General features: G+C 51.8%; 55 protein-coding genes (2 of these 55 only partly in view). 25 read left to right on the forward strand and 30 right to left on the reverse strand.

The window, feature by feature from the left end:
- The 3 genes in view from hrpB to AC4IE8_RS16045 are tightly spaced (at most 6 nt apart) and all read right to left on the reverse strand, a layout consistent with a single transcriptional unit that may run on beyond the window.
- A protein-coding gene (hrpB, locus tag AC4IE8_RS16035) for an ATP-dependent helicase HrpB (protein WP_490791458.1) crosses the window boundary here: on the reverse strand, nucleotides 1-374 show its beginning. The gene continues 2,143 nt to the left of window position 1, outside the view; 374 of the gene's 2,517 nt are visible here — the first part of the coding sequence; its start codon is at nucleotides 372-374; the stop codon falls past the left edge of the window.
- 6 nt (nucleotides 375-380) lie between these two features.
- Complete coding sequence (locus AC4IE8_RS16040) at nucleotides 381-2,276, reverse strand: AAA family ATPase (protein WP_068995592.1); 1,896 nt, start codon at nucleotides 2,274-2,276, stop codon at nucleotides 381-383.
- Complete coding sequence (locus tag AC4IE8_RS16045) at nucleotides 2,273-2,470, reverse strand: nodulation protein E (RefSeq protein WP_068995591.1); 198 nt, start codon at nucleotides 2,468-2,470, stop codon at nucleotides 2,273-2,275. The genes AC4IE8_RS16040 and AC4IE8_RS16045 overlap by 4 nt, the downstream gene beginning before the upstream one ends.
- A 280-nt stretch (nucleotides 2,471-2,750) precedes the next feature.
- Here AC4IE8_RS16045 and AC4IE8_RS16050 point away from each other — a divergent pair, with 280 nt between their 5' ends.
- The 4 genes from AC4IE8_RS16050 to AC4IE8_RS16065 all read left to right on the forward strand — a co-directional run bounded on the left by AC4IE8_RS16050 (nucleotide 2,751) and on the right by AC4IE8_RS16065 (nucleotide 7,691).
- Nucleotides 2,751-3,344 (forward strand): TetR family transcriptional regulator C-terminal domain-containing protein, encoded by a 594-nt coding sequence (locus AC4IE8_RS16050; protein WP_490791459.1) that lies wholly within the window; start codon nucleotides 2,751-2,753, stop codon nucleotides 3,342-3,344.
- Between the two features lie 97 nt (nucleotides 3,345-3,441).
- On the forward strand, nucleotides 3,442-5,724 hold the full coding sequence (locus AC4IE8_RS16055) for an efflux RND transporter permease subunit (protein WP_490791460.1): 2,283 nt from the start codon (nucleotides 3,442-3,444) through the stop codon (nucleotides 5,722-5,724).
- The gene (locus AC4IE8_RS16060) at nucleotides 5,721-6,500 is read left to right on the forward strand and encodes an outer membrane lipoprotein-sorting protein (protein ID WP_068995588.1); all 780 of its coding nucleotides are present in this window, start codon (nucleotides 5,721-5,723) and stop codon (nucleotides 6,498-6,500) included. Before AC4IE8_RS16055 ends, AC4IE8_RS16060 begins: the two co-directional genes overlap by 4 nt.
- Before the next feature lie 42 nt (nucleotides 6,501-6,542).
- A complete protein-coding gene (locus AC4IE8_RS16065; RefSeq protein WP_490791461.1) occupies nucleotides 6,543-7,691 on the forward strand; it encodes a hypothetical protein in 1,149 nt (382 codons plus the stop codon).
- 21 nt (nucleotides 7,692-7,712) lie between these two features.
- Here AC4IE8_RS16065 and AC4IE8_RS16070 read toward each other — a convergent pair whose 3' ends face one another.
- The gene (locus AC4IE8_RS16070; RefSeq protein ID WP_068995586.1) at nucleotides 7,713-8,120 is read right to left on the reverse strand and encodes a GNAT family N-acetyltransferase; all 408 of its coding nucleotides are present in this window, start codon (nucleotides 8,118-8,120) and stop codon (nucleotides 7,713-7,715) included.
- A gap of 194 nt (nucleotides 8,121-8,314) precedes the next feature.
- On the opposite strand from AC4IE8_RS16070, the gene AC4IE8_RS16075 reads away from it, so the two are divergent.
- Together AC4IE8_RS16075 and AC4IE8_RS16080 are read left to right on the forward strand one after the other, a co-directional pair.
- Entirely contained in the window at nucleotides 8,315-9,952 is a 1,638-nt protein-coding gene (locus AC4IE8_RS16075; RefSeq protein WP_068995585.1) for a DUF1800 domain-containing protein, read from the forward strand.
- 11 nt (nucleotides 9,953-9,963) lie between these two features.
- A complete protein-coding gene (locus AC4IE8_RS16080) occupies nucleotides 9,964-11,121 on the forward strand; it encodes a DUF1501 domain-containing protein (RefSeq protein WP_068995584.1) in 1,158 nt (385 codons plus the stop codon).
- A 73-nt stretch (nucleotides 11,122-11,194) separates the two neighbouring features.
- Here AC4IE8_RS16080 and AC4IE8_RS16085 read toward each other — a convergent pair whose 3' ends face one another.
- The 3 genes from AC4IE8_RS16085 to AC4IE8_RS16095 all read right to left on the reverse strand — a co-directional run bounded on the left by AC4IE8_RS16085 (nucleotide 11,195) and on the right by AC4IE8_RS16095 (nucleotide 16,526).
- Nucleotides 11,195-13,630: a putative bifunctional diguanylate cyclase/phosphodiesterase gene (locus AC4IE8_RS16085; RefSeq protein ID WP_490791462.1), complete on the reverse strand. Its 2,436-nt coding sequence runs from the start codon at nucleotides 13,628-13,630 to the stop codon at nucleotides 11,195-11,197.
- 467 nt (nucleotides 13,631-14,097) lie between these two features.
- Complete coding sequence (locus AC4IE8_RS16090) at nucleotides 14,098-14,631, reverse strand: hypothetical protein (protein WP_490791463.1); 534 nt, start codon at nucleotides 14,629-14,631, stop codon at nucleotides 14,098-14,100.
- Nucleotides 14,632-14,714: 83 nt separating this feature from the next.
- Nucleotides 14,715-16,526 (reverse strand): ribonuclease catalytic domain-containing protein, encoded by a 1,812-nt coding sequence (locus tag AC4IE8_RS16095; protein ID WP_068995581.1) that lies wholly within the window; start codon nucleotides 16,524-16,526, stop codon nucleotides 14,715-14,717.
- 196 nt (nucleotides 16,527-16,722) lie between these two features.
- Here AC4IE8_RS16095 and ygfZ point away from each other — a divergent pair, with 196 nt between their 5' ends.
- From ygfZ to nadE, 9 genes are all read left to right on the forward strand, one after another.
- Nucleotides 16,723-17,721 carry a CAF17-like 4Fe-4S cluster assembly/insertion protein YgfZ gene (ygfZ, locus tag AC4IE8_RS16100; protein ID WP_068995580.1) on the forward strand — a complete coding sequence of 333 codons (999 nt, stop codon included), beginning with the start codon at nucleotides 16,723-16,725 and terminating at the stop codon, nucleotides 17,719-17,721.
- Between the two features lie 88 nt (nucleotides 17,722-17,809).
- Nucleotides 17,810-18,640, forward strand: a complete 831-nt coding sequence (locus AC4IE8_RS16105) for an HDOD domain-containing protein (RefSeq protein WP_068995579.1) — start codon at nucleotides 17,810-17,812, stop codon at nucleotides 18,638-18,640.
- Nucleotides 18,641-18,664: 24 nt separating this feature from the next.
- Nucleotides 18,665-19,543, forward strand: a complete 879-nt coding sequence (locus AC4IE8_RS16110) for an ABC transporter ATP-binding protein (protein ID WP_068995578.1) — start codon at nucleotides 18,665-18,667, stop codon at nucleotides 19,541-19,543.
- Between the two features lie 134 nt (nucleotides 19,544-19,677).
- Complete coding sequence (locus AC4IE8_RS16115; protein ID WP_490791464.1) at nucleotides 19,678-20,766, forward strand: ABC transporter permease; 1,089 nt, start codon at nucleotides 19,678-19,680, stop codon at nucleotides 20,764-20,766.
- A 7-nt stretch (nucleotides 20,767-20,773) separates the two neighbouring features.
- The gene (locus AC4IE8_RS16120; protein ID WP_490791465.1) at nucleotides 20,774-21,247 is read left to right on the forward strand and encodes a nucleoside deaminase; all 474 of its coding nucleotides are present in this window, start codon (nucleotides 20,774-20,776) and stop codon (nucleotides 21,245-21,247) included.
- Nucleotides 21,248-21,394: 147 nt separating this feature from the next.
- Nucleotides 21,395-23,323: an asparagine synthase (glutamine-hydrolyzing) gene (gene asnB, locus AC4IE8_RS16125; protein WP_068995576.1), complete on the forward strand. Its 1,929-nt coding sequence runs from the start codon at nucleotides 21,395-21,397 to the stop codon at nucleotides 23,321-23,323.
- A 483-nt stretch (nucleotides 23,324-23,806) separates the two neighbouring features.
- On the forward strand, nucleotides 23,807-24,052 hold the full coding sequence (locus AC4IE8_RS16130) for an acyl carrier protein (RefSeq protein ID WP_068995575.1): 246 nt from the start codon (nucleotides 23,807-23,809) through the stop codon (nucleotides 24,050-24,052).
- 1 nt (nucleotide 24,053) lies between these two features.
- Nucleotides 24,054-25,595 (forward strand): class I adenylate-forming enzyme family protein, encoded by a 1,542-nt coding sequence (locus AC4IE8_RS16135; protein WP_490791466.1) that lies wholly within the window; start codon nucleotides 24,054-24,056, stop codon nucleotides 25,593-25,595.
- Between the two features lie 157 nt (nucleotides 25,596-25,752).
- Nucleotides 25,753-26,748, forward strand: coding sequence for an NAD(+) synthase (gene nadE, locus AC4IE8_RS16140; protein WP_490791467.1), 996 nt, complete (start codon nucleotides 25,753-25,755; stop codon nucleotides 26,746-26,748).
- A gap of 74 nt (nucleotides 26,749-26,822) precedes the next feature.
- On the opposite strand, the gene AC4IE8_RS16145 is transcribed toward nadE, so the two are convergent.
- The 5 genes from AC4IE8_RS16145 to AC4IE8_RS16165 all read right to left on the reverse strand — a co-directional run bounded on the left by AC4IE8_RS16145 (nucleotide 26,823) and on the right by AC4IE8_RS16165 (nucleotide 32,086).
- Complete coding sequence (locus AC4IE8_RS16145; protein WP_490791468.1) at nucleotides 26,823-27,269, reverse strand: glutaredoxin domain-containing protein; 447 nt, start codon at nucleotides 27,267-27,269, stop codon at nucleotides 26,823-26,825.
- 169 nt (nucleotides 27,270-27,438) lie between these two features.
- Nucleotides 27,439-28,323, reverse strand: a complete 885-nt coding sequence (locus tag AC4IE8_RS16150) for an AraC family transcriptional regulator (RefSeq protein WP_068995573.1) — start codon at nucleotides 28,321-28,323, stop codon at nucleotides 27,439-27,441.
- Nucleotides 28,324-28,653: 330 nt separating this feature from the next.
- Nucleotides 28,654-29,532, reverse strand: a complete 879-nt coding sequence (locus AC4IE8_RS16155; RefSeq protein ID WP_068995572.1) for a polysaccharide deacetylase family protein — start codon at nucleotides 29,530-29,532, stop codon at nucleotides 28,654-28,656.
- On the reverse strand, nucleotides 29,529-30,836 hold the full coding sequence (trhP, locus tag AC4IE8_RS16160; protein ID WP_068995571.1) for a prephenate-dependent tRNA uridine(34) hydroxylase TrhP: 1,308 nt from the start codon (nucleotides 30,834-30,836) through the stop codon (nucleotides 29,529-29,531). Before trhP ends, AC4IE8_RS16155 begins: the two co-directional genes overlap by 4 nt.
- Nucleotides 30,837-30,970: 134 nt before the next feature.
- Nucleotides 30,971-32,086, reverse strand: coding sequence for a ChaN family lipoprotein (locus AC4IE8_RS16165; RefSeq protein ID WP_490791469.1), 1,116 nt, complete (start codon nucleotides 32,084-32,086; stop codon nucleotides 30,971-30,973).
- 293 nt (nucleotides 32,087-32,379) lie between these two features.
- Between AC4IE8_RS16165 and AC4IE8_RS16170 the strand changes: the two genes are divergently transcribed.
- A complete protein-coding gene (locus AC4IE8_RS16170; RefSeq protein ID WP_068995643.1) occupies nucleotides 32,380-33,630 on the forward strand; it encodes a TIGR03790 family protein in 1,251 nt (416 codons plus the stop codon).
- A 62-nt stretch (nucleotides 33,631-33,692) separates the two neighbouring features.
- Here the strand turns inward: AC4IE8_RS16170 and AC4IE8_RS16175 are convergent, their stop codons facing one another.
- Nucleotides 33,693-34,667: a glycosyltransferase family 2 protein gene (locus tag AC4IE8_RS16175; RefSeq protein ID WP_490791470.1), complete on the reverse strand. Its 975-nt coding sequence runs from the start codon at nucleotides 34,665-34,667 to the stop codon at nucleotides 33,693-33,695.
- A gap of 239 nt (nucleotides 34,668-34,906) precedes the next feature.
- Between AC4IE8_RS16175 and AC4IE8_RS16180 the strand changes: the two genes are divergently transcribed.
- Entirely contained in the window at nucleotides 34,907-35,773 is an 867-nt protein-coding gene (locus AC4IE8_RS16180) for a ferredoxin reductase domain-containing protein (RefSeq protein ID WP_083226294.1), read from the forward strand.
- On the opposite strand, the gene AC4IE8_RS16185 is transcribed toward AC4IE8_RS16180, so the two are convergent.
- The 17 genes from AC4IE8_RS16185 to AC4IE8_RS16265 all read right to left on the reverse strand — a co-directional run bounded on the left by AC4IE8_RS16185 (nucleotide 35,767) and on the right by AC4IE8_RS16265 (nucleotide 48,450).
- Nucleotides 35,767-36,327: a GNAT family N-acetyltransferase gene (locus AC4IE8_RS16185; protein WP_068995568.1), complete on the reverse strand. Its 561-nt coding sequence runs from the start codon at nucleotides 36,325-36,327 to the stop codon at nucleotides 35,767-35,769. The two genes, AC4IE8_RS16180 and AC4IE8_RS16185, sit on opposite strands and share 7 nt — an antisense overlap.
- Nucleotides 36,328-36,401: 74 nt before the next feature.
- Nucleotides 36,402-36,815 carry a hypothetical protein gene (locus AC4IE8_RS16190; protein ID WP_490791471.1) on the reverse strand — a complete coding sequence of 138 codons (414 nt, stop codon included), beginning with the start codon at nucleotides 36,813-36,815 and terminating at the stop codon, nucleotides 36,402-36,404.
- A gap of 77 nt (nucleotides 36,816-36,892) precedes the next feature.
- Nucleotides 36,893-37,303 (reverse strand): hypothetical protein, encoded by a 411-nt coding sequence (locus tag AC4IE8_RS16195; RefSeq protein WP_068995566.1) that lies wholly within the window; start codon nucleotides 37,301-37,303, stop codon nucleotides 36,893-36,895.
- A 53-nt stretch (nucleotides 37,304-37,356) separates the two neighbouring features.
- Nucleotides 37,357-38,466: a hypothetical protein gene (locus AC4IE8_RS16200; protein WP_490791472.1), complete on the reverse strand. Its 1,110-nt coding sequence runs from the start codon at nucleotides 38,464-38,466 to the stop codon at nucleotides 37,357-37,359.
- Nucleotides 38,467-38,824: 358 nt separating this feature from the next.
- Nucleotides 38,825-39,502, reverse strand: coding sequence for a 7-cyano-7-deazaguanine synthase QueC (gene queC / locus AC4IE8_RS16205; protein WP_068995564.1), 678 nt, complete (start codon nucleotides 39,500-39,502; stop codon nucleotides 38,825-38,827).
- Nucleotides 39,499-40,140 carry a 7-carboxy-7-deazaguanine synthase QueE gene (gene queE, locus AC4IE8_RS16210; protein WP_068995563.1) on the reverse strand — a complete coding sequence of 214 codons (642 nt, stop codon included), beginning with the start codon at nucleotides 40,138-40,140 and terminating at the stop codon, nucleotides 39,499-39,501. The genes queC and queE overlap by 4 nt, the downstream gene beginning before the upstream one ends.
- Nucleotides 40,141-40,319: 179 nt before the next feature.
- Entirely contained in the window at nucleotides 40,320-41,135 is an 816-nt protein-coding gene (gene ybgF, locus AC4IE8_RS16215) for a tol-pal system protein YbgF (RefSeq protein WP_068995562.1), read from the reverse strand.
- A gap of 14 nt (nucleotides 41,136-41,149) precedes the next feature.
- A complete protein-coding gene (gene pal / locus AC4IE8_RS16220; protein WP_068995561.1) occupies nucleotides 41,150-41,695 on the reverse strand; it encodes a peptidoglycan-associated lipoprotein Pal in 546 nt (181 codons plus the stop codon).
- Between the two features lie 26 nt (nucleotides 41,696-41,721).
- Nucleotides 41,722-43,014: a Tol-Pal system beta propeller repeat protein TolB gene (tolB, locus tag AC4IE8_RS16225; protein WP_068995560.1), complete on the reverse strand. Its 1,293-nt coding sequence runs from the start codon at nucleotides 43,012-43,014 to the stop codon at nucleotides 41,722-41,724.
- Nucleotides 43,015-43,026: 12 nt separating this feature from the next.
- The gene (gene tolA, locus AC4IE8_RS16230) at nucleotides 43,027-43,893 is read right to left on the reverse strand and encodes a cell envelope integrity protein TolA (RefSeq protein ID WP_490791473.1); all 867 of its coding nucleotides are present in this window, start codon (nucleotides 43,891-43,893) and stop codon (nucleotides 43,027-43,029) included.
- A gap of 2 nt (nucleotides 43,894-43,895) precedes the next feature.
- Nucleotides 43,896-44,321 (reverse strand): protein TolR, encoded by a 426-nt coding sequence (tolR, locus tag AC4IE8_RS16235; RefSeq protein ID WP_068995559.1) that lies wholly within the window; start codon nucleotides 44,319-44,321, stop codon nucleotides 43,896-43,898.
- Between the two features lie 16 nt (nucleotides 44,322-44,337).
- On the reverse strand, nucleotides 44,338-45,012 hold the full coding sequence (gene tolQ / locus AC4IE8_RS16240) for a protein TolQ (RefSeq protein ID WP_068995558.1): 675 nt from the start codon (nucleotides 45,010-45,012) through the stop codon (nucleotides 44,338-44,340).
- The gene (gene ybgC, locus AC4IE8_RS16245) at nucleotides 45,002-45,424 is read right to left on the reverse strand and encodes a tol-pal system-associated acyl-CoA thioesterase (protein ID WP_068995557.1); all 423 of its coding nucleotides are present in this window, start codon (nucleotides 45,422-45,424) and stop codon (nucleotides 45,002-45,004) included. Before ybgC ends, tolQ begins: the two co-directional genes overlap by 11 nt.
- Nucleotides 45,425-45,536: 112 nt before the next feature.
- Nucleotides 45,537-46,589 (reverse strand): Holliday junction branch migration DNA helicase RuvB, encoded by a 1,053-nt coding sequence (ruvB, locus tag AC4IE8_RS16250; RefSeq protein WP_490791474.1) that lies wholly within the window; start codon nucleotides 46,587-46,589, stop codon nucleotides 45,537-45,539.
- Complete coding sequence (gene ruvA, locus AC4IE8_RS16255) at nucleotides 46,586-47,194, reverse strand: Holliday junction branch migration protein RuvA (RefSeq protein WP_068995556.1); 609 nt, start codon at nucleotides 47,192-47,194, stop codon at nucleotides 46,586-46,588. The genes ruvB and ruvA overlap by 4 nt, the downstream gene beginning before the upstream one ends.
- Nucleotides 47,191-47,703, reverse strand: coding sequence for a crossover junction endodeoxyribonuclease RuvC (gene ruvC, locus AC4IE8_RS16260; RefSeq protein ID WP_068995555.1), 513 nt, complete (start codon nucleotides 47,701-47,703; stop codon nucleotides 47,191-47,193). The genes ruvA and ruvC overlap by 4 nt, the downstream gene beginning before the upstream one ends.
- On the reverse strand, nucleotides 47,704-48,450 hold the full coding sequence (locus tag AC4IE8_RS16265) for a YebC/PmpR family DNA-binding transcriptional regulator (protein WP_068995554.1): 747 nt from the start codon (nucleotides 48,448-48,450) through the stop codon (nucleotides 47,704-47,706).
- A 254-nt stretch (nucleotides 48,451-48,704) separates the two neighbouring features.
- Between AC4IE8_RS16265 and AC4IE8_RS16270 the strand changes: the two genes are divergently transcribed.
- The 8 genes from AC4IE8_RS16270 to AC4IE8_RS16305 all read left to right on the forward strand — a co-directional run.
- Nucleotides 48,705-50,225 (forward strand): HDOD domain-containing protein, encoded by a 1,521-nt coding sequence (locus AC4IE8_RS16270; protein WP_068995553.1) that lies wholly within the window; start codon nucleotides 48,705-48,707, stop codon nucleotides 50,223-50,225.
- A 178-nt stretch (nucleotides 50,226-50,403) separates the two neighbouring features.
- A complete protein-coding gene (locus AC4IE8_RS16275; RefSeq protein ID WP_490791475.1) occupies nucleotides 50,404-51,003 on the forward strand; it encodes a TatD family nuclease-associated radical SAM protein in 600 nt (199 codons plus the stop codon).
- Nucleotides 51,004-51,008: 5 nt separating this feature from the next.
- The gene (gene mnmL / locus AC4IE8_RS16280) at nucleotides 51,009-51,926 is read left to right on the forward strand and encodes a tRNA modification radical SAM protein MnmL/YtqA (RefSeq protein ID WP_490791476.1); all 918 of its coding nucleotides are present in this window, start codon (nucleotides 51,009-51,011) and stop codon (nucleotides 51,924-51,926) included.
- Between the two features lie 44 nt (nucleotides 51,927-51,970).
- Nucleotides 51,971-52,966 (forward strand): ubiquinone anaerobic biosynthesis protein UbiU, encoded by a 996-nt coding sequence (ubiU, locus tag AC4IE8_RS16285; RefSeq protein WP_068995550.1) that lies wholly within the window; start codon nucleotides 51,971-51,973, stop codon nucleotides 52,964-52,966.
- A gap of 3 nt (nucleotides 52,967-52,969) precedes the next feature.
- Entirely contained in the window at nucleotides 52,970-53,851 is an 882-nt protein-coding gene (locus AC4IE8_RS16290) for a U32 family peptidase (RefSeq protein WP_068995549.1), read from the forward strand.
- 359 nt (nucleotides 53,852-54,210) lie between these two features.
- Nucleotides 54,211-56,412, forward strand: coding sequence for a TonB-dependent receptor plug domain-containing protein (locus AC4IE8_RS16295; RefSeq protein ID WP_068995548.1), 2,202 nt, complete (start codon nucleotides 54,211-54,213; stop codon nucleotides 56,410-56,412).
- Between the two features lie 11 nt (nucleotides 56,413-56,423).
- Nucleotides 56,424-57,485, forward strand: coding sequence for an ABC transporter substrate binding protein (locus AC4IE8_RS16300; RefSeq protein WP_068995547.1), 1,062 nt, complete (start codon nucleotides 56,424-56,426; stop codon nucleotides 57,483-57,485).
- 28 nt (nucleotides 57,486-57,513) lie between these two features.
- On the forward strand, nucleotides 57,514-57,671 hold the 5' portion of the coding sequence (locus AC4IE8_RS16305) for a response regulator (protein WP_490791477.1). The gene runs 2,545 nt beyond the window's last position; 158 of the gene's 2,703 nt are visible here — the first part of the coding sequence; the start codon lies at nucleotides 57,514-57,516; the stop codon falls past the right edge of the window.

Consider the following 57,671-nt stretch of genomic DNA (forward strand, 5'->3'; position numbering starts at 1 on the left):
TCATCGAAGATCACCAGCCCTACCCCGGGCAGTTCCGGATCCTGTTGTAAACGGCGGGTCAAAATCCCCTCGGTCACCACCTCGATGCGCGTGTTGCGGGAAACTTTTCGCTCAAGACGTATTGAATAGCCGACTCGTTCACCGATCTGTTCACCCAGCAAACTGGCCATTCTGGCGGCAGCCGCCCGAGCGGCGAGACGCCTGGGTTCGAGTAACAGAATTCCGTTTCCATCCAGCCAGGGGCTGTTCAGCAGTTCGAGAGGTACCAGGGTGGTTTTACCGGAGCCGGGCGGCGCACTTAACACAGCCCGGCCCTGAGTCGCCAGGGTTTCAGAAAGTTCTGTGATGACCTGTTTTACTGGTAGCTCTATCACTCAACTCTATGCCACCGGCAGATGATCAGTATCCCGGTCGCATTGCACATGCAGATCAAATTTCAGATCATCGGCAAAATCCTGTGCCACGATCCAGATCTGATTGAGCTCTTCACTCAGAGTTGGCAGCACGGTAAGTGAACTGCGGGTTCGTTTCTCATCAAAGAAGGCAAAAGGCTCGTCGAGAAACAGAAACTGCCCCCCTTTGACGGCGCGGGCGACCAGTTCCTGGGAGAGTGCCAATCTTACTGCCAGCATGATCTGCCGCTGGGTTCCACTGGAAATCTCATCCAGATCCATGAAATCCCGTTTCTCGCTGGAGAAGGCTCGCACCGTCAGGTCATCATCAATCTGCAGATGCTCATATCGATTTTCCGTAAACAGCGGAAGTGTCTTACTGACCAATCCCCGCAGTTTGCGATTAAACTGGTGTGAGACTTCCCGGGTGGTTCCCCGAATCAACTCATCAGCCAGACTACAAGTCTGAATGTACTGCTGTCGCTCATCGATCTTCTCATTCAGGCTGGCCATCATCTCTTTGAGTCTTGCCGCCCTATCCAATCGCTCTTGTTCAATGCCAATCGACTGATTAAGATCATCGGCACGCAATCGGATTTGCTCCAAGACACTATTCAGCTGATCCAACTCACTGGCAACACTGTCCCGAACTTCCGCAACCGATGCTGACCAATCACTGATCCGGGAGACCAAACGGCTACGTGCGGCACGATCAACGATCGCGGGAGTCTCCTCAACAACAGCTGTATCGGTAGTGATTTCATCCGGATCGGCGTCAACAGCTGACAGTTGAGTATCCTGTGTCTCATCAGGCACAACTTCTGATGGCACTTCATCCAGCCGATTGAGAACGTCTGCCAGGTTTGAAGCGGTCTCTGAATAGGCTGCCACTCGACGCTTCAATACCCCCCGGCGGATCAAATAGATCAAAAACAGCAGACCAGCGCCAGCCGCTGCATATAACAACCAGGGCATTGTTGCCTCACCCCAGTCAGGAACCATCTGCACAAACCACTCATTCAAGCGGACTGACAACTCATGCTCCGGCATGTTGGTCAGCAGGTACCAGGCACCACCGGCAACGGCGGCGATCAAGAATAAGATCAGGCTGAGAAACCCTGCACTGCCAGCCTTGGAAGCTGATTTGGCGCGGATCGGCATGGCGTCCTGATAGGCCGTGGATGCCGTATCCAGCTCTTCCATCAGCTGTTGGGTATCATCAAGTTGTCGGGAAATCGTCTGACGTTCACTCTCGAGGCCTGGCATCAGTGACGGATCGATATCCAGCTCGACCATCTGTTGTTGTAATCCATCCAGCTCCTGCTGTCGTTGGCTCAACTCCTCTTCAGCATCATCCCGATCCTCCTGACAGGCCGCATCACAATACTCAAGGGTCACCAGTCCGGCCATGGTCTTAACCGCATAACTGTGAGGATGGGGGGTTGTGATCTCCCGCTGAGCCAGATAGAAGGATTCTACAAATTCTTCATATTCGAAACCGATAAGCTGATAGATCCGATCTGCCACCTGCTCAACCCCACGCACCACCTGATCATCATCGTTCGCACCAGCAGGGGCCAGGCGGGCGCTATGATTCCCGGTATCATCGAGGAAGCGCTCCAATCTGTAGCGCACGCCATCTCCACAGGTGAATTCAAGCTGTGCCTCGCAATGGGTTTCACCCCAGCGTATGACTTTGGTCAACTCTTCAGGACCCAACGAAAAGGTCCTGCCGAAGAGCGCAAAACAGACGGTCTCACCGATCGAGCTTTTGCCTGATTCATTGGCCCCGGAGATGGCGATCAATCCTTGCTCAGGGATCTCTGGTAACTTCAGACTGCTGTATTTCAGTACATTACTGGCATTAACTGAATGTATGATCATGACCAACCCTCGTCAGCCAGAACCCGAAGCTTGTTCAACACCATCTCAATGGCCTGATCAAAGGACTGCTCGTCAAATGACTCCCCTGAATTCAAGCGACGCTCCCGCTCAGCATTGCAATAGTCCATAAACTCTTTCGCAGATGGGCCAATTTGCATCATTTCATCCTGGGTTGCCTGTTCAGACGTCGACATACGATCCCCCTTTCTTGTTGTATACCGTCAGCCCCGCCACATCCTGATAGCAGCGGCCCTGCCAAGTATAGGGAGTTCTGGGCAAGAGGTCATCATTCAGGCGTTACAACTTGTTACACTGGGATACACCTCAGAAAAGATTTTTCGGGTTTGTGCCTCCATAATTCTCGCTAGATTGTGATTCGAGCCAGCAAACAACAGTACATTAGGTAGGTTTGACAAATTTGACCGGGACATACATACTGGTCGGTATGTTCCAGTTCAACGAGCTGTGAAAACCATGGCAGATGCCGATAAAACACGCCAAGCTCTACTCGAAGCGGCCTACGAAGAGATCTACCGAAATGGATTTCAGGCGGCCAGCCTGAACACCATACTGGAGAGAACCGGCGTGACCAAAGGCGCTCTCTACCACCACTTCAGCAGTAAACAGAAGCTGGGATATGCGGTAATCGATGAGATAATCAGCGAGAAGCTGGATCGGGAGTGGCTCACTCCCATACAGCAATCCGGACACCCAATCGACGTCATGATCGATGTGATTCAGCTGGCCGGGCAACAGATTACCAGTCAGCAGATCGACCAGGGATGCCCTCTCAACAATCTGGCACAGGAGATGTCACCGATCGACCCGGGATTTCGCCAGCGGATCGATCACCTCTATCGAAAATGGCAACAGAGTATCGAGAAACTACTCCGTGATGGCCAACAGGACGGTGCGGTAAAAGCGTCCATCAATCCTGCCGATGCCGCACTGTTCATTCTGGCATCACTTGAGGGTTGTCTGGGTATAGCAAAGAATGCACAAAGCATCGATGAGTTGAAACGGTGCGCACAGGGCCTGGTAGGCTATCTCGACAGCCTACGTTGCTGAAACCCGTTCAGCAGGACTCAGCAATGAAGCTTTAGAAAAAGTAAGCATGGATTGAACGTCATAATATCAACAATATTTCGTCGACAGGGTGTAGATCATGAGTGAGTCCTTTTTCAGGTTTGTCCTAAAGCACAAGATCCTAGTGATCCTATTGACTGTTGCAGTCAGTCTGATGATGGGCAGTGGTGTGCAGCACCTACGCTTCAATAACGACTACCGGATGTTTTTCAGTGAAGAGAATCCACAGCTGAAAGCGTTCGAAATGTTGCAGAATACCTACACCAAGAATGACAACGTGCTGTTTGTCATCGAACCACAGGATGGCGAGGTATTCACCCGTGAAACCCTGATTGCGGTATCGGAGTTAACCAAGGAAGCCTGGCAGGTACCCTACTCCATCCGAGTAGACTCGATCACCAATTTTCAACACACCTATGCCGAAGGGGATGACCTGATCGTAGAGGATCTGGTGCTCAACCCAGCCTCACTGAGTGACGAGGAGCTGGCCACCAAGCAACAAATCGCCACCAATGATCCTCTTCTGAGGAATCGATTGATCTCTCCATCTGCTCACACGACTGGCGTAAACGTCACCGTACAGCTACCGGGTAAGAAATTGACCGAAGTCCCGGAGGTAGCGGCGAAGGTTAAAGAGATGGCGAAAAACCTGGAGGCCAGCTACCCGGATATCAAGGTACACCTGACCGGCATGGTGGTCATGAACAATGCGTTTCCAACCGCTTCCCAGGATGACATGAAGAGTCTCTATCCGATCATGTTCGGAGCGGTTATCCTGGTACTGGTGCTGATGCTGAGGTCGATTCCGGGCACCATATCCACTCTCATCATCATTCTGCTGATGATTATCGCCACCATGGGACTGACCGGTTGGTTAGGTATCAAGATGTCTCCCCCGACAACCACGGTACCGATCGTCATCATGACCCTGGCAATCGCAGACTGTGTCCACATACTGGTCAACTTTCTCCATTTCATGCGAGAGGGTGAAGCTAAATATCAGGCCATGATGGAAAGTCTGCGTATAAACCTGCAACCGATTTTTCTCACTACCCTGACCACCGCCATCGGTTTCCTCAGTCTCAACTTCAGTGATGCACCACCATTTCGGGATCTGGGCAATATGGCGGCCATGGGGGTGGTATTGGCTTTCCTGTTATCAATCACCTTTCTCCCTGCCATGATGATGCTGCTACCGGTAAAAGCGCTGAGTGGCGACACCATGGGCAGTCTGGCCATGGTGAGATTCGCTGAATTCGTGATCCGCAATAAAAAGCAGCTGCTGTGGGGGATGGGCATACTGATTCTGTTCCTGATCGCCCAGATACCCAACAATCGCCTGGATGACAGATTTGTCGAGTATTTCGATGAAACCATCGATTTTCGTCAGGATACCGATTTTGCCACCGACAATCTTACCGGAATCTATCTGATTGAGTATTCGCTGGAGAGCGGTGAAACCGGTGGTATCAGCGATCCCGATTTTCTGCGTAAAGTTGATGGATTTGCCCAGTGGTACCGGCAGCAGTCCCATGTCCTTCACGTCAACACGATCACCGACATCATGAAACGCCTCAATCGTAACATGCACGGTGACGATGACAGTTGGTACCGCCTGCCGGAGCAACGGGATCTCTCGGCGCAGTATCTGCTGCTCTATGAATTTTCCCTGCCATTCGGCCTGGACCTCAACAATCAGATCAATGTGAAGAAATCCGCGACCCGATTCACCGTCACTCTGGAGAGCATTTCAACCCAGCAACTGCTGCAGATTGAAGAGGACGCGCAGCAATGGCTGTTGGAAAACGCACCTGAGATGCGCATTGATGGCGCCAGTCCCTCTGTGATGTTTGCCCATATCGGTAGCCGTAACATCATTGCGATGCTCAAAGGTACCACCACCGCTCTGATCATCATCTCCCTGATTCTGGTGGTTGCCTTGCGCTCGTTGAGAATCGGCGGCATCAGTCTGATCCCGAACCTGGTGCCCATGGGCATGGCCTTTGGTCTTTGGGGATTGACCGTGGGTGAAGTTGGATTGGCGCTCTCTGTCGTCAGCGGCATGACACTTGGTATCGTTGTCGATGATACCGTCCATTTTCTCAGCAAATACCTAAGGGCCAGGCGCGAAAAAAATATGTCCGGGGAAGATGCGGTGCGTTATGCCTTCTCTACCGTGGGAACGGCACTCTGGGTAACCTCCCTGGTACTGATGGTCGGTTTCGGCATTCTCGCCTTCTCCCACTTCCAACTCAATGCCGGCATGGGATTGTTGACTGCAATCACTTTGGGCCTGGCTCTGGTTGCCGATTTTCTTTTTCTACCCCCGCTACTGATCTATTTCGGAGGAAAAAAACCATGAAGCTCAGCTTGATACTTGCAACGCTTTTGCTCACACCGGCAGTCACCCTGGCAATGACAGCCGAAGAGCGGGGTCTTCAGATCGCCAAAGAGGTGGATACCAGAGATACCGGTTTCCATGATTTCAAGGCCAGCATGACCATGCTGCTGAAAAACCGGCATGGTGAAGAGAGTCTGCGGGATATGCGCAATCAGACCCTGGAGGTGGAGAACGATGGAGACAAGACTCTGGTGGTCTTTGATGAACCCAGAGACGTCAAGGGTACTGCACTGCTGAGCTTCTCGCATAAGGCTGGCGATGATGATCAGTGGCTCTATCTTCCAGCACTCAAGCGGGTCAAACGAATCGCTTCCAGAAACAAGTCCGGTCCCTTCATGGGCAGCGAGTTCGCCTATGAAGATATCTCTTCCCAGGAGGTTGAAAAATACACCTATAAGTTCATCGAAGAGAGTACGCACGAAGGCATCGCCTCATTACTGCTGGAACGCTATCCGGTTGACCCCAATTCAGGCTATACACGCCAGCAGATGTGGGTTGACAAGGAGCGTTACATACCGATTAAGATCGACTACTACGATCGAAAAAACGTCCTGCTGAAGACCCTGGTGTTTCGTGGCTATCAACAATATCTGGATCAATACTGGCGCGCCGATGAGATGTACATGGAGAACCACCAGACAGGTAAAAGCACTCTGCTGACCTGGAAACAGTACGATTTCCGCAGCGGCCTCACCGATGCGGATTTCAATAAGAACAGCCTGAAGCGGGCCAGATAGGAGCGTATTAGCGTGAGATTATGGCGCTGGATTGTTTGCCTGATGCCTGGCTTGTTATCGGCCGGTGAGTGGAGTGGTTATGCTGAATTGCAAGGGCGTTACTTCCCTCAGGATGCCGCTTACGAGAAGCAATCGGATCATCTCATCTCATTGGCATTTCAGCCTGAATACTATCAACGCTGGGACAACGGTAATCAGAGTCTGCTGGTGGTACCCTTCTTTCGCTGGGACAGCGAAGACGAGGAGCGGACCCATGCTGACATCCGCGAGCTGATCTGGACCTATGCCGGAAACCGATGGGAGGCACAGGCCGGTGTCGGCAAAGTCTTTTGGGGAGTGACCGAAGCGCTGCATCTGGTGGACACCATCAACCAGACAGACCTGGTGGAGAATCCCGATGGTGAACAGAAGCTTGGCCAGCCCCTGATCAAGCTCTCACTGGAGCAGGATTGGGGTATCCTCGATTTCTACACTCTGATCGGTTTTCGTGAACGAACCTTTCCCGGGGAAGAGGGCCGTTTAAGATCCCACCCACCGGTCGATCAGGATCATGCAGAGTATGAATCGAACCGGGAAGAGAGACACCTGGACTTCGCTCTGCGCTGGTCACACTATATCGGTGACTGGGACATCGGCCTGGCACATTTTAACGGTACCAGTCGGGATCCCCTGTTGATACCCAGAATCAGTAACCGGGGTGAGATCAGCCTGATACCGTTTTATGAACAGATGCGTCAAACCAGTCTCGATCTGCAGGCCACCAAAGGGGATTGGTTGTGGAAACTGGAGGCGATTCATCGATCCATCGACAGTGGCAGTTACAATGCGGCAACCGGTGGATTCGAGTATACCCTGGTCGGCATTGCCGACACCGATATGGATCTTGGTCTACTGGGTGAATACCTCTATGACGACCGTGGGGATGATGCGACCACACCGTTTCAGAATGACATTTTTATCGGCTTTCGACTCACTGCAAATGACGTGGATGGCAGCGAATTACTGGCTGGTGTTATCAAGGATATGGATGAAGACAGTTGGATGTTCAATCTTGAAGCCAGCCGCCGCATCGGCAGTGATTGGAAAACCAGCGCGCAAATCCGCTTATGGTCGGATATCGCGGAACAGGACCCCCTCTACTCCTTACGCCGGGATGACTATGCGGAGCTCACCCTAACACGCTTTTTTTAGCCACTGTCAGAACGAATCCAATCAGTGGTCCTGCCCCTCGTAGATCCACATCGACTCCGTGTTACCTGCCCGACTGAATCCAAGCGCCTGATAGAAGCCAACTGCATTTTTATCCGAGGTCAGCATCTGTTGATGAAATCCCTGATAGATATTCATCATGGAGTTCATCATCTTACGTCCGATCCCCTGTCCATGATACGCCGGGTCAACCAGCATGTGTGGATAGTAGACCACCAGATGACCATCTGATATGGCATTACCGATACCCACCAACCTGCCATCAATACGGGCCGTTACCAGGTTATCAGAGTGCCTCAGTGCCGCCAACAGTTTGTCCGGTTTTTCCGCCGATGACCAGCCATTGGCACGATACACCGCTACCACTTCCTCTTTTCCAATATCCCCATTAATCTCTATCTTCAGCTTCATAACAGACTCTGAGTTTGTCCATCTGTAAACCACGGAAACGTTCAACTAACGACAATATACTGGCTTTATCGTTAAGGAAACTAATGATTATTTCAATTCTTCACCATTAAAGAAGTGTGATTGAATCATCAACACCATATTTTTACAGTTGTAAGAATCAGAACAGTCGTTAATACCTGCAAAAAGATAGCCCCATGTCCAGCCGAAAGTCTTTATCAAATCCCAACCTCGATAACATGGTAGCTGCTGCGCCCCTGGAAAAACTGCACAACCGTCGAGATTTTCTCAGTCTTATGGTCAATGGACTTGGCTATTCGGCACTGGCGATCACCCTGCCGGGTTGTGGCAGCAGTGAAGAGGAGGATGACGAACAGAGTGAGACAGATCCCGTAACAGTTGAAACAGAGATTCCGCAAGCCTCTGCAGGCTATACCATATTGAAGCGAACAAGTTTCGGTGTGCATCGGGATCAACTGGAGAGCATCAACAATCTGGGTATCGATCAATACCTCGAGCAACAACTGGACTATCTCAATATCGACGACGCCAGTTTGGAAAGTGAAATTCAAAACCGGTTTCCACTGATAGTTGAAACACCGGATAGACTCTATGCCGGATTTCCAGGCAATATTGAAACCGTCGTCCGGCAGATGATTGCAGCGACCCAGTATCGACAGATTTTCAGTCGTCGCCAACTCTATGAAGTGATGGTGGAGTTCTGGACCGACCATTTCAATATCCACCTGATCAATGGTCTTGAGCCCACCCTGAAACCGTCAGATGACCTGCAGGTGATACGCACCCATGCCTTGGGTAATTTTCGTGATCTGTTGCATGCCTCTGCCAAAAGCCCGGCCATGCTGTTCTACCTGGACAACTATAACAACCTCGCCAGTGCGCCAAATGAAAACTATGCCCGGGAACTGATGGAGTTACATACCCTTGGTGTTGATGGCGGCTACACGGAAACCGATATCAAAGAGGTGGCCAGGTGTTTCACCGGATGGACAATTGAGTTTCCAAACAACGGCACAGCTGAGTATGGCGTCTTCAGATACAACGATGCAATTCACGATCAGCAAAGTAAAGTCGTATTGAATCAGACAATTGCTGCTGGTGGTGGCCAGCAGGATGGTGAGCAGATTCTGGATCTACTGGCGACACACCCTTCAACTGCAGATTTCATCGCCACCAAGTTGTGCCGCAGATTTGTCAGTGACGATCCGGACCAGGCGACGATCGACCAGGTTGCGGAAGCTTTCCGCACCAGTCAAGGAGACATCAAGCAGACCCTTCGAGCCCTGTTTGCCAGCAATGCCATACAAGCGAATGCGGATCAAAAGTTAACCAGACCAAGCGAGTTTCTCGCCGGTTTGGTACGTGCACTGGCTCCGGATACCGGCTATCCGGCAGACGATGGGGAGTTGTACTTTTTTGCCCAAGCGATTCTTGGACAGCTTCCCTACTTCTGGTCCACACCGGATGGCTATCCGGACATTCAATCCTACTGGTCCAGTACCGGGGGGATATTGAATCGCTGGCGCCTCTCTTTTTTCAGTTTTGCCCCGATCTCCCTTTCCAATGACATCATCCGCATCGATTATCTACCGATGCTGAATGGTGCAGAGACCCTTGCCGAGATCACGGACGCCTTGACCGATGCCATCCTGATGCGACCAATCTCCTCGGCAGATCGTCGCCATATTATCGACTGGCTGACGACCGAATACCGCTATGATGAAGATGCCAATCTGCCGGATGACATACCTGAGCAGATTGCACCGTTGGTGGCCGCTGTATTGGTCAGTTCAGTCTATTTTCAGCTTCGTTAAGGGGTGACACCATGAGCGGATACAATGACTACGCCAATAGACTCCCTACTGACAAAGACCTGTTGGTCTGCCTGTTCCAGCGAGGCGCAGCCGATGGCCTGAACAGCCTGGTCCCCTACACCGATCCCGATTACTACGCTCAACGTGCCAACATCGCGGTAGCTGAACCGGGTGTACAGGGTGGCGCGATCGATCTGGATGGCCGCTTCGCACTGCATCCAGCCCTGGCACCACTCAAAACAATCTATGATTCAGGCCAATTGGCGCTCGTGCACGCCACAGGCATTCCCCACAATTCCCGCTCACACTTCGTCGCCCAGGATATCGTGGAGAGAGGCGTGTCAGCCAAGCCACTTCCGGGCAACGGTTGGCTTGGTCGTCATCTCAGCCTGGATAGCACCAACAACGGTTCTGCGTTTCGTATCGTATCCATTAGCGGCAATGTCCCGGTCTCACTGCACGGCGCCAATGAACCGCTTGCGATCAGCAACCTGAGCGAATTCGGCTTTAGCCAGGAAATTATTGACTCGGGTTATACCGATGTCTTAGGCAATCTGTTTCATGATCAGATACCCCTTGCAGCACCGGCTCAGGCAGCACTATCCGCTGTAACCGAACTGCAGGCCGCTGAGTTGCAGAGCATATTGCCAGAACATGGCGCACTCTACCCGGACACCGACCTGGGTAAAAAAATGCAGCAGACAGCTCAGTTGGTCAAATCGAATTTACCCGTCGAGGTCATCTGTATCGATGCGGGCGGTTGGGATCACCATGAGAATTTACCCGGCAACCTGCAGCAATCCCTCACTGATCTGGCTGATTCATTGAGCGCTTTCCATACGGATATGGCTGATTTAATGCAGCGAGTCAGCCTCTTCGTAATGACCGAATTCGGTCGACGCGTTGCGGAAAATGCCTCGGTGGGAACTGACCATGGCACTGGCGGAGTGGCCTATGCCATGGGTGGCGGTGTAAACGGCGGGCAGGTGATTACCGATTGGCCCGGTCTTTCTACAGCGGACCTTCACCTGGGTGAAGACCTGGCAATTACCACCGATTTACGCACCCTGCTTGCAGAGTTGTTGAATAAACGACTGGGTGGTACTGATCTATCGCAGGTTTTTCCCGGGTTTACAGGTCCGACGACTGCCAATCTGTTTTTGGACTGACCCGCTTTATTGCACCCATAGTCCGAATACATAGGCAAGCAGCCAACCCGCTTTACTCACCAAAAAAGTACTTTCAGGATACACTGACCGACTCTTGCAACATACTTGTGAAAGCCTCTGCAGTAATCGGTTTGTTGAATAGAAACCCCTGGGCAAGATCGCATTGCATCTTTTGCAATTGTTTCAGTTGATCCTCCGTCTCCACACCTTCGGCGACCACCTCCAATCCCATGCCATGGGCCATCAGCACAGACGCATTGACCAGCTCCCAGTCGGCCGCATCGATCATCAGGTCATTGATAAAGCTACGATCAATTTTCAACACATCAAAAGGATAATTGCGCAAATGGCTCAACGATGAGTAGCCTGTACCAAAATCATCCATCGCCAGCCCGATACCCTTACTATGCAGCCGGTCCAGGGCCGCAACGATCTCACGCTGGCCACTAATCAGGACACCTTCGGTAATCTCCAGAATCAGTGCTTCAGCCTTAAGTCCACTGTGCTGCAGTAGGTCCGATATAAACTCCACAAGCGTTGCATCCCTGAACTGTCTGGGAGATAGATTGATGGATATTCTGAATTCGTAATCGATCATCTCCTGCCACTGCAGTGCATTGATCACCGCCTGCTGCAAGACATACCGACCGATTTCGAGTATCACCCCGGTCTGCTCAGCGATCGGAATAAACTCGTCCGGCGAAACCATGCCAAGTGCGGGATTGTTCCAGCGTAGCAGAGCTTCTGCGCCAACCACCCGATTGCTCCGCATATCGATAACAGGCTGATAGAGCACCGAGAACTCCTGCCGCTTATGGGCGCCCTGGAGCTGCTCTTCGACTTCCAGACTTCGGGAGATGTTCAAATTCATCTCGCTGGTGAAAAAATTGAAAGTGTTTCGCCCCTGTTCCTTGGAGTGATACATGGCTGTGTCTGCGTTACGTAACAGTTCTGTAGGGGTAACACCGTCACTGGGGTAGATGGAAATGCCGATACTGGTGGTTACCACCAGCTCCCGATCATCCAGGGTGAATGGATCGCGAAACTGCGCAATCAGGTTGCCTGCCACAGCTTTGGCATCGGTCAGTTCCGATAAATTGCGTAGCAAGACGACAAATTCATCGCCGCCAAGACGACACACACTGTCCGCATCCCGGACCGCCGATTTGAGACGCTCCGCTGCCTGAACAAGCAACCGGTCACCGGTTTCGTGTCCCAGGGTATCGTTAACCCGTTTGAACCCATCAAGGTCGAGAAACAGCACGGCGATCATCTGATGATCCCGATCTGTCTCCTTTAGCAGCTGGGTCAATCGATCCATCGCCAGAAACCGGTTGGGCAGACCGGTCAGCCCATCGTAATGGGCCTGTTTGAGAATATGTGCTTCCTGCCTTTTCTTTTCTGAGATATCCACATGGGTTCCGACGGTGCGAATGGCGTTACCCTCGGCATCACGCACCAAAAAGGCCCGGGAGAGAATATCCACCCAATGACCATCCTTGTGCCGCATCTTAAATTCGATATGGAAATTATCCCTTTTTCCCTCAATATAGTCAGAAAGCATGACCCAGGATCGCTCCCGATCCTTCTCTTCAACCAGATTCTCCCAGGTTGAAAAATCGTTCGGCAACTCGTCGTTTTCATAACCGAGCATTTTTTTCCAGCGGGGTGAGTAGTAGATCTCGTTGGTCTTCAGATTCCAATCGTAAACCCCATCATTGGCGCCGCGCATGGCCAGTTCAAATCTTTCCTCACTTTTGCGCAGTGCCGATTCTGCCTGTTCCCGCTCATTGATCTCATTGCTCAATGCACTGTTTTTATCCTGCAGTTCGGAAGTGCGTAAACTAATGGTTGTTTCACGGCTTCTCACCTCTTCACTCAGTTCATCAATGAGTCGTCTGTTCTGCACCTCAAGGCCGATATTTTCGACTAAATTGCGATGCACATTGCGGGTAAACAAGGTGGTCATTACCAAGTATGCAAAGGTAGCGATGGCCAGGGTGTTGTGAGTGAAATCGCCATAAAACAGTAAAGTGCCGATCAGGGTGAGCAGCTGGGGATAGACATAGGCCACGAATGCCGGCAGATAGACTGACAGAACAACAACCGCGGATGCGACGATACCAAACAACAGCATGCACAAGCCGATTGCGACGGTGAGATTATCTGTCAAATAGATATGAGGTACAATCAAACTCCATGCCACCCCGACCATGAGACATCCAAACAGATAGGCTCGTTGCCACTGCTTTGTAGTCATTTTCCGGGGATCGCGTCTTCTCAACGCCCAGAGAACCAGCCGAAAAGTCGCTGTTGCAAACAGGGAGATCACCCAGATCTCCACAATCCCCGAATCGATATGAGGAATCAATATGAAGTAAAAAAGTGTGGCAACCGCATAGACCGTTGCATTTGAGATCGGCGCCTGCTGAAACAGAATCCTGGTCTGCTCTTCTGCAATGAGTGTTTTGATACGCTCTGATTGTTCGCTTTTTTTAGTTTTTGACATGGTCCATCTGGTCATGACGCTCATTTATGCAACAGCTGTTATGCCGCCTTGGAGCACTGAGAAATTTATCGATATATAACTTTCAGGAACAATCTCTTGTTGTTCGAACAAAACCTAAAGCACGAGCGGGAAAAGCCGTGTTCAAACCCCAGTATCAAAACCCCATGGCTCAATATGATTTTCTCAAGCCGTGGTAATCGCTTACCTGTTATCTAGTTCTTATAGCACACTCTAACAGGGTGCTTTGTGTAAATTCCCTATGATCCTGGAAAAGTCATTGTATAAATAAAAAACCAATGATTTATGGCAGTTTCTGCAGGATAAGCTATCAGACTGTCGATTGAGCTCAACCACAATTTCAGCAGGGTAATGAATGGGAATTAAAAGCCTCCAATGAAACTACAAATAAAATGGTGTTTTGCAGTTGTCTCAGCTTGTTTGCTATACCGAACCATGGTCAGTAGAGGCTAGAGCACCAATTGTATCTCTGCCAAATCACCCATGGTCTGTTGAATCTCGTCTATTGAGGGTGGTTGACTCGCCCACATATCGTCAAACGCTCCCCGGCAGGAGAGACGAAGAACTTCCGGCTGCTGGGTGGAATCGAGCCAAAAATGGTAACCCTGAGTAACCATCGGTGTACCCTGATCATCCAGGCCAACCGAAACAAACCTGTATTGCGGTAATCTATCGACCACTTCCACCATCAAGCCCTCCACCCGTTTGATGGTGAATGTTTGAGGTTGTATGGTCTGTACTCCATCCGCCAGCGAATTGAGCTCGAAGTTGCAATTCGCCTTGTATCGATCGAAATCTTCGAGCTGCATTGTCTCACCCAGCTGTAAAAACAAACGGGTACGATGCGCAGAGACCTCCAGTGCCTGCTTCAGAACGACCTTGGAACCGACCGGTATCTGTTGGTAGGGGCTTGCAGGATTGAAACTGGTTTGAAAGTTGGCGCCACAGCCAGAGAGGCAAAGTGCGATCACGATCCATCTCATAGTTAAAACACCTCAAGTTATTGAATCGAAACAACTCAGAACCTGACAGCGGCAACCAGCCACGAACAGATCCCCGTCTGTTTTCAGACAAGTCTGAAATAGCAGCTGAGATCCGGAATATCGATCTCCCTCGGTTTCAGTTTCACACTGTCATTCAGTGAGAATTCACCTCGGATCCGCAGCTTGGCTTCATAGGCGATGGATGGGATCAACACGGTTGCCCGTTCCCCCTCCTGTGCAACAATGACGCCCTCACCCTGCCACTCCGGACGGTCTCTCAAAAAGATCAGCCGCCAGTGGTTATTCGACACCCGTTCGGTCTTTCTGTTCGCCATACCACCCATTTCGGACTCTGCGATGCGCTGGGAAATCGCCGCCAGATCGAGTAAATCCTCACCTTTCAAATGGGCTCTCAGCTGCTGATGGGTCAGCAGGTCTGAGTAGCGGCGCAACGGACTGGTTACCCGGCTGTAGGCCGGCAGCCCCAATCCTGAATGGGGTTCAGCTTCGGTTTTGACCTGAGTCGGTTTGAACTGACGTCGGTACGCATACATAGCGGCAAGATCCTCTGGCTGCTGTGCATCATCCGGTGGCGCCTGGGTGGCAAAAGGTATCGGGATATCACGTTGCAAACAGTAGTTTGCGATACCCTCCCCGGCCATCAGCATCAAATCGGTCACCATTTCCCGGCTCTTAAGCTTCTCAAGCGGAATGATCTCTACCTGATCATTCTGCGCTTTGATTTTCACTTCAGGCAGTTGAATGGAGGCTGAGCCTGCTGCCTTGCGTCGGTTTCTGTAGCGTTGGCACTTTTCCAGCAGCGTGTTGAAAGGCGCCTGGTCCAGGCGACGTTCCGCCTCGCCATAGCTGATTCGTTCCACCTTCAGCCAACTGGGGTGGATCTCTACCTCACTGACTTCCCCCTGCTCCGATAGCTGAAAGGCGATTGAGAGTGAGGGGGAGCGCTGCTGTAGGCCCAAACCCAACAGATCGGTTACTCTGGGTGGCAGCATGGGAACGATCCGATCGGGCAGATAGAGATTGGCGCCCCGGCTTCTGGCATCGAGGTCCATCTCGCTATCCGGTTTCACCAACGCCGCCACATCGGCCACATGCACCCAGAGTCGATCCCCATCGATACTGATCGCATCGTCCGGGTCCTGATTATCCTCGTCGTCGATCGCAAAGGCTTGCAGATGGGTCAGATCCAGGCGCTCCTCTTCGATCAAATCCGCAACCGGGTAGTCGGGAATGGATTCGTCAATCCCCATTCGCCGGGGATAGGGGTTTTCGTTCAGCGTCCAATAGCCTGTTTTCACCAGTAACCGATGGGCACTGACTGGGTTTTCCTGTAGCTTCAATGCCTGCAGTATTCGGCTATTGTCCCTTTTCTGCAGTGCCAGCGCTTCCACCTCGCCGAGGGTTTTTCGATCTTCTTCTATGATCTCACCCTGTCGGACACGGGCCATGAAACTGTTCCAGGCCGCCTCTTCAGCCGCCTTTTTATTACGCGATTCGATTTCGCTTGCGACCGCTTCGGCGGATCTGGGGCGGATTGCCTCCGGCTCACCTTCAAAGTAGATCCCATCCGACACCAGCATCCAGGTTGCCCAGGCCATGGCCGGGGTATAGTCCCCGAAGACCAGGTCACTGAGCTCTTTGATGTCCGTTTCAGCCCCCTCCAGCAGTTCCCAGTTCTCCTCAACCTCTCCTGACATGGGCTGTAGGCTTTTCAGATCGTCGAGGGGGCCTGGATGCAGCAGAACCACATCCTTGTCCCGAACCCGTTTGCTTTTACTCCCTTCCAGCTCAATGGTGATCTTATCCGCCACTTCCATCACCTTGGCCGGACGGACCTTATAGAGCACCAGAGCCCCTGCCTTCAAATTACTCATCACTATTTCCGAATCGTTCAACTCGCTGATTGACATGCCAAGTGTTTAATAAAGCCATTGTATTGTGCAGACCTGTCTGCATTCCAATGGGTTCTCATAACAAACCTAAAAAACACATCACCAGGGGGATTTCGTACCCCGTGGGATCGGGTATGATACGCAGAGTTGATCCTCAAACCCAGGAGCTGTTCCTGATATGAACGAAGAATGGGCCAAATTTCTGGCATCAAGAACTGAAAATGACCAGCAGGGTGCAGATTTGAACTGCGCTCTAAACGACCTCTCCCATCTCGGTCTGATCCGGGTTTCCGGCGAGGATGCGGAGGCCTACCTGCAGGGCCAGCTGACCAACGATATTCGTGAAGTTACCAGGTCTCACAGCAACCTGGCGGGCTGGTGCAATGCCAAAGGACGCATGCTGGCCAACTTTCGCTGTTTTCGCCGTGAAGACGACTACTACCTGCAGACCCCGACGGAGAACATTCCCAGTGTGGTGCAGCGGTTGGGGATGTACATCCTGCGATCCAAAGTAACACTGAGCGATGTGAGTGACGAACTGATCAGGGTCGGCTTGACAGGAAACTGCTCAGAGGCCCTGTTAGAACCCTTTTTCGATGAAATACCTGAACAGCCCAATGATATACAGCAGCAGGATCAATTGACTCTGATCCGGCTTCCAGGCAAGAAGCCCAGATATGAGATTGTTGGACCGATCCAACAGCTGCAGGAGATCTGGCAGACGGCTGAAGGGCAGGCCCAGTCCGCCAGCGCTGATTTCTGGGCGCTGCAGGAGATCCAGGCAGGTATTCCCACGATCTACCAGGCAACCAAAGAGGCCTTTGTCCCACAAATGACCAACATGCAGTTGATCGACGGAGTCAGCTTCACCAAGGGCTGCTACACCGGTCAGGAGGTTGTCGCCCGCATGCAATACCTGGGCAAACTGAAACGCAGGATGTATCTGGCCCATGTGGAGACCAATACCACACCCCAGCCTGGCGATGAGCTGTTTGCCAGTCTCAGTACCTCAGGACAGGGTACGGGTAAGGTCGTCGAAGCACAGGCTAATGGTGATGGTTACGACCTCCTGGCCGTGATCGAAATCGCCAGTGCTGAAGAGGATCAGGTACTGCTCGGAGAGCAGGGGTCACCCCTGAACATCGTCAATCTGCCCTACCCTTTTGCTGAATCGTGATCTGGGGAGCACGCCCCATCTGCATTAAGTTATTGCGGATTCTACCGCTAACGGTGAAAGCCTCTGCAGTCCAGGACAAGACAGCAATATGATCGACGAAAAACAATTTTTAAACGACCTCAACGACGCTATCGACAGGAACAAACTCACTCTGCCAACACTCCCTGAAGTGGCGCTGAAAGTGCGTGATGCGGTGGAACAAGAGATGAGCAGCGCCAACGAAATTGCGGAAATCATCGCGTCGGATGCCGCTCTCTCAGCCCGTCTATTGCAAGTGGCCAACAGCCCGCTCTACCGGGGAAGAGTACCGATCGATAACCTGCAGATGGCGGTTGCCCGTCTGGGTGTTCGCCTGGTACGCAGCCTGGTGATCAGTCTGATCATGCAACAGATCTTTCAGGCTACCAACGACCTGCTGGATGCAAAATTCCACCAGATCTGGGAAGAGAGTGTGCAGATCGCCGCCATCAGCCGGGTACTCTCCTACAATCTGGATCATCTGGATAAGGAGCAGGCGATGCTGGCCGGTCTGATCCATAACATTGGAGCCTTGCCTGTGCTGGCGATGGCAGAGACACGGGACGAACTGGTTCAGGACGCGTCAGAACTCGATCGGGTGATCGATATACTGAGCCCCCAGATCGGACAACGGATTCTTGAAATGTGGGATTTTCCTGAAAGCCTGATCACGGTGCCGGCTAATTTTCTAAACCTTGAGTACGAGAGCGAAGGGGATGGGGATTACTCGGATATCGTGCTGGTCGCCCGTCTGCAGGCCAACCTGAACAGTGCTGCGGATTTCGAGATGCCAGATGTGCCCGCCATGAAGAAACTGGGGATGGAACCTGAAGTCAATATCATCGAAATCGAAGGTGTTGCCGAAGATATTCAGAATATTGAAGTCATGTTCCACAACTGATCCGTGGCGAGCGGCTGAATCGAGATGATTGAGGCACAAAACCTCTGTAAACACTATCCAGGCGTGAAAGCGGTCAACGGGGTGAGTTTTCATATACCCCGGGGAGTCTGTTTCGGCCTGCTTGGCCCCAACGGGGCGGGTAAAACCACGACGGTGGAGATGCTTGAAGGTATCATCACCCCCTCATCCGGAAACATCCTCTACAAAGGCGAACCCCTGGGGCAGAGATTCCGCAATGAGGCGGGGATCATGTTTCAGCACACCGCTCTGCAAGAGTTTATTCAGGTGGATGAAGCCCTGCGGATGTTTCAGAACTTCTACCCAAATCCCCGGCCGCTGGATGATCTGGTTGAAGCCTGCGCCCTGGAGGAATTTCTAACCCGGGATACACGCAAACTTTCCGGTGGCCAGAAGCAGCGATTGCTGCTGGCGATCGCGCTGATCAACAATCCTGAGGTGGTGTTTCTGGATGAGCCGACAACCGGACTCGACCCCCAATCCCGACGCAATCTGTGGAGCCAGGTACGTCGTATCAAGGCTGAAAACAAGACGCTGGTACTGACCACACACTACATGGAAGAGGCCTTCGAGCTGTGCGATGAGATCATCATCATGGACCATGGAGTGATTATCGCTCAGGGTAATCCCAAAGCCCTACTGGCGGACCACTTCGATAACTCTGTCATCACCCTTCCGCGTGACGCATTGCCAGATCAGTTGACCCTGAATGACGGGGCTTCAATACATCCACAGGGAGATATCGTGGAGATCCTGTCGAAAGATGTCGATAGCACAATCCGCCTGCTGACCGCTAATCAGATTCCGCTGCGACAGCTACAAGTGCGTACCCCTACCCTGGAAGACCTGTTTTTGGAGTTAACCGGACATCACCTGCGCAGTTAAGACCTGTAATGAATCCAGCAACACAGCATGTCGTGTTCAAAGTTTCAAGGCAGAGGTGAACTCATAGTTTTTCGATTTGTCGACAAAGGAGTGTAAGCGTAAGCCGTCACTTGAGGGTATAGTGGCGCTGTGTCGTGGGCCAGAGAATGCGGGAAGCCAAAGCCAATCGATCCTGCCTGGCCTATTCAAGCCATCATTCAGTTTGGGATCTTACCCAGAATATTATGTCAATACGCCGTTTCCTCGCCGCCCTGCAAGCACGCAATCTGGAGTTCCTGCGAGATCGCACCGCCCTGGGCTGGAATCTGATCATGCCGGTGCTGATCGTGATGGGATTCGCCTTTGCCTTCACTACCGGCCAGGAGGAGCTCTACAAGGTGGGACTGTTTGGAGAAACCGACACGGAGCAGCCGATCCAGGCCTTTCTGCAAACCCGCTATGTGGAGTTCATTGAGATCGAGGAACTGGACAAAACCATCGAAAAGGTGGATCGGCATCAGATCGACCTACTGCTCGATCTGAATAACCAGCGCTATTGGGTGAACAGCACCTCACCAAAGGGTTATCTGCTGGAAAAAGTCGTTGCCCCCTACCAGTTTGAACGGGTTGCCCTGTCCGGTTCGGAGATTCGCTATGTGGATTGGGTGGTACCCGGCGTACTCGGCATGAACATTATGTTCAGTGCCCTCTTCGGTGTTGGCTATGTGATCGTCCGATACCGTAAGAATGGGGTACTCAAACGGCTCAGAGCGACCCCATTGAGCGCATTTGAGTTTATCTCCGCGCAAATCGCCTCCCGCCTGCTGATGATTGTCACGGTCACCACCCTGGTCTATCTGGGCACGGATCTGCTGGTGGATTTCCGCATGACCGGTTCCTACTGGCTGCTGTTACTGATCTTGATTGTCGGCGCCCTGAGCATGATCAGTGTTGGCTTGCTGGTGGCAGCCAGAATAACCAGCGAAGAGGCTGCGAATGGCTTATTGAATCTGATCAGCTGGCCGATGATGCTGCTATCCGGCGTTTGGTTCTCACTGGAAGGCTCCCATCCATTGGTACAAAATCTGGCACTGGCACTGCCTTTGACTCATATGGTGGATGCCGCCCGGGCGGTGATGATTGAGGGTGCCGGCATCAAAGAGGTTGCCGCTCCCCTGTTGTCCCTCTGCCTTTTTACCCTATGCTTTGTCACAATAGGTTCTAAAAGCTTTCGCTGGGAGTAGGCAGGCAGTGGATCAGGATCAACGATTCATGGAACAGGCGCTTAAACAGGCACAGCAAGGCCTGGCGCTGGGACATGGTGGTCCATTTGGTGCTGTGATTGTGGTAGAGAATCGGATCATTGGAGCTGGCTGGAATCAGGTTGTACATCTCAATGATCCCACCGCCCATGCTGAGATGCAGGCAATCCGAAAGGCCTGCCAGCATCAGCAAAATTTCAATCTGGCCGGTGCGGTACTCTACACAACCTGTGAACCCTGCCCGATGTGTCTCAGTGCCACCTACTGGGCTAGAATAGAACGACTTGTGTATGCCGCCAATGCCGAAGATGCCGCAGCCAACGGCTTCGACGACAATCTAATCGCAACGGAAATGTGCAAACCACCAGAAAAACGTCTGATGCCCAGCCGACAGATCATGCGTGATGCAAGCCTGCTACTGTTCAAAGCCTGGAAATCCAGCGATCAACGCACCGATTACTGATTCAACAACAATCAGATACTGGATTTATCATGACACCCTATCGGCAACACCCCTAGGAGCATGTTAAAGTCCATGACGCAGGGCTGTAGGGAATCCTCAAACTATTGGCCTGTAACACCCGATTGATAAAGGACCGAAAAAGAAAACATGTGCGGTATAGCAGGTATTTTGAATCTTACTGACGGCGCATCCCCCTCCAGAGATGAATTGGAACGTATGATCCATGCAGTCCATCATCGCGGGCCTGACGGATATGGCTTCTTTTGCCATAACCGGGTTGGTTTGGCCCATGCGCGACTCAGCATCATCGACCTGGCCGGGGGTGATCAACCGATCCACAATGAGGATCAGACCATCCAGGTTGTATTCAACGGTGAAATCTTTAACTACCTGGAATTACGTGAGGAGCTGGAGAAGCTGGGTCACCAGTTCTATACCCATTCGGATACCGAGGTTATCGTCCACCTCTATGAGCAGTATGGCGACAAATTCGTCGACTCTCTCAATGGACAGTTCGCCATCGCACTTTGGGACAACAACAAACAACGATTGGTGATTGCCCGGGACCGGGCCGGCATCAGACCTCTGTTCTACACAGAAATTGCTGGCAGGCTCTATTTTGCCTCAGAGGTAAAATCCCTTTTCGCACATCCTGCGATCAGTAAAAGGATCAATCTCACCGCACTGCAGGAGGTTTTCACATTCTGGAGCGCCCTGCCGCCAAACTCCCTGTTCGACAACATACAGGTGTTGCCACCCGGCTGCATGATGGTCATCGATCAGGGTGAGATCCACATCCATCGCTATTGGGACTGGGACTTCCCCAACGATCAGATTGATCACGACAAATCAGCCGATGAATGGGCTGAAGAGCTGCGCTCACTTATGATCGACTCGGTGAGGCTGCAACTGCGCTCCGATGTCCCGGTCGGCGCCTATCTGAGTGGCGGACTCGACTCTTCCGTTCTGACGTCACTGATCAAAAACTACACCGACACACCACTTAGAACCTTCTCCATCGGCTTTGAGGATGAGGAGTTCGATGAGAGTGGTTTCCAACAGGATCTGGTGAATTACCTGGGTACACACCACACCCATGTGTTGTGCAAACGCTCCGATATCGGTGAGGCTTTTCCCCGAGTCATACAACACGCTGAAACAGCGATTGTACGCACTGCGCCCACGCCACTGATGTTGCTCTCGGGTGCTGTGCGTGAAGCAGACTATAAGGTGGTTTTGACCGGTGAAGGAGCCGATGAGGTATTCGGCGGCTACGATATATTCAAGGAGGCTAAAGTCAGGCGCTTCTGGAGCCACGCCCCAGAATCCGAGTGGCGGCCGCTCATCCTGCAGCGTCTCTACCCCTATCTCAAGCACTCACCGACTGCCAGCGGGGCGTTTACCCAGCGTTTTTTTCAGCAGGGCCTGGAACACCTGAAAAAACCTTTCTTTGCCCATATTCCTCGTTGGGCGACGACCCAGCGCATCATGCAGTTCTTCTCCGATGAAGCCCGGGCAGGCGTACCTGCCGTGGATTATTCCAACATCGAAAGGATTCTGCCGGAAGGCATTGAACAGTGGAAACCGCTTAACCAGGATCAGTATATTGAAGCCCACACCCTACTGGCAGGCTACCTGCTCTGCTCCCAGGGTGACCGGGTCGCGATGGCCAACTCCATCGAAGGCCGTTTCCCGTTTCTCGATCACCGGGTGATTGAGTTTGCCGCGAAACTGCCCAGCCGCTACAAAATCATGGGATTGAACGAAAAATACATGCTGAAAAAGACCATGAAAGGCCTGATACCGGAGAGCATCAGGAGCCGCAGCAAGCAACCCTATCGGGCGCCAGACAGCCAATCATTTTTCAAAGATGGCAGACCTCTGGACTATGTGGAAGAGCTATTCAGTGAGTCGCGCATCAAACAGGCGGGCTATTTCAATCCCAAAGCGACCAATATGCTGCTGAAAAAGTGCGCCAGGGGCAAGGCATTGGGATTCGGTGACAACATGGCGTTCGTTGGCATCCTCTCAACCATGCTGGTCGATGACCAGTTTATTCGGGGCAATGCGGAGTAGAGCTACCGGGGAGACTTCAGTTAGCGCGAGACTGTCCGATAAGGGCTTCTATAATCGTCAAACAAGATCAGACACCACACTAGGGCTTGTAATCACGATTCCAATACGCCCTGCAAGGGCTGTTTTTGTGCCCAGCAAGGCAGTAAAAGCGTGCTGTAGGTATTCTACATGAGCAAATGATAACGCCGCAGGGCGCAAAAACAGCCCCAGCCCCTCTTTTCATATCGATATGGGGGGTTGCGCCTGAAAAAGCGCCGCTCGGTGTTGCTTGTCACTCATTTGGAACAACCAAACTAGGCTCCTCGTGCCCTGATTGTCACTTTTTCAGGCACAACAGAGCGTATTGGAATCGTGTTAACTGGCCCTAGGTAACCGGCATACCCGTATTAGGACAGTGCACGAGTGATTATTTAACGTTTTTTTGAGCTTTTTAATAAAGTATCATTCCGACATCAAACTATTATCAGACCTTTAGGAATACCCATGTCAGCAGAAGCGCAGATCAGAAACTACATCCTGGAAAACTATTTGTTCACCGACGACCAATCAGCCCTGGATAGTGGGGATTCCTTCCTGGATAAGGGCATCCTCGACTCGACCGGTATTCTGGAAGTGATCTATTTTCTGGAAGATGAATTCAGCATCAAGGTCGAGGATACCGAGATGGTCCCGGAAAACCTTGATTCCGTAAACAACATCGTCGCTTTCATCGGACGCAAGAGCCAATAGAGTGACAGCTGCGGCGTTGCCATTGATCGATCGTTTCACAACGATCGCGGAAAGCTACCCGGACAAGCTCGCGATTGCGGATGCATCTGGGCAATACAGCTACCGTCAGCTTCAGGAGAGTATTGCTCAGGTTGCCGGTTATCTGACTGATTCCGGCTTAAACAAGGGTGACCGGGTGGCCATGGTGGTCACCAATTCGGCAAATTATGCAGCCGTATTCTACGGTATCTGGGCGGCTGGCGGCGTCACAGTGGCGCTCAATACCCAGGCCAAAGCCCGGGATATCCTCAATTGGACAGATCACTCCAATGCCAAATGGCTGTTTATCGATCAAGGGCATGGTGAATTAAGCGAGATCCTCCGCAGACTCGATCAGAGTGTTGAACTTGTCAGCGTTGGAGAGCCGAAACCGGATCAATCGACAGAAGGCCATACGCTCTGGACGACAATTACACAAGCCCGCAGCACCATGCCAAAGATGGCACTCTCACCGACTGATCTGGCCTCAATCATCTACACCTCCGGAACCACCGGCAGTCCCAAAGGGGTGACGCTCAGTCACGCCAATCTCAGCGCCAATATCGATTCCATTCAGAAATACCTGCAGTTGAGCAGCGAGGACAGTATTCTAAATGTATTGCCCTTCTACTACTCCTACGGCAACTCAGTGCTGCATACCCATCTTGCTGTGGGTGGTTCGCTGGTTCTGGAGAATAACCTGGTCTACCCGCACCGGGTCGTGGAGCGCATTGCAAATGAAGCGGTAAGCGGCTTTTCCGGAGTACCGTCCACCTTTGCCCTACTGCTGGGTCGGGTCAATCTGAGTGACTATGATCTGAGTAAACTGAGATACCTGACCCAGGCCGGAGGAGCCATGGCCCCGGCACTCACCGATAAACTACTGGCGGCGCTGCCCAAAACCGAAATCTTCATCATGTATGGTCAGACCGAGGCGAGTGCACGCCTTACTTACCTGCCGCCTGCACAGATCTGTGAAAAACGGGGGTCTATCGGCATAGCCATACCCGATACCAAGATCGAGGTGCGCGACAAACAGGGTAAGGTAACCCCTCCAGGAGCGACCGGCGAGATTTGTGCCTACGGTGAAAACATCATGCAGGGCTATTGGCGCGATACGGAAAAGAGCGCTCAGGTTTTAAAAGATGGCTGGCTCTATACCGGCGATCTGGCGCATACCGATGAGGATGGCTATCTCTACATCGACGGCCGATCATCCGACATGATCAAAAGTGGCGCCAACCGCATTAGCCCAAAAGAGATTGAAGAGGTGATTCAGGAGCTCGACTGTGTCATGGAAGTCGCCGTAGTTGGGATACCGGATGAGATGCTGGGTGAGATCATCAAGGCATTCATCGTTCCCAAGAGTGACCAGCAGACAGATAAAAAAGTGATTCAGAGACACTGCAAGCAGAATTTGGCTATCTATAAGATCCCAAAGAGTATTGAATTCATCTCAGAACTCCCGAAAACAGCCTCGGGAAAGATCCAGAAGTTTCAACTGCAATCTAAAGAGAAATCGTAAACAGGTTGCAGACATCCTGGAGTTTGGGCAACCGGTCATAGAGACCGACAACCAGCAAAATGAAAGTTTAAGCAATTGGAAATTAGCAAAACCTAACCTGTAGCGCAGTCAGTCGCATACCGGATGGGCAATAAACAGAATCAAGGGGAGAATCAGCATGCAATCCTTTTCAGAACGGTACGAAGCAGAAGTTCTCAATTTCGACCGTGAACAAGCCGCACAACACATCTGTGAAACCATGCGTGAACTGTTGCGCAGCAAACTCAGAAAACGTGGTTTGGTGGTTGCGGTTTCCGGTGGTATTGACAGCTCGGTCTCGGCGGCGCTTGCCGTACGAGCAATCGGTCCCAAGAAGTGTTTTTTCATGCAGCTCCCCGAAGTGGATTCAGCGGAAGACACCCAATCAAGAAGCAGCCAGTTGATCCAGCACCTCGGTGTTGAGAGCACCCAGCACAACATCGCTTCCACCCTTGAAGCAATCGGCTGTTACGATGCCCGTGATGAAGCGATCAAAAAGACCTTTCCGGAATATACCGATGGCTGGAAAAACAAGATTGTGATCAAAGGCGGGATCGATGGTCAGGTCAACCATTTCATGCTGGTGGTGCAGGATCCGTCAGGCAATCTTCAGGAGAAGCGCCTGGATCTGCGCGAGTATCTGCAGATCGTCGCTGCCACCAACTACAAACAGCGTATTCGTAAAACCATCGAGTACTATCACGCAGACCGGTTGAACTATGCGGTGGTCGGCACCCCCAACCGACTCGAATACGATCAGGGCTTTTTCGTCAAGAACGGTGACGGCTCGGCCGATGTGAAACCGATCGCCCATCTCTACAAAACCCAGGTCTATGCACTGGCGAAACACCTTGGACTGCCAGACTCGATCTGCGACGCCATTCCTACCACCGACACCTACAGCCTGCCCCAGGGCCAGGATGAATTCTACTTCGCCCTGCCTTACCAGGAGATGGATAAAGCGTTGTGGGCCCATAACCATGGCGCCACAGCCCAAGAGCTGGCCGAAATGCTGGGAATCAGTGAAGATCAGGCGAAATTCGTCAAGCAGGACATCGACAATAAACGTAAAACCACCCACTACCTGCATGCCAAGCCCTATTTGATCGATCCGATCGCTGAGTTGGATCTGTAGTAGCCTTTAAGAAGGATGGGTATCGGCTTAATCGAGCCTGCCCATCCTTATTAACCCGACGACACGAACTACGACTAAGGGTTGTTATAGATCTTCTCAAACCCAGCTTCACTGAATCCATTCATTCGTCGTTTACCGACCAGAATAACCGGCACACCGGTTGCACCCATCTTCTTATACTGCCTTTTTCCCTTGCTACTCTTTTCAATATCGTATTCGGTATATTTGATCTTTTTCCGTTTGAAATAGCGTTTGGCCTTTTCACAATGGCCACACCAATCGGTGCTGTAGATCACTACCTTTTTACCGAAATTGAAAATTGACCGGTCAAAACTGACACTTTTGATGGTATTGATCTTAAGTTTGACTTCACTGGCTTCAGCATCGGCTGGTTGTTTGTCAGAGAAATGAACCTTTCCATGCTCATCGGTCCACTTGAATATCTCCGCCTCAGCGACAGCCGCTGACAACAGCAGAATGGGCAGCAAAACCCAGTATATCTTGCTTGAGTTCATATTCATGATGATCTGCTGAAATTAACCACTATCTTGGCTATTAAGCCGGTCACCAAATAGTTAGCGGCCATGAACTATTCGGCTTGAATCAGCATAGATACATGGCGCGGCTAAACCGCACCATGTTTGACACTCACTCTGAACTGTTATGAGACCACAGAATCAGACACCAACCTCAAGCGTTGGTAACGAAGCAGTTGATACGTGTCAACAACTCACTCGGAGGTGTATCCTTTGGATCGTTGAGATACTCTTCAAAGGGTGGAAAGTCCACCGCCTCATAGCCACTTTGTGGCAGCCACTGACCAAACAACCAGTCATAGGGCTTCTCCAGCTCCGCATAAGAGCCTTTGAACAGTAGGCTCACACAGGTCCCGCCCGGAATCCGATTCGTTTCAGGCGCTTCACCAGCTTCCGGCAGATCCGTCTGATCCACTACAGAAATGGCGGCAAATGCCCTAAGCTTCTTAGACTCCACGGTCTTTGGATCATCAAAATAGAGACCGATTGAACGCGTCTTATCACTCAGCAAATTATGGCTGGAGGCATATACAAACAACTTTTCAAACGTTCTGCCTATCTCCATATAGTCACCCTGATGGGAATAGCCAATCAGATTGACCGGTTTGAAATCAACAATTTCAACATTGTACATGTCACGATACTCCTCTCTCGCAGTTGGTAGCATAGCCACAAAGGGTTCGTTCCTCTTACTGTTACGTCTTGCACTTCGGTATTCGGTGGGGGATTCACCGAACTGATGTGTGAACGCACGGGTAAAGGCTTCGGGGCTGCCATAGGTAGCCGAGGTGGCTATGCGTAGTATCGACTTGGTTGAACTGATTAATTCAACAGCCGCACGTTGGAGGCGTAGACGTCGGATGGTCGCATTCAGGGTCTCCCTGGCCAACTCCCGATAGATACGGTGAAAATGGTAGGGTGACATGAATGCGACATCCGCCAGCAGGTTGATGTTGAGATCATCATCCAGGTGGTCGTGGATATACTCGATCACCCGGATAACCCGTTGCCGGTAGTTCTCTGCTGTTGTCTTCTTCATACTGTTACCTCCTGTGATTCAGCGTAATCAATCCGGTCTGATAATGTTTGCGGTTTTTTGGATTGATGAGTGTGCACAGAAGGTACTCCTGTCGTGAAGTATCAATGTTTTAGCCAACCTCTCTGATAGCTGGCAAATCCACTTTGACCAAAACCAAAAGCCCCTCTCCCTCAAGGGGAGAGGGGAGCTCTTTGTTCTTGTTTGGCAATCTGATATTTGTTGTGGCCAATATTGCAAACAGTTTCGTTACCCTTTTTGATATATAAAACCTTTCTCGCGGGCAACCATATGTCACTTACAGCACTGAAAATGACTCGGAAATTGATCCACTTAATCTTGCTTTAGACTCTGGGTTGCCTGATAGATCTCCCCCGTCATCTCATTCGACCAGCCGATCAGGTGTGTTTTCAGTTGCGCCCTGTTTTGCTCATCCAGAAAAGCATGCAGTGGCTGAATCCCCTCGTCCAGATTGCGCCACATCACCACCAGTTTCTCAAGAACATCAAGATGGGCAATGCCCTCCACCTCCGCATCACAGGCATAGATATGTCCATGGGGCAGAATATGCTGACTCTCCGCATAGAGATACTCATGCACATTCTGCAGATTGATCTCTCCCCCCTGTCTGAGCAGCTCACTGATCGTCGGTAGGGTGGTCGGCAGTTGCGGGCAGCTGGATTCGATATTCTGTAACAGCGGTAAAAAAGCGCTCTTTCCCCGGACATCGCTGGCGTAGTCGAAGCCCAGCTCCTGTTGCAGGCGCAGCAGATGAGGGTTGGATTGCCAGCCGGCGGATGCCATGCAGCTGGGCCGATTACCAAACAGGTCAGTGTATCTGTCGACAGCCTTCAGCAATTCACTGCGAGTCCAGGCTTCATCGGCATGGGCTAATCCCTTCAGCCAACGGCCACGATCATGACAAAGGATGCCTGTCTCATGACCGGCAGCAGCGACTGCGCGCATCCTATCCCCAGCTTCGTCGACTATTTGTGGCGGCTTTAGCAGCACGCCGTAGAGGCGTGAGTTCAGGGGCAGATGAGGGTACCAGGGCTGTTGACTCTTATTAATCAGCCGGCCACTTTTATCCGGACCTGTGGCAAAGAAGAAACTGGCCTTGACCTGGTACTGATCAAAAAGCTTGAGCAGAGCGGGTACACCCTGAATCGCGCCAACCAGTGTGTTGACCGCAATCCTCAGCCCAAGCTTCATGTGGATTCAAGATATCGGCAGAGCAGCCCGTTGGTCACCGCTTCGGCCGGTAACTCGACCCGTACCTGATAACCCCCGCCAGGCGCTTCATGCATCTGATTGCCATGTCTGTCTTCCATTCTCTCAAGCACAAAATCCCGGTTTCCATCGGGTGTCATCAGCTCAAGCCGGTCACCGACTCGAATTTTGTTTTTAACATCCACTTCCACCAGGCCACCCTCCGGATCGATGCCGGTTATCTCCCCGACAAACTGCTGGCGTTCTGTCTGGGAACTGCCGAATCGGTAGTTCTGCAGCTCATCAGACTCATGCCTCTGGTAGAAACCATCGGTGAATCCCCGATTGGCCAAGCTCTCCAGATCCGCCATCAATGTGGGCTGAAATGGGCGCCCCGCCACCGCATCATCGATTGCTTTACGATAGACCTGGGTGGTACGCGCCGTGTAGTAATGGGATTTGGTGCGACCCTCGATCTTCAGACAATCGACACCGATCTCCACCAGCCTGGCCACATGCTCAACAGCACGCAGATCCTTTGAATTCATGATATAGGTGCCATGCTCATCCTCGAACACCGGCATCTGTTCACCGGGACGCCCTCCCTCTTCCAGGTAGTAAACTTGATCAGCGGCGCTGTGTCTGGTCACGTCGGCCGGCCCGCTACTGAGTTCAGGTCCGGCGACCGGCTGGGAGAGCTTGTAATCCCAGCGGCAACTGTTGGTGCAGGTTCCCTGGTTGGCATCACGATGATTGAAGTAGCCCGACAGCAGACAACGTCCCGAATAGGCGATACAGAGGGCGCCGTGGATAAACACCTCCAGCTCCATGTCCGGACAGTGCTGGCGAACCTCAGCCACCTCATCCAGTGACAGCTCCCGGGAGAGTATCACCCGACTCACTCCCTGCTGCTGCCAAAACCGTACTGCTTCCCCATTCACTGTGTTCGCTTGTACCGAAAGGTGAATCGGCATCTCCGGCCAGCGCTCCCGGACCATCAGAATCAAGCCAGGATCGGACATGATCAGGGCATCCGGCCCCATCGCGATGATCGGTTCGAGATCTTTGATGAAGGTCTTCAGCTTGGCATTGTGAGGCATCACATTGCAGGCCAGATAGAATTGGCGTTGCAATGCATGCGCCTCGGCAATCCCGGTGGCCAGGTTTTGTTCCAGAAAATCGTTGTTTCTGACCCGTAGGCTGTAACGGGGTAAACCCGCATAGACCGCATCGGCACCATAGGCGAATGCATAGCGGGCGTTTTTAAGGGTGCCGGCGGGTGCCAGCAGTTCTGGTTGTTTAGCCATAGTTGGTTTGATCAGCTTAAGGGGGTTTGGAACAGACCCGGGACGAACAGAGTGACAATCAAAGTGCACCGACTGAAGAGGTGGTGGTGCAATGCGGCATCAATAGGTCGGCTCATAACCAGTTCAGCGGCTCCTCAGCGCAGTGTGACTTGATAGGTCTCGACAATGGTACCCAAAACCAGCCGCTCCCTTTTGACTGACAACTTGACGACTTCACCGACCTCCCGGTCCATCAGGGCAATGCGCAGTTCTGCATAGCTCTCAATCGGTTGATCATCAACGGATACCAGAAGGTCTTTCTCTTTGATGCCGGCTTCCGCGGCACCGCTGTTCTCAACGAATCCATTGACACTGGGCGGTGAGCTCTCCACATCCAGGAATACCCCCAGTTTACCACTGGGTGGCAGCTTATGTTGATCGGCCAGGATCAGATAATCCGCCAGCTCAGGATTCAGCTCGGGGACTGAATTGACATTCAGTACAATCGCCTGACTCGCATCCACCCGACGTGACAGACGGCTTGGGATGCCATCCCCATAGATCAGATGACCAGCCCCGGCCAGAATCACCAGGTGGCCCTGGGGATTCTCCTCAATCCACTCAGCCGCACGCTCCGCCATCGATTCATCCCACAGCAACTGGACATCTAGAAAACGTTCGAAATCCCGCCCTTCCCGGTGGGGATGTGCCTCATAGATGGTTTGCAAACGTTCACGATAGCTCTCATTATCCCGGGCGATTTCAGCCGGCAGTCTGGCCTGCTGCTCCGGGCTGAGACTCTCGATCCCCTCCCGGCTCACCTGGTCTGTGATTTCACGCTCCAGATTGAGCGCGATCATGGGAATCCCATGCTCCCTGGCAAAGCTGAAGATCGGACGATAGAGCCGATAGTCGAAGCGCCAGCGATTGAAATAGTCACTGCCGCGGATCAGACCGGCTTCGTCAATCTCTCCGGCAATATATTGGTCAAGCACTTTCTGGTAGGGTTGAAAAAAGAACTCCAGACCGATAGCCAGGTCTGAATGCTTGGCATGCAGGCCCTTGATGATCGCCAGCTGGTTGAGATGGTGCTGATACTGGTCGTGGGTTTCACCCACATAAACCACGCGTTTATCCGAGACTTTTTCAACCAGTCCGGAGACATCGATCAAAGCGGACATATCGACAACAGAATCCTGGGTTTTCTCCTCAGCCATGGATCCAGTCAGCAGACCGGTAAGGAGAATGAAAAACAGATAGTTACGCAGCACGATGATCTCCGGCAGCAGAAGGCTGTTTAAATTGTTGTCTAACCACTTTTTTCAGTTGAACAATGTTGCGCCTCAGAGGATTCTATCCTACTGCTGCTCCAGTACAACCCGTGCCCGGTTCAGACGAATCGCCCAATCATAGCAAAGTAGTCGGGAAAATATGGGGGTTAAGACCAACAAATGAACAATACGTTTCATACCCCTTACCCGGCAATAGCCATCTCAGGGATTTTGACTCAGCTCTGATAGGCTTATGTAAGTTACACTCATTTATGGAAAAAAGTCAGTTTGTTATGGATAAACTTTTTAATACAAACAATTCAACATGGAAACTGGTCAGGTTTTTCCTGCTGCTCTCCCTATCACTCCCCGTTACGGCGGGAACACTCCCGATTGACCTTCCCAGACAGCGTCTCACATCAGAACAGTTGGCCGTGGTTGTCAATGATCAGGATCCTCTCAGCCAGCGCATCGGCAAATACTATATCAAGGCACGGGGCATCCCAGCTGCCAACCTGCTGCATGTCAGCTTCAAACCTGGGAAGAAAACTCTCCCACCACAGCAATTCCAACGGATCCGGCAAAAACTGCTGGAAATCACACCGTCGAGCATCCAAGCGTACGCCATCACCTGGGTTGCCCCCTTCCGGGTCGGCTGCATGTCGATCACCTCTGCGCTCACATTCGGCTATGACAAGGCCTGGTGCTCAGATCGCACCTGCGCCTCGACCCGCCGCAGCCCCTATTACGACTACCTAGGGGTCACCCCCTATAACGACCTCTCGATTCGACCCAGCATCAGTATTGCGGCAAACAGCTTCACCGAGGCCAAAGCCCTGATCGATCGAGGTATTGCTGCAGACGGCACGCTCCCGCAAGGGACTGCCTATCTGATGAGCACCCAGGATAAACAGCGCAATGTACGAGCAAAGGACTATCTGATGACCCGCCGTCTGATGCACAACTGGATCGATACCGAAGTGATAAGAGGCAACGCCCTGCGTGATCGCAAGGATGTGCTGTTCTACTTTACCGGCCGAAAACATATCGATGGGCTGGAGACCCTGAAGTTTCTCCCAGGCGCCATTGCCGACCATCTCACCTCCGCAGGTGGTGTGCTCAGCGGCAGTAAGCAGATGAGCGCCCTACGCTGGTTGGAAGCTGGTGCCACTGGCAGTTTTGGTACGGTGGTAGAGCCCTGCAATCATCTGGGAAAGTTTCCCAACCCCCGTCTGGTGATGGAGCACTACAGTCATGGTCAGACCCTGCTGGAAGCCTATTGGCGTAGCGTTCAACAACCCGGGGAAGGCCTTTTTATCGGCGAGCCCCTAGCTGCACCATACGATAAGGTTGTTTTCAAAAAGAGCGCAACAGGCACTCAACTGATCACCAGAAATCTCACTGCCGGGGATTATCGGCTGAGCCACTCAACCACACCGATCGGGCCGTTTCGGCAAATTCAGCACTTCCGGGTCAAGCCCCACCAGCAGCGGTTTGATCTGTCTGGGGGCCAGCCGGGCTACTACCGGATTGAGTCACTGTAACTCTGACCAATGACCGATCAACCGGTTCTTTAACCTTATTCCACCGGCGACGAAATAGTAACTCATCCAGAAACTGTGTTGGCAGAGGAATCGCTCGCCTGTTTTCTCAACCCCGAGCCAAACAGACCCAACCCCATGCCCTTCAGCACTGACTTGAGTTTTACTGATTTCTGCTGTTCAAACATTATGATCCTGAACAGATCCATCAATGCGGCCATGAAATCGAACAACACAAAGCCTGGAAAGCGAAATAGCTGTTCTCGCCAGATACGGGTGCGGTTGCGATAGATGGTAAAGCGGCGTCTGGCAGAGTGGTTCCAGGCAAAGAAATGACGGCCGAGGAAGTGGTGTTTGGTCTGTTCACCAAGATTGTGCCGCAATACAGCATCCCGCACGGCGACAATCCTGTACCCGGCCTCAATGGCTCTCAGACAGTAATCCACATCCAGATAGTCGATGTCGAAAGACTCCCGGATCATACCGATCTCTTCGAACAGCTCCGCCTTGATTAGGCTACCGGAACTGATGGCAATGAAGATATCCTGCAGTATAGGTTGGCCGGAAAAACCGACCTTGGCAAATCTGGGCCAATGGTATTTTCCACCAGGGGCCGTGACAAACAGGGCCTCCCTGTTGACACTCTGTTCCAGGTATTTGGGAACAACAATCCCGGTTCCAGGATGGGTTGGATAGATCTGTTTAGCTTGAACGAGTCGCTCAACCATTTGCGGATCGGCACTGCTGTCATCGTCCATCAGCAATACCCAGTCTGCATCCTCGTCAAGTGCGTGCCTTATTCCCAGATTCTGCGCTTTGGCCAGCCCCAGGTTGTCCCCATTCTGAATCAGAAAAATCTGCTCAGGGTGGGCTTGTGCAATCGCACTGACTCGGTTTTGTGCCTCCGTCTCGGTACTGTTATCGACAATTACCACCAAAGCGACCTGATGCAGGTAGCTCTGCAGTGACGCTTCGAAGCTATGATCGATATTGTAGGTGACCGTGACAGCGACTATTTTTGAAGCAGAAGATTCAGACATCGGACTATTATCGCTGATCTTGGTAAGCTGAGTCACATTGGAATTTCAGTCGCTATGATTTCACCCTGATACCAAACCAATGCTGGCCGATTTGCTCACCGCACTTATAAATAGATGAAGTTTAAAAATCCAATGCTGAAGCACTAGAGAGCGGCGATTATTACAACTATAATGCTAGTTTGAGACAATACCAGTTAAACCTAATTCATTGATAAACTTAGAATTCTGAGAGAGTGAAAATGCCTGAAAGCACAGACGATATGCATCTTGAAAACAGTTGTGATGCTGTCATCAAATCGACCGCCAGAATCAGCCCCGAGTCAGCGGACGAGGTCCGCCAACTGGTATTGCAGATTGACGACCCAACCTTTCGCTATGCAGCCGGTCAATCCATTGGGGTACTGGTACCCGGTCCTCACGTCTTCGGCAATGAATATCACCACCGCCGCTACTCGATCGCCAACCCGATCCAGACCGGCAACAACGAAGCCATCGAACTGGAAATCCTGGTGAGACGCTGTTTCTACCTGGATGAGATCTCCGGTGAGCGGTATCCGGGTATCGCCTCAAACTATCTTTGTGACGCCAAAATCGGTGACAAACTGAAGATTACTGGTCCGTTCCGCAGCCCCTTCAAAATCCCGGCGAACAAAAGCAGCAATCTGCTGATGATTGGTACCGGTACCGGTATTGCTCCTTTCCGAGCATTTGTACGTCAGATCTACGATCAGCACGGTAGCTGGGATGGCCAGGTACGCCTTTTCTATGGTGACAACGGTGGCATGAATCTGCTCTATATGAATGATGAGCAGAAAGATCTTGGTCAATATTATGACGACGAGACCTTCAAAGCATTCAGTGCTCTGACCGACAGGCCCATGATCGGTGTGGAATCAGGTCTGCAGGACAGCCTGGCCGCCAATGCGGAAGAGTGTAAAAAACTGATCACCGATCCCAATACCTATGTCTTTCTGGGAGGGCAGGAGAAAGCCGCAGAGGTTTTCAACAAGGTGATGGAGGAGAGCTTCGGATCGGCGGATGCCTGGAATCAGCAGAAGCAGTCCTTGATCGAGAAGGACCGTTGGGCGGAACTGCTCTATCACTGAGAGACCTGCCAGGCCGCTTTAGAAATGCGGTAGAGACAATGTTGTCGTAATTGATGCCCGGGGGGTATCGCCGGATGTTCAAACGTCTCGGTGCTATCCCCCATTCCCAATCGCTCCATGACCCGTCGTGATCGACGATTTCCCACTGCGGTAAAGGAGACCACTTCCTCTAAATTCAATTGATCGAAAGCCACCTGCAGAGCGGCCCTGCCCCCCTCTGTGGCATAGCCATTACCCCAGTGGGATTGGGCCAGTCGCCAACCGATTTCGACACAGGGGAAAAATGGCAGATCAGCTCTGGGTATGTGAAGTCCGAGAAAACCGATGAATGCACAGCTACTCTTGTGCTCGACCGCCCAGAATCCCCAGCCTCGCTGCTGAATCAGTTGCTGGCAGCGTTGGGCTAAATCATCGCTCTGCTTACGACTCAAGATTGCTGGAAAATAGGTCATGACTTCGGGATCAGCATTGAGCTGGGCAAAGGGTTCCAGGTCGGTGCTACGCCACTGCCTGAGTAACAGACGATCAGTGAAAATCTCGATTGGATTTACCATATTATTCCAAGACGCTTCCTCAGACTGCTATTGTAAACCTAGCCTAGAGCCTGCTAACACTCATCCTATGTTGACTACCACTCAATTATTTTGTTGATACTCTGATAGAGAGACAGAAGCAGCAATACATACCAGACTTCTTTACCTGAATTTTGAGGCATATTGTCCGGTATCTCTGAGGATAGTATCTTTTCTCTGTGTCGATAGCCCTGTATCCAGAGCACGATGGTTGGAACAACAGAAAATCCCATCAAATACATTAATGTGGTCAGGCCATAACATACAACCAGACTACCCTGAAATGTATTATTTATGATGGCAAAGGTACAACTGACCGCCAGGCTGAAAACAACAATCGAACCGAACAAGATAAAGACAAGAAAACGAAACGGATGGGGATGCCTTGCTGCATTATAGTAGTGTCGGATATATCCCAAATAGTGGTACCGACGGATACGTTCTGGATAGTTTATAATGGCCTGACTCATACTACATTCCAATAAGACTAATAATTGAACTGTCGTGATACCAGACGCTTGCTTTGACTCTCAATCGCTGATAACTATCAATCGATTATTATTCTTACAATCTGATAGATAGATAGAAAAAGTAGTATGTACCAAATCTCACTACCCGAATTCTGAGGAAGATTGTCCGGAATCTCTGAGGACAGTATTTTCTCCCGGTGTCGATAACCCTGTATCCAGAGCACGATGGTCGGAACAACTGCAAACCCTATCAGATACATGAATGCAGTCAGGCCATAAAAATAGATCGGATCACCCTCAAACGTATTATTCACGATGGCCAGGGTACTATAAATTGCCAGGCTGAAAACGACCAAGGATCCAAACAAAAGAAAAGCAAGGAAACGAAATGGATGGGGATGCCTTGCCGCATTATAGTAGTGCCTGAGATACCCTAAATAGTGGTATTTACGGAAGCGTTCAAAAACCTCTCTAACGATGTAACTCATACAACATTCCAATCACATTTGCACACAGGCTAATCTTAATCAACTGCTGCATTTTAAGGCCGTACGCTTCCATCATTTTCACCAAACAGATTATTATGATATCCGCTTGCTGTTTGTTGGATATCGTTTACCAGTTGTGAGCTGAATTCGACTGTTGAATCGACGATATCCAGACCTGCCTCGATCCCGGATTGCACAACAGGAGCGACAGAGTTATCGACAAAATCATCAAACTGCTTATCAGCGCCCGCCTTTTGATACATTTCATCTGCCACAAAACCAGCAGCTAATCCAGTGGCAACAGCTCCAGGACCAGTAACTGAAGTTAACCCACCTGCGACTGTACCAACCACACCACCAACGACTGCATTGTCTACGTTTTTCACGGCGCCAACTATGCCTGCAGTTATCTGCTCTGCAGTCGTTGCATTTTCATCCAGCTTGGCCACTTCCGATATAGAACCTATGACAGGCCCAGCAACTGTACCAACAATACCGGCCTTTTTAGCGACCGACTCTGCCATATCGATGGTCTTTGAGGCTTTGTTGAGATCGTTGGTCAGTTTGTTCCCGATGACTGATTTGTCACTCAGCACCTGATTTCTGGCAGCCAGGGTTTTATCCACATCATACTCAACTGCATCCGGGTGTAGCGCCCCCTTCAGGCCGCCAGGCCTGTTCGCTTCGCGCAGTGCCTCGGCTTGTGTCATTTGCGCCGGATCTTTGCTCGCCTCGAGGCGGCCGATCGCATGCTCCACAGGTTGCTGGATCGCATTTTGTTTTAGGCCGACGGCCACTGCAGTGACTGTGGAGGTGCTGACCGTTGTCACAGTACCGGCAATACTTGCTGCCGTATCAATCTTACTGTGGTCAACCTCTGCCGGCTTGGCTTGAGTTGGTGTTGCCTGGTGATCTGCTAGTGCTTCTGCGGTTGTCGGTGACCCGAGAGCCGAGCCCAGTGCGGTTTGCGAGCCCTTCAGGCCATCTTCTGTGGTCGGGCTGCCGGCAAGCTGTTCACCGGTCGTCATGGAGTCGGATAGGGAGGCACCGCCCGACAGGTCTCCACCCATTGATGAGTTGGAATCCGATCCGCCGATATCCGATCCACCACCCATAGAACCGGCTGAATCACCACCACCTACACTACCTGCTGAATCAGTCATAACCATTAACTCCCTTTACTGTCAGTCCCAAGGCATTGCTATCCTAGTCAGTTGTTTAAACTGTCAACTGCTCTGTGTTCTTAATATAGCAACTGCACATCACCATTTAACACTAGTGATTACCCTAGCGCCTGCGACCTCGATCAACAATTCTCATCCCTTGCGATCACTTCATCAAGGGATAAAAACTAAACATGGTTGATTTAATCTGGAGCGCCGGCATGGCTGATTCAAGTTCATCGAATGGATGCCTGCATCCTGTTGGAAGCGGATGAATAGATCGACCTCAGCGGAGCTGATAAAGGTCTCGCAATTTGTGTTGATACACGTTCTTTTGCGAAGTGATTGAAACCGCAATTCAGCTTTTGCAGTATCGTGTGGGATCGGCAATCCCCGCTTCCTCAAATCCCCGCGCTCTCAAGCGGCAGGAGTCGCAACTGCCACAAGCCTCTCCCTGCTCATTCGCCTGGTAGCAGGATACGGTCAGATTGTAGTCGAGCCCCAGCTTGATCCCCTGCTGAATGATCTCGCCTTTGGTCAGATCGATCAAAGGTGTGTGGATTTTAAAAGCTTTGCCTTCCACGCCAGCCTTGGTTGCCAGATTGGCCAACTGTTCGAAGGCGCGGATAAATTCAGGTCGGCAGTCGGGATAACCGGAATAGTCCACCGCATTGACGCCAATGAAGATCTCCTGGGCATCAAGCACTTCCGCCCAACCCAGGGCCAGTGAGAGGAAGACGGTATTTCTTGCCGGCACATAGGTAACCGGGATGCCATCAGCGAGTTGCTCTGGAACCTCGATCGAAGTATCGGTCAGTGCCGAACCACCGATTGAGTCGAGCCCGATGGACATGACCTTGTGATCGGCAGCACCGAGCGAGCTGGCAATATTGGCTGCGGCACTCAGTTCAGCGGCATGGCGTTGACCATAGGCCATGCTCAGTGCATAGCACTCATAACCCTGGCTTCGGGCGACCGCCAATACAGTGGCGGAGTCGAGACCACCTGAGAGTAAAACGACGGCTTTCTTATTCATCGCCCTGGTTGATCATTCCATAACAGTTTGTGGAGTTGCATTTGAAACCTGACATTCAATCTGTCCTGCAGAATCCACTCCGCCAGTTGGGTTGGATTCTGTTTACCATGTACGGGAGAGAAGAGGATTTCACACTCGCCTTCCAGAGCATAATCCTTCAGCATTGCCCTGCTCCACTCATAGTCATCCCTGCCACTGATGACAAATTTCAGCTGATCGCTCTCCCTCAAACAGTCCAGATTAGTCAGGCGGTTTTTGCTCACTTCACCGGAACCCGGCGTCTTAAGATCGATGACCCGCACCACTCTTGGATCAACCGCGCTGATATCCAGTGCACCACTGGTCTCCAGCGAGATCTCATATCCAGCATCACAAAGCCGCCTCAACAGTTCCGTGCATGCCGCCTGGGCCAGAGGCTCGCCACCGGTGACACAGACCCGATTGATCCGCAGCTCCGAGAGTTGTTGCAGGATCGACTCGATCGACATTTTTTCGCCACCACTGAAGGCATACTCCGTATCACAGTAGACACAACGCAGTGGACAGCCGGTCAAACGGATGAAAACGGTCGGCAGACCGACCGTGTTTGACTCCCCCTGCAGGGAAACAAAGATCTCAGTGATGCGTATTTGTGACATTTCCGGGTTGAGCCAAATGAGTTCGAGAGATGATCGACCGGTGGGATGGATCGTTTTTTTTGACAGCTGATGGTGATAAATGCGAAAAGGGTGCGGAGAACCGCACCCTATGGATTGAACCACGCATCAATTCAACGATTCGCGAGCATAGGTTGAATCACTCAACCAGTTGATCTGTCTCAGCGCCCCTCTTTTGTGATCCGCTGGATCCGCTTTTCAGCAAGACGGGCCTCGGTGGTGGCAGGATAGTTCAACTGAAGTTCACGCAGTATCTTTTTCGCTTCATCCCACTGCTTTTTCTCGTAATGGATATATCCCATCTTCAGCATCGCACCGGGCACCTTCGGGCTCTGGGCAAACCTTTCCCTCACCTTGGTGAACTCCGCCAGGGCGGTATCGAAATCCCGGTTCACATAACTCGCTTCCGCCAGCCAGTACTGGGCATTGTCCTCATAACTGCCACCGGAGTAATCCTTGAGAAACGCACTAAAGGCGGTAATCGATTCCGGGTAGCGCCCCTGCTTCAACAGATTGAATGCCTCCTGGTAGACCATCTCCTCCTGTTGAGGATCCGGGGGTGTTACCGCGGAGCTGGTTGAGTCAATCGACGTGACTGGCGGCACACTACTCTGCTGGTTTGCAGGGGGTGCGGCAGATACAGGAGGTGGTGCGGAAACCGGCGGGGGTGAAGACGCCCCGCCGGATTGAAAGCGGGACAACCGCTGATCGATGTCCAGGTAGAGATCCCGCTGCCGGCGGCTCATGGCGTCCATGGTGTGTTTCTGCAACTCCACATCGCCACGCAACTGCTGTACCTCTCTCTGCAACTGCTGCAGTTGCAGCACCAGATCCGCCAGACTCTGATTTTGCAGCATCCGCTCAATCCGCTGCAGACGCTGTTCCATGTTTGGACCATTCTCTGCTGCCAGATTCGGAGTGCTAACCCCCAGCCCGATCGCCAGGCTGATAATCGCCAGTCTGAAGCGTGAGTTCATGAACCTCTCCCCAATCAGTAGACCAATTCAACACGTCGATTGAGCGCCATTGCCTCATCGGTGTTTTCGAAGGCAGATGGTCTCTCTTCACCATAACTGACGACCACCATCTGGTTATCCGCCACACCCTGAGCCATCATCAGGCTGCGTACTGAGTTGGCCCGGTTTTCACCCAGACCAAGATTGTATTCACGGGTACCCCGCTCATCCGCATGACCTTCCAGACGGACAACGGCCTGTGGATTGGCGGCGAGATAGTCTGCGTGAGCCTGGATCACCTCCAGGTAGTCAGATCGCACCACACTCTGGTCGTAGTCAAAATAGATCACCCGGGTAGCCAGCAGGCTGTTGGGATTCTCAAGTGGATCGCCGTACCACTCTTCGCCTTGTGAGGCGGCAGAGGTGGACGCTTCACTGCCGGCTGCACCCATTTCGCTATCGGCGCCGGTGGATTGTTCAGATACCTCGGCCCCGCCTTCAGTGGTTGGGGTTGAGGAACAGCCGATCATCAACAACAAAGAGAGTGTGATGGTGGCGGATAGTGACAGCACTTTTTTCATGGAAGTTCTCCTAATTCACTCGTGCATTATTTCTTAAAAGGTGACCAATCCGGTTCGCGTACATCCCCGGCCTGCAAGGCAAGACGCTGTCTGACCCGCCCATCGACCGAGACTGCAGCGAGTACGCCGCGGCGACCAGCCTTGGCGCCGTAGATAATCATACTGCCGTTGGGTGCAAAGCTGGGTGACTCATCCAGTCTCCCCTGACTCAAAACCTGCATCACGCCGGTTTTGAGATCCTGCACCGCAATTCGATAGTTACCCTCGTCCTGAGTGACAAAGGTCAGCAGTTTTCCATCGGGTGAGAATGAAGCCCGGGCATTGTAACTGTTTTCAAAGGTAACACGTTGCGCCTTGCCACCAAAAGCGGATACCCGGTAGATCTGGGGTCTGCCTCCGCGATCCGAGGTAAACACCAAACTCTTGCCGTCCGGAGACCAGGCTGGCTCGGTGTCGATCGAGTAGTGACGGGTGATCTGCTGCAGCTTGCGGCTGCGCATATCGTAGATATAGATATCCGGGTTTCCCCCCTTCGACAGGGTAAGTGCCAGCTTGCGGCCATCGGGGGACCAGGCTGGCGCCCCGTTGATACCTTTGAAGGAAGTGACTTTCTGACGTTTGCCGGTGTAGACACCCTGTACATAGACTGCTGACTGGCCACCTTCGAAAGAGACATAGGCGATCTTCATCCCGTCCGGGGACCAGGCCGGTGACATCAGAGGCTCGCTTGAGGTGACGATGGTCTCTGGGTTGTGACCATCCGCGTCGGCAACATTCAGACCGAGCCGGCTCTTGCCGTCAGCCAGCCGGGTTGAGGTGATGTAGGCGACCCGGGTGGAAAATGCACCGGGAATACCCAACAGATTCTCATAGATGATATCGGCAATCCGGTGGGCAGTACTGCGCAAGTTGGATGCCGTGGTGGGGATGCTGTAACCGGTGAGTTGCTGCCCCCGATAGACATCGAGCAGTTGAAACTGCACCTGATAGGTTCCCGCCCCGGTGGACTCCACCTGACCGACGACTAGGTTCTCCACACCCAGTGCCCGCCAGTCTTTGAATTCGACTTCACTATCGGAGGTGGGACGGGAGAGCATATCGGCCCGTGGGATGGTCTTGAAACGCCCACTACGCTGCAGATCCGCATTGATCACCTCAGCCAGATCCATCGCCGGCTGTCCTCTGCCCAGCCTGCCGAAAGGTACCACGGCTATTGGCAGCGCACCTTCAACGCCTTCGGTTATCTCGATGGTCAGTTCGGCTTTCACTACGGAATGACAAGCCAAAAACACCAGCAACATCAAAACTATTTTTTTCATATTAACAATTAGTTATTTATTCGGCTTAAAGTTTAATCTTAATGAGCGGAATGATTCAAACAAAGCGCCACTGGGCACCGGCAGCGGTGCTGCCTTGTAGACCGCGGCCTCAACCGAACGATCGAAAGCCGCATTACCACTGCTGCGGATAATACTGACTCCACCGGGAACCACATCCCCTCCGGGTATCAGCCTGACCTGCACCACACACGAGAGTCCTTCTGTGTTTTGAGCCGGTTTCAACCAGTTGCGCTCGATCTGTTGTTTGATAACCGCACCATAACGATCGATTTCACGACTGTTCTGCTCAGCGGCGATCTGCGCCTGGAGCGCCCTTTCCCGTTCAGCTTGAGCACGACGCTTCGCTTCCGCTTCCGCCTTGCGCTTGGCCTCGGCTTTTCGTTTCGCTTCGGCTTTGCGTTTCGCCTCAGCTTTACGTTTTGCTTCCGCTTCCGCCTTACGCTTGGCCTCTGCCTTGCGTTTGGCGTCCGCTTTTCGCTTGGCCTCTGCCTTGCGCTTGGCGTCCGCTTTTCGCTTGGCCTCGGCTTTCCGTTTGGCTTCCACCTCACGTTTCTGCTGAGCTTTCTGCTCAGCAACCCGTTTCTTTTCAAGCGCCTGCTGACGTTTTTTCTCTTCAGCCTGACGTTGCTTTTTCTCCTGCTGCTGTTTCTTCAGCTGCTGCGCCTTTTTCTCCTCGGCCTTTTTCTCATTGATCTTGTCCAGATCGATGGTGTGTGCCTGCACCACATTGGCCTGGGAGGCGATCGGTTTCGGTTTTTTCTCCCAATCGACGCCAAACACCAGAAAGAATACGATCAGAAAATGCAGCAACAGCGCCAGCATCACCGAAAATGGATTGCGTTTGAGCACCCCTAACACGACTACTTCTCCGGTGATTCAGTTACCAGACCGACACTTGGTGCGCCCCCTGCCTGAAGCAGCACCATCGCTTCCACGACTCGACCATAGGGTACGCCTCTGTCGCCGCGTACCATGATCGGGGTCTTGGGTTTGTATTTGAGTACCGCCCGCACCCGCTCGACCAGGGCATCCTCTTCCACCGGTTGATCCTTATCCTCACCAATGTCGATAAAAAGATCCCCTGCCTGATTTACCGTCACCACCAGGGGCTCGTCCACTTCACTGGAGAGGGGTTCCGCATCCGCCTGGGGCAGCTCAACCTGGACCCCTTGGGTCAGCAGCGGTGCCGTGATCATAAAAATAACCAGCAGCACCAGCATAACATCAATGTAGGGGACCACATTGATCTCAGACATCGGACGACGACGATTTTTGCTGCGACTCATCTGCTCACAAACCCGATCAGGATACAGCCTGACGCTGCAGGATGGTTGCAAACTCTTCCACGAAGTCGTCGTAACGGTTATTCAGACGTTCCACATCGTTGGAGTAGCGGTTATAGGCGATGACCGCAGGAATCGCGGCAAACAGACCGATCGCCGTGGCGATCAGGGCTTCGGCGATACCCGGGGCGACCAGCGCCAGGGTGGCCTGCTTGACGTTACCCAGAGCAGTAAATGAGTTCATGATTCCCCAAACAGTACCGAAGAGTCCCACATAGGGGCTGGTGGAACCGATGGTTGCCAAGGTTGAAAGATGACTCTCCAGACGATCAACCTCCCGGTTCAGAGAGACCCGCATCGAGCGTTGCGCCCCCTGCACCATAGCCATCGGGTCCTTGTGACCCTTGGTTCGGAGACGGGCAAACTCACGAAACCCGGCACGAAACACCGAGGCCATACCCGATTCATCATCCGTTTCACGTTCCAACTGGCGGTAGAGTTCCGCCAGGTCACCACCCGACCAAAAGCGGCTTTCGAAATCATCCGCATCTTTCATGGCACTCTTCAGCACCCGCATGCGATCAAAGATCATGCTCCAGGAGCTGAGTGAGGCAAACACCAGCAAGGCAATGACGAACTGCACGACCGGACTGGCGTTCAGAATCAGATGGGTAATGGAGAGGTCAGTCGACATCCGCAATCTCCAGCAATATATGTTTTGGAATAGGTGTTGGGCGCATGGTCTTCATATTCACACAAGCAATCTTGATCTCTCCCTGGCAAAGTATGCGTGTATCCTCGGCGCGCACCACCTCCTGGTAGAAACTCAGGCTGGCACGCCCCTTCCGTGACACGGCGGCAGACACCTCCAGCGCATCGTTAAAGCGGGCGGGATGATGGTATCCCACATCGACATGACGAACTGCGAAGATGATCCCGTCTTTCCGCAGCAACTCGTCCTGCTCGAAGCCTTTGCTCCGCAGCCATTCGGTGCGGGCACGCTCCATGAATTTCAGGTAGTTGGCGTAATAGACCACACCACCGGCATCGGTATCTTCGTAGTAGACCCTGACCGGCCAGATAAATCGATTATGACTGCTTTTCATACCCCAAGACCGTTATTCGACCGATTCCGCTGCCGAAACTAACCTACTATGATTGTGTGATGTTATCTGAGTTCCCTGATTAATCCGTATTCGCTATTAATGTTAACAGCCCCTAAAACAGTTCATCCTCAGATGGCATATGATCCCCGGATCTTGGGGTCAAGCCAAAATGCAGATAGGCTGCCTGTGTGGCGACTCTACCCCTTGGCGTTCGCATCATAAACCCCTGCTGTATCAGATAGGGCTCCAGCACATCCTCAATCGTGCCCTTCTCCTCGCCGATCGCCGCAGCCAGATTATCAACCCCTACCGGTCCGCCATCAAACTTCTCAATGACCGCCAGCAGCAGTCGACGATCCATGTTGTCGAATCCGTTACTGTCCACCTTGAGCATCTTCAATGCCTTGTCTGCAAGCTCTACCGATATATGACCGTCCCCTTTGACCTGGGCATAGTCGCGCACTCTTCTCAACAGTCGGTTGGCAATTCTGGGGGTTCCCCGCGAGCGTCGAGCCACTTCCCCGGAACCTGGAGCGTCGATACCGATATTCAGGATTCCGGCAGAACGGCTGACGATACGCGCCAGATCCGCAGCATCATAGAACTCCAGGCGTTGCACGATCCCAAAACGATCCCGCAGCGGTGAGGTCAGCAGTCCCGCCCTGGTGGTTGCACCGACCAGGGTGAAGGGGGGCAGATCGAGCTTGATGGAGCGGGCGGCAGGGCCTTCACCGATCATGATATCGAGCTGATAATCCTCCATCGCCGGATAGAGCACCTCTTCCACCACCGGGCTGAGGCGATGAATCTCATCGACAAACAGCACATCGTGGGGTTCCAGATTGGTCAACAAGGCAGCCAGGTCCCCGGGTTTTTCAAGTACCGGCCCGGATGTCTGTCGAAGGTTGACCCCCATTTCATTGGCGATGATATGCGCCAAGGTGGTCTTACCCAATCCCGGGGGGCCAAAAATCAAGACATGATCAAGGGCCTCCTCGCGTCCCCTTGCTGCGGTAATGAAGATCTCCATCTGCTCACACACAGCCGTCTGCCCCACATAGTCGGACAACTGTTTGGGTCGGATAGCCCGCTCCAGCAGATCATCATCTCCCGTAGCCGCACCATCGATCAATCTGGGTTCTTCGTTCACCGGTGATCCTGTCATTTTTTAGCCGCACCCTGCAGAGCGGCCCTGATAAGTGCTTCACTGTCCATGTCTTGCTGTTCCACGCTTTTCACCATCCGGCTGGCATCCTGGGATTTGTAACCAAGCGCCACCAGTGCTGCCACAGCATCCGCATTGGCCGAGACGGGGTGATCTGCTGCAATGGCTTGAGCCCCTGTGCCGGAGACACTGAAAGCGGACAGCTTCGCCAACCGGTCGCGCATTTCGATGATCAACCGCTCGGCGGTCTTTTTACCGATACCCGGCAGTTTGACCAGCGCCGCAACATCCTCGAACTCGACACAGCGAGCAAACTCCTCGGCACTCATACCGGAGAGAATCGTCAACGCCATTTTGGCACCTACGCCATTTACTTTCAAAAGGTTACGAAACAAAGTTCGTTCAGTTTCATTACTGAAGCCATACAGTACATGGGCATCTTCCCGGACGATCAAATGGGTCAGCAAAGTGACCTTCTGACCGATTTCCGGGAGTGAGAATATGGTCGAAAGCGGCGCTTCGATTTCATATCCGACGCCACCCACATCGACCAACAGATGGGGTGCCTGCTTCGCGGCGAGCTCGCCTCTAAGACGACCGATCACGGCTGAAAACCTCTCATACCATTGCTACGCTTTGCATATCCAATCCTACTGCTGTGGGCATGGCTCAATGCCACGGCCAAGGCATCGGCTGCGTCGGCCTGGGGCTTTTTCTGCAGCTTCAGCAACATCTGCACCATGTGCTGGACCTGGGTTTTTTCCGCCCGGCCGGTCCCCACAACAGCCTGCTTGATCCCTCTGGGGGAGTATTCCGCCACCGACAATCCCTGATTGACCGCAGCACAGATCGCCGCACCTCTGGCCTGCCCCAGCTTGAGTGCCGATGAAGGATTCTTCGAAACGAAGACCTGTTCAATCGCCATCACTTCAGGCTGGTACTGGTTGATCACTTCACTGATGCCGGTAAAAATCTGTCCCAGTCTGGGCGCCAGTGCTTCGCCCTCCAGACGTAACACGCCATGGAACAGATGGGTGGTGTGTACACCATCGGATTCGATCAATCCAAATCCGGTAATCCGAGAGCCCGGATCAATGCCGATTATCCTCAGCATTCAACCAACTGCATCGAGGATTTCGTCTGAAATCTCTGCATTGGTGTAGACATTCTGCACATCGTCGAGATCTTCAAGCATATCGATCATACGCAGCAATTTGTCCGCATCCCCCTCATCCAGCTCCGCCTGGGTCGAAGCCACATAGGTAACCTCATCATTTTCCGGCTCTAATCCCGCCTGAAACAGGGCATCCTTCACCTCGGAGAAGCTCTCCGGTGTGGCGATCACATCGATGGAGCCGTCATCATTGGTGAGCACATCCTCAGCGCCGGCCTCAAGTGCCGCATCCATAACCTGCTCTTCATCGGAGCCGGATGCAAAACTGATGATGCCCTGTTTGGTGAACAGATAGGCCACCGACCCATCGGTACCAAGGTTGCCGCCCAGCTTACTGAAGGCGTGACGGACTTCTGAGGCTGTGCGATTGCGGTTGTCGGTCATGCAATCCACCATCACGGCCGTGCCACCGGGCCCATAACCTTCATAGCGAATCTCATCGTAATTCTCACCATCGCTGCCGCCGGCACCCCGTTTGATCGCCCGTTCAATGGTATCTTTGGGCATGTTGGCGCCAAGTCCTTTGTCCATTGCCAGACGCAATCGGGGGTTGGCATTGGGATCACCACCCCCCATGCGGGCAGCGACTGTGATCTCACGGATCAATTTGGTCCAGATCTTGCCGCGCTTTTTATCATTTGCAGCCTTTTTATGCTTGATATTGGCCCACTTACTGTGTCCTGCCATACAAACCTCTCAATACCGAATATTCAAACCGGTTAGTTTAACACCCCCCCGTTCCCGCAGAAACCAAGTAATTTTCCCTACCGACCAACAGGCAGATTACCGGTTGCTGGACCAATCAGACCTTGCCAGCGCATCGCATAGGTTTTATCTTGGAGCGATAAACTAAAAAACCGATACTCTGGTAGCGTTTTATCAATAAACCCCGGGGTGTTTCTGAATGCAGAAAACCTCATCAACCATAATATTTGCAGGCTATGTCCCAAACCGTTGAAGCGTGGGTACGGCAGCTCTCGTCTGAGCCCCTTCCCGTCATGCAGCGCACCCTGACCCAGGTCAGGGACCTACTCAATAAATCCAGTGTTAACCATAACCGGCTTTCGGAAGTGATCTCCCGAGATCCGGGGTTCAGCCTGTATGTGATGCAAAAGCTCAGCCAGCTACCCACTCAACCCAAGGAGCCGATCACCCGAATCACACTGGCCATCCCGATGCTGGGGATGGAGTTGATCGAACAGGCGAGTAAAACCCTGCCTTCGCTCGAGGATAAACTGAAAGGTCCCCCAAGACGCGGTCTCTACAATGGCTACAGTCGGGCGGCTCATGCAGCACTTTATGTCCGCAGTTTGGCCAAGATGCGGAATCTGCCGGACACGGATGGACTCTATACCGGGGCCCTGCTGCACGATATCGGCGAGATGGCCCTGTGGTCTGTGGTTCCGGATGAGATGCAACGTGTGCAAAACAAAATTCTCGGTGGGGATGACCGGGAGAGTGTTGCCAAAGCCGAGTTGGGCTGTACATTCGAGACACTCAATATCCGCTTGAGCGAACGTTGGCAGCTACCGGATCTGATCATAGAGTCACAGGGCATCTCCAACAGTTTTCTGCCCAAACCCCTCTCTGTGATGCTCTCCTCAGCGATTGCCAGAGAAACCAGCCTGGGTTGGCGGCGGGAAAAGACCATCGGGAATCTGGAGCTGTTGGCCGAGTTCCTGGAAATCCCCCAGGAAAATGCCATCTCAGCCCTACACCAGCTGGCTGCGGAAGCCGCACGGGATCTGCACACCCTTCCCCTGCCGCTACCGGGTTTCTATATCATCAGCGGTGATCCGAAGCCCACCACAAAGCCTGCCAGTAAAAAATCGGAGCAACCAGCCAAAAGTCCTCCCCCGCCGAAAAAGGCTGTAGCGGAAAAACCTCAACCGGCACCAGTTCAGAAGGCTGAGCCCAGCACCGGCAAGTCAGTGCCTGAAGCGGAAACGCCACCACCGAAACAGCAAAAGCCTGCCGCCGTCAGCAACACGCCTGCGCCACCGGCGCAAAAGAGCAACCCTTTGCAGGAGATGCTCAACAGCGCCTTGCAACAGATGCACGATGATCTCGGCCTGAGCCGCACCATGTTTGCCATGCTTACCCCCGATCACGCCATGATCAGGTCCCGCCTGGTCATAGAGTCGGAACAGCAACTGTCCCTGAAAGGATTTGCATTAGACACAAAAAAACCGAGTCTATTCAAGATATTATTAACCAAACCTCAAGCAATTATCCTGAATAAGGATAATGCTGAAAAATACCTTCCCATGATCCCCCAAGAGGCGAAAGAACAGATCAATACCAGTGGATTCGTCTCCATGTCGATCTTCATCCGTAACAAACCGGTGGGACTTTTTTATGCCGATAATGGCTTAAGCGGGCCAGGGGTTACACGCCAGCAGTTCGAGAACTTCAAGGTGATCTGCCAGAAAATGATGAAGACAATGGGTGGCGGTAAATAAGTAGTGCACGATTACTGCAGACCGCCTCTCTTGGAATCCAACAATCCCTCTGATCTAAATAAGTGTAAAAAACCGGTTGTACTATCCTTTTGTCTCAGTGATTGACTTGACCAAAGTCATTGTTTCGCTCAATTCAAACGCTAGGATAGCCTCTCTAAACTCACTCTATGAGAGCATCGTGCAACAGCAGATCAGCTACCAAATCGGCAACAATCTCTATCTCAGCATTACTGACCGCTGCACCCTTGAGTGTGCTTTCTGCCCAAAGACCCAGGGTGATATGACGGTACAGGGTTACGATCTGACCATTCACCACCGCCCCACGGCTGAAGAGGTGATCACATCCCTTGGCGATGTGTCCAAATATGATGAGGTTGTCTTTTGTGGCTATGGCGAACCCACGCTCAGGCTCAATGTACTGCTGGAGGTCGCCCGCCATGTCAAACAGCACGGCGGACGTGTGCGGGTCAATACGGATGGACTCTCCAACCTGGTGCACAAACAAGACACCCTGCCTGAGTTGGCGGAATGCGTCGATGCCCTATCGGTCTCGCTGAACGCGCAAAACAGTGAGATTTACGATCAGCACTGCCGTCCCAACCTGCCTGGCTCCTACCAGGCCATGCTGGCATTTCTTGATCGGGCAACAAAATATATCCCGGATGTGACTGCCACGGCGATCGTTGGCCTGGATGGGGTCGATATTGAAGCCTGCGAAGGTATCGCAAGACAACTGAAAGTGAAATTTCGTCGCCGCGAACTCAATGTTGTGGGCTGATCCTCATGACCACCCTGGCTGAACAACTCCCCACATTCGGGCAGTATCTGCTCAATCGATATGGGGAGAGAGTGCATAAAATTGCGCTTGATACAGCGTTCACCTGCCCTAACAGAGACGGTACCAAAGGACTTGGCGGCTGCACTTTCTGCAACAACGTCTCGTTCAGCCCCAATGGTCGCCGCCCGAAACCGATCAACGAGCAGTTGCAAGCCGGCCGGGAGGTTATTCGAAAGCGTACCGGTGCAAAAAAATATCTTGCCTATTTTCAAGCATATACAAACACCTACGACTCACTTGAGCGGCTGACGGAACGCTATGATGAGGCACTTGCCGAGCAGGACGTCATCGGGCTCTCGATCGGCACCCGGCCTGACTGCGTTCCCGACGGGGTATTGGAATTACTCTCCGGTTATCAGGCACAAGGTTATGAGATCTGGCTGGAACTTGGCCTGCAATCCGCTTTTGATGAGACCCTGGAACAGGTCAATCGGGGACATGGGTTCGCCGAATACCAGGATGCGGTACTCAGAGCGAGAAGCCGAGGCATCAAGGTCTGCACCCATTTGATCGCCGGTCTACCTGGTGAAACTGTCCAGCATAACCGGGAGAGTCTACGGCGGGTTACAACGCTCGGTACAGACGGCCTCAAGCTGCACCCGCTGCATGTGGTCAAAGGAACCCAGCTGGCAAACAGTTGGCGAAACGGCGAATACACCCCTTTGACGATGAACGAATATATCCAGATCGCTGCCGATCTGGTGGAACAGGCCCCCGACAACATCGTCTGGCACAGACTAACCGGCACCGCTTCCGAAAAAATTCTTCTGACACCCGCCTGGTGCACACTGAAATGGCGGGTGTTAAATGGCATCACCCGGGAACTGCAGCGTCGCCGCCAGAGCTGCCGAAACGTCGCCTGAATTCATATGAACTATTTGCCGGATTATTAACTATGAGAAGCAATATGGAACTGGTCTGCCCGGCCGGCAATCTACCCTCCCTCAAAGCAGCCGTCGATAACGGTGCGGACGCGGTCTACTTTGGGCTGCAAAACGATACCAACGCCCGCCATTTTCCCGGACTCAACTTTAATCTGAAACGGGCCAGAGAAGGGATCAGTTATGCTAAATCCCGCGGTAAACGGGTCTTCATGGCGATCAACACCTACCCTAGACCTGAGGGCTGGGAACGTTGGTGTCAGGCGGTGGATAGCGCTGCATCACTTGGTGTTGATGCCCTGATCTGCGCCGACATCGGTATCCTGGGGTATGCCCATAACAGCTATCCCGACCTGAACCTGCATCTGTCCGTTCAAGCCTCGAGCACCAACTATGAAGCACTGGCGTTTTATGCCGACTCATTTGACATTAAGCGGGCCGTGCTGCCACGGGTGTTATCACTCAGCCAGGTCAAGCAGGTGATCGAAAATACCCAGGTCGAGATAGAGATTTTCGGTTTCGGCAGCCTTTGTGTGATGGTTGAGGGACGTTGCATACTCTCCTCCTATGTTACCGGTGAATCACCCAACACCCACGGCGCCTGCTCCCCGGCACAATTTGTTGAATATCGGGAGACAAGTGAAGGGCTGGAATCCCGTCTCAACGGTATCCTGACCGACCGATATGGCCGGGAGGAACAGGCCGGTTATCCCACCATATGCAAAGGTCGTTTTGCCGTGGGAGACAACACTTACTATGCCATCGAAGAGCCCACCTCTCTGAATACACTGGAGCTTCTGCCCCAACTCTATGAGTCGGGGGTCAGGGCGATCAAAATCGAAGGTCGACAACGGGCGCCTGCGTATATCGCCCAAGTTACCAAAATTTGGCGTGCCGCCATCGACGCCTGTCAGCGCGACCCGCAAAGTTATCAGCCACAAGCCGCCTGGCAAAGTGCCCTCGACCAGGTTTCAGAAGGCAACTCAACCACCCTCGGCCCCTATTACAGACCCTGGCAGTAATTCATGAGCACCAATCCTAAGTTGTCACTCGGACCCATTCTGTTCTACTGGCCGAAAGAAGAGATCTACCAATTCTATGAGCAGGCGGCAGAAATGCCGGTAGACATCATCTATCTGGGTGAAACCGTCTGTTCCAAGCGTCGCAGCCTGAAGACTCAGGATTGGATCGACATCGCAACCAAACTGAATGAGCAGAGCGACAAACAGATCGTACTCTCCACGCTGGCACTGCTGGAGGCCGAATCCGAACTGAAGACTCTCAGAAAAATCTGTGAAAATGGCCGTTTTACCGTGGAGGCCAACGACATAGGCGCCGTACAGATCCTGCATGAAAGAAGTTTGCCTTTCACTACCGGGCCGAGCATAAACATCTACAATGCGGAAACCCTGAAACATCTTGCTGCGAAAGGGCTCACCCGTTGGGTGATGCCGCTTGAACTGGGCAGGGAGACTTTGCAGCAGATGCAACAGCAGCGACCGCAAGGCGTTGAGACGGAAGTTTTCTGTCACGGACGCATGCCACTGACACTCTCGGCACGCTGCTTCACCGCCCGCTCCCATAATCTGCCCAAGGATGACTGTCAGTACAAATGCATCGAATATCCTGAGGGGAGACTCCTCTCAACCCAGGATGGTGAGACTCTGCTGGCCTTAAATGGCATCCAAACCGTCTCGGCAAAAAGCTGCAATCTACTACCGGAACTGGCGGAGCTGAAACGACTCGAAGTCGATATTCTCCGCATCAGTCCGCAATACAGACACACTGAAAAAATCGTCACAGCCTATTCCCAGGCATTGGCGGGTGATCAACCTGAAGATTTGCAGCAATATATCCCGCTTGGCAGCTGCGATGGCTATTGGCATGGGAATAGCGGCAACCTGTAGCCCACCAATCTCGCCTGGCCTCATGAATCCCTAGAGCAAGCTCAACTCATACCGAGTGACCTTGTTGGAGTCTGTATAACTGTTTGGTCAGCGGATGACAGATCTCGAGTAGTATTTAGATTCCGACCAATTCCCTACCAATCACTGTAAAATTGTCTTAACCTCAGCACTGCTGTTGTGAATACTGCGGAAAACCCTATGGTTGTAGGAGATTCCGCTCTAAACCAATCGCTGAAAAGTGCTGCTGTAGTATATAAAAATATTTATGAATCAATGACATTGATTACAGACGACCATCTATTGGAGCAACTCGTTAATCATGGATGAAATTACCAATTAATTCCATTCAAGGCCTTCGTATGCTGAAAATCAAATACTACCCCCATTTCATACAAAACCTGTTATGTACTGGGGTACTGCTCTCCTCAACCAATCTCTATGCTGATAATCACCAGGATAACTTCTCAGAAGATTACTTCTACGATGATCTTCCCATTGTGCTCTCTGCCACCAGGTTGAGTCAGTCACAGGCAGATACTCCGACAGCCATGACCGTAATCGACCGAAAAATGATCCAGGCCAGCACCGCGCTGAACATACCTGATCTGCTCAGACTGGTACCTGGATTTACAATCGGTTTCTATGCAGGATCAAGAGCGACTGTCACCTATCATGGACATGCGGATGAGTATGCCAGGGATATGCAGGTACTGATCGACGGTCGATCAATCTATGATCCGGTCTATGGCGGCATACCCTGGTCTGAGATTGCACTGAGTCTGGATGAGATCCTGAGAATCGAGGTCATTCGGGGACCGAATGCTGCCGCCTATGGCTCCAACTCCTATGCCGGAGTGATCAACATTGTCACTGACCAAATCAAAGAGATGCCAAGTACCATGGCCTCGGCAACCGTCGGCTATGGATTAACCCGATATATCGACGCAGCACATTCCGCTGAACTGGGAGATTTCGCCTATCGACTTTCGGCCAGTTATAAAGAGGATGAAGGCTTTGACAATCGAGATGATGCCAGCCGTTCAAAGTGGCTGAAATTTACCAGTGATTACCAGCTTGATGAGCACAACTCATTGAATGCGGAGCTGGCTGTTGTGAGTGGTGATTATGATGAGGGACACCCTAATCTGCTGCAGGAAGAGCGAGAGATCGAATCCAAGTACAACTACCAGTCCATCGCCTGGAATCACTTTATATCCCCTGAAAACAAAGTAAATGTTCAGTTCTACCACAACTATTATGAAGTGGATGATACCTATTACACCCCAACATTATCTGAACAGATCAATGCAATCGACGATTTGCAGGGATTTGATGAATCCTTGCGGCCTGATCTGTTTGCAGCCTCCATTTCAGGCGGCAGATACGATTTTGAGTCTCTGCTGCAAGCGCTGAATATGACCGATTCACCATTTGTCTTCTCCTGGATTGGACTTAAATCACATCGTTATGATTTGGAGATTGAGAATACACTTGAACCGGTTGATGATCTTCGAATAGCTTGGGGTGTGGGTGCACGCCATGACCGAGGCGAGAGTCCCTGGCTTTTCCAACAGGATAAAGCAATCTCCAGAGACTTATACAGACTCTTTCTGAATAGTGAATGGTATGCCACCCCCAGCACGGTTATCAATGCCGGTGCCATGCTTGAAAAATTCGAAGGTAAGAAACAGGTTTTTTCTCCAAGACTTGGGCTTAATTATCATTTATCCCCAAGCAACACCTTCAGAATAAGTGGTTCAAGAGCCTATCGGATGCCGACCATCTATGAAGACAATGTAAATTTGTCTGTTTATCTGGGAGATCAGGATGACGCCCTGAACACCTGGGTGATCAGCACAGAGGAGCTGGACCCGCAGAGAATCGATCGATTCGAAGCCGGCTACTTCGGTAACATAACCGATTATGGATTGAACTTTGATATCTGTCTGTTTCACGAGGAATACAACGACATCATAGATCAGTATGGCAATTTCGACCTGCCTGATCCCGACAGAGGAATCACTGACCCTGTTGATCTGGAGATTCTCTATCAATTTAATAGGTTTTATCAGCGAGGTGCTTTCACCTATACCAACTTTGGTACGGTTGAGATCAATGGTATCGAGTTTGAAATGAATTTCCGCCCGACTAGCAGAGATATGGTATTTCTCGGATTCAGCTATCTGAATGTCAGTGGTAATGAGATAAAGCGACTCAAAGATGGTGTTTTCAGTTATCGGGAGAATGCCGATGAGAAAATTCCCCAGCGCACCTTCAGTCTATTGGCCAGCCATATGTTTGATGACGGTGTGTCCATGAGTTTAGGCTACTATTTTACTGATGAAATGGAGTGGCCTGGTGAGGGTGACGCAGTACCCAACTACAGCCGACTCGACCTCAAATTCAACAAGAGATTGAGCCTGGAAAAGGCAAAAATGGATATCGCCTTGATATTGCAGAATATTCATAAGGAGAATTTTGACTTTTACCATAGCGACAGGGTTGATGAACACAATATCTGGGAAAGAAGAGCTTATTTACAGGCCAAATTAAATTACTAATTCCACTTCATATGACCGGCACAGAGACACATTCTGCTCAGCGAGTCTACCCAGGTAGAGTGTGCCTCTGTGCTTTCAGACAATCGGTTAAAGCAAACAAAAACAAGCCCCTGTCCAGAACCTTCTCGATCCTGGCCATCTTGTTCAGTTTACTTAGTTTGCTCCCTGGAACCGCAAGATCTCAAAACGACTATAACAATATCCTGATCCTTCTCAGCGACAATAAGGATGTCTACCTCGATGTAGCCACCACCATAACCAACTCAACCATTAAATACTGTCGCGATCATGGGTTGAGTTGCCAAAACAGTAACTACGACATCGTTCATATCTCCTCCTACGATCAGCAAATACACAAGCGGTATAAAGCGATTATCACATTGGGCACTCATGCGGCGATTACTTCCGGAAAAAATATCCACAACATAACCATCATCTCCGCCCTAATCCCAAAAAATAATGTCATGATCCAGGAGAATCTCACAACCAATCCGAAGCAGCACTTTCTTTACCTCGACCAGCCTGCAGGCCATAGCCTGGCACTGATCAAGGCGCTGTCCAGTAGATTTGAAGATATTGGCATCGTTGTGGATAGCAAAGACCAAGGCACCGTGGAGTCGCTGCAGGACGCCGCGATGCGGCTGAAACTGAATCTGCTTATCGAGCAAATCTTTTCCAATGACCACGTCGGCACTGCAATCAATAATCTATTGGAAAGAATCGATATTTTTCTGACTACGCCGGACACAAACATACATAACAAATCCACTGTTTCGAATATATTGCTATCCACGTATCGAAAAAGAGTTCCTTTAATCGGCTTCTCCTCGGCCTATGTGAAAGCAGGAGCACTGGCCGCAGTCTACTCCTCACCGGAAGATATCGCTTACCAGGTCAGAGACAATATTATCGCCCACTTCAGCTCAGAACAGATCCCATTAGAGCAACAGATGGGTAAATATTTCTCAGTACTTTTCAATACCGATGTCGCCCGCTCTTTAGGTTTTCCTATCAAGTCTGAATCAAAACTGAAATCGCGAATGATGGATTATATACAACATGATTTTGACTAAACTCAGATCACTGAAATTTCAGGCTTTGATGATTGGCCTATTGCCGGCCTTTATTTTGGCTCTGATGCTGACGATTTACCTGATCAGCACCCAGCTGGAGCAGTTAAACGAACTATTCAATGAGCGCGGAGAATCGATCGCCAATCAATCAGCAGCAATCAGTGTATATGGCATATTTACCCGTGA

Source organism: Candidatus Thiodiazotropha sp. AKAK2 (assembly GCF_058244685.1).

Bases quoted from the DNA above. Each gene is read 5' to 3' on its own strand.
- AC4IE8_RS16040 (WP_068995592.1), bottom strand. From the start codon at position 2,276: ATGATCATACATTCAGTTAATGCCAGTAATGTACTGAAATACAGCAGT.
- AC4IE8_RS16045 (WP_068995591.1), bottom strand. From the start codon at position 2,470: ATGTCGACGTCTGAACAGGCAACCCAGGATGAAATGATGCAAATTGGC.
- AC4IE8_RS16050 (WP_490791459.1), top strand. From the start codon at position 2,751: ATGGCAGATGCCGATAAAACACGCCAAGCTCTACTCGAAGCGGCCTAC.
- AC4IE8_RS16055 (WP_490791460.1), top strand. From the start codon at position 3,442: ATGAGTGAGTCCTTTTTCAGGTTTGTCCTAAAGCACAAGATCCTAGTG.
- AC4IE8_RS16060 (WP_068995588.1), top strand. From the start codon at position 5,721: ATGAAGCTCAGCTTGATACTTGCAACGCTTTTGCTCACACCGGCAGTC.
- AC4IE8_RS16065 (WP_490791461.1), top strand. From the start codon at position 6,543: ATGCCTGGCTTGTTATCGGCCGGTGAGTGGAGTGGTTATGCTGAATTG.
- AC4IE8_RS16070 (WP_068995586.1), bottom strand. From the start codon at position 8,120: ATGAAGCTGAAGATAGAGATTAATGGGGATATTGGAAAAGAGGAAGTG.
- AC4IE8_RS16075 (WP_068995585.1), top strand. From the start codon at position 8,315: ATGTCCAGCCGAAAGTCTTTATCAAATCCCAACCTCGATAACATGGTA.
- AC4IE8_RS16080 (WP_068995584.1), top strand. From the start codon at position 9,964: ATGAGCGGATACAATGACTACGCCAATAGACTCCCTACTGACAAAGAC.
- AC4IE8_RS16085 (WP_490791462.1), bottom strand. From the start codon at position 13,630: ATGTCAAAAACTAAAAAAAGCGAACAATCAGAGCGTATCAAAACACTC.
- AC4IE8_RS16090 (WP_490791463.1), bottom strand. From the start codon at position 14,631: ATGAGATGGATCGTGATCGCACTTTGCCTCTCTGGCTGTGGCGCCAAC.
- AC4IE8_RS16095 (WP_068995581.1), bottom strand. From the start codon at position 16,526: ATGAGTAATTTGAAGGCAGGGGCTCTGGTGCTCTATAAGGTCCGTCCG.
- ygfZ (WP_068995580.1), top strand. From the start codon at position 16,723: ATGAACGAAGAATGGGCCAAATTTCTGGCATCAAGAACTGAAAATGAC.
- AC4IE8_RS16105 (WP_068995579.1), top strand. From the start codon at position 17,810: ATGATCGACGAAAAACAATTTTTAAACGACCTCAACGACGCTATCGAC.
- AC4IE8_RS16110 (WP_068995578.1), top strand. From the start codon at position 18,665: ATGATTGAGGCACAAAACCTCTGTAAACACTATCCAGGCGTGAAAGCG.
- asnB (WP_068995576.1), top strand. From the start codon at position 21,395: ATGTGCGGTATAGCAGGTATTTTGAATCTTACTGACGGCGCATCCCCC.
- AC4IE8_RS16130 (WP_068995575.1), top strand. From the start codon at position 23,807: ATGTCAGCAGAAGCGCAGATCAGAAACTACATCCTGGAAAACTATTTG.
- nadE (WP_490791467.1), top strand. From the start codon at position 25,753: ATGCAATCCTTTTCAGAACGGTACGAAGCAGAAGTTCTCAATTTCGAC.
- AC4IE8_RS16145 (WP_490791468.1), bottom strand. From the start codon at position 27,269: ATGAATATGAACTCAAGCAAGATATACTGGGTTTTGCTGCCCATTCTG.
- AC4IE8_RS16150 (WP_068995573.1), bottom strand. From the start codon at position 28,323: ATGAAGAAGACAACAGCAGAGAACTACCGGCAACGGGTTATCCGGGTG.
- AC4IE8_RS16155 (WP_068995572.1), bottom strand. From the start codon at position 29,532: ATGAAGCTTGGGCTGAGGATTGCGGTCAACACACTGGTTGGCGCGATT.
- trhP (WP_068995571.1), bottom strand. From the start codon at position 30,836: ATGGCTAAACAACCAGAACTGCTGGCACCCGCCGGCACCCTTAAAAAC.
- AC4IE8_RS16170 (WP_068995643.1), top strand. From the start codon at position 32,380: ATGGATAAACTTTTTAATACAAACAATTCAACATGGAAACTGGTCAGG.
- AC4IE8_RS16175 (WP_490791470.1), bottom strand. From the start codon at position 34,667: ATGTCTGAATCTTCTGCTTCAAAAATAGTCGCTGTCACGGTCACCTAC.
- AC4IE8_RS16180 (WP_083226294.1), top strand. From the start codon at position 34,907: ATGCCTGAAAGCACAGACGATATGCATCTTGAAAACAGTTGTGATGCT.
- AC4IE8_RS16185 (WP_068995568.1), bottom strand. From the start codon at position 36,327: ATGGTAAATCCAATCGAGATTTTCACTGATCGTCTGTTACTCAGGCAG.
- AC4IE8_RS16190 (WP_490791471.1), bottom strand. From the start codon at position 36,815: ATGAGTCAGGCCATTATAAACTATCCAGAACGTATCCGTCGGTACCAC.
- AC4IE8_RS16195 (WP_068995566.1), bottom strand. From the start codon at position 37,303: ATGAGTTACATCGTTAGAGAGGTTTTTGAACGCTTCCGTAAATACCAC.
- AC4IE8_RS16200 (WP_490791472.1), bottom strand. From the start codon at position 38,466: ATGACTGATTCAGCAGGTAGTGTAGGTGGTGGTGATTCAGCCGGTTCT.
- queC (WP_068995564.1), bottom strand. From the start codon at position 39,502: ATGAATAAGAAAGCCGTCGTTTTACTCTCAGGTGGTCTCGACTCCGCC.
- queE (WP_068995563.1), bottom strand. From the start codon at position 40,140: ATGTCACAAATACGCATCACTGAGATCTTTGTTTCCCTGCAGGGGGAG.
- ybgF (WP_068995562.1), bottom strand. From the start codon at position 41,135: ATGAACTCACGCTTCAGACTGGCGATTATCAGCCTGGCGATCGGGCTG.
- pal (WP_068995561.1), bottom strand. From the start codon at position 41,695: ATGAAAAAAGTGCTGTCACTATCCGCCACCATCACACTCTCTTTGTTG.
- tolB (WP_068995560.1), bottom strand. From the start codon at position 43,014: ATGAAAAAAATAGTTTTGATGTTGCTGGTGTTTTTGGCTTGTCATTCC.
- tolR (WP_068995559.1), bottom strand. From the start codon at position 44,321: ATGAGTCGCAGCAAAAATCGTCGTCGTCCGATGTCTGAGATCAATGTG.
- tolQ (WP_068995558.1), bottom strand. From the start codon at position 45,012: ATGTCGACTGACCTCTCCATTACCCATCTGATTCTGAACGCCAGTCCG.
- ybgC (WP_068995557.1), bottom strand. From the start codon at position 45,424: ATGAAAAGCAGTCATAATCGATTTATCTGGCCGGTCAGGGTCTACTAC.
- ruvB (WP_490791474.1), bottom strand. From the start codon at position 46,589: ATGACAGGATCACCGGTGAACGAAGAACCCAGATTGATCGATGGTGCG.
- ruvC (WP_068995555.1), bottom strand. From the start codon at position 47,703: ATGCTGAGGATAATCGGCATTGATCCGGGCTCTCGGATTACCGGATTT.
- AC4IE8_RS16265 (WP_068995554.1), bottom strand. From the start codon at position 48,450: ATGGCAGGACACAGTAAGTGGGCCAATATCAAGCATAAAAAGGCTGCA.
- AC4IE8_RS16270 (WP_068995553.1), top strand. From the start codon at position 48,705: ATGTCCCAAACCGTTGAAGCGTGGGTACGGCAGCTCTCGTCTGAGCCC.
- mnmL (WP_490791476.1), top strand. From the start codon at position 51,009: ATGACCACCCTGGCTGAACAACTCCCCACATTCGGGCAGTATCTGCTC.
- ubiU (WP_068995550.1), top strand. From the start codon at position 51,971: ATGGAACTGGTCTGCCCGGCCGGCAATCTACCCTCCCTCAAAGCAGCC.
- AC4IE8_RS16290 (WP_068995549.1), top strand. From the start codon at position 52,970: ATGAGCACCAATCCTAAGTTGTCACTCGGACCCATTCTGTTCTACTGG.
- AC4IE8_RS16295 (WP_068995548.1), top strand. From the start codon at position 54,211: ATGCTGAAAATCAAATACTACCCCCATTTCATACAAAACCTGTTATGT.
- AC4IE8_RS16300 (WP_068995547.1), top strand. From the start codon at position 56,424: ATGACCGGCACAGAGACACATTCTGCTCAGCGAGTCTACCCAGGTAGA.